The 57,355-nt window shown below is 69.6% G+C and carries 49 protein-coding genes (1 of these 49 cut by a window edge); 28 read left to right on the top strand and 21 right to left on the bottom strand.

Annotated elements, in window-relative coordinates:
* Window positions 1-308 precede the first annotated feature (308 nt).
* Window positions 309-1,580 carry a lycopene cyclase family protein gene (locus ENSA5_RS00275; RefSeq protein WP_181197090.1) on the bottom strand — a complete coding sequence of 424 codons (1,272 nt, stop codon included), beginning with the start codon at window positions 1,578-1,580 and terminating at the stop codon, window positions 309-311.
* An 81-nt stretch (window positions 1,581-1,661) separates the two neighbouring features.
* On the opposite strand from ENSA5_RS00275, the gene ENSA5_RS00280 reads away from it, so the two are divergent.
* Window positions 1,662-3,356, top strand: a complete 1,695-nt coding sequence (locus ENSA5_RS00280; protein WP_106389537.1) for an Aq_1262 family (lipo)protein — start codon at window positions 1,662-1,664, stop codon at window positions 3,354-3,356.
* 5 nt (window positions 3,357-3,361) lie between these two features.
* Here ENSA5_RS00280 and ENSA5_RS36770 read toward each other — a convergent pair whose 3' ends face one another.
* A complete protein-coding gene (locus tag ENSA5_RS36770) occupies window positions 3,362-4,750 on the bottom strand; it encodes a Vgb family protein (RefSeq protein WP_181197091.1) in 1,389 nt (462 codons plus the stop codon).
* A gap of 415 nt (window positions 4,751-5,165) precedes the next feature.
* Between ENSA5_RS36770 and ENSA5_RS39040 the strand changes: the two genes are divergently transcribed.
* The 3 genes from ENSA5_RS39040 to ENSA5_RS00305 all read left to right on the top strand — a co-directional run bounded on the left by ENSA5_RS39040 (window position 5,166) and on the right by ENSA5_RS00305 (window position 8,253).
* Entirely contained in the window at window positions 5,166-5,291 is a 126-nt protein-coding gene (locus ENSA5_RS39040; protein ID WP_258182682.1) for a hypothetical protein, read from the top strand.
* A gap of 206 nt (window positions 5,292-5,497) precedes the next feature.
* Window positions 5,498-6,544 (top strand): prolipoprotein diacylglyceryl transferase, encoded by a 1,047-nt coding sequence (locus ENSA5_RS00295; RefSeq protein ID WP_106389539.1) that lies wholly within the window; start codon window positions 5,498-5,500, stop codon window positions 6,542-6,544.
* Between the two features lie 47 nt (window positions 6,545-6,591).
* Entirely contained in the window at window positions 6,592-8,253 is a 1,662-nt protein-coding gene (locus ENSA5_RS00305; RefSeq protein WP_181197092.1) for an IgGFc-binding protein, read from the top strand.
* A gap of 2 nt (window positions 8,254-8,255) precedes the next feature.
* On the opposite strand, the gene ENSA5_RS00310 is transcribed toward ENSA5_RS00305, so the two are convergent.
* On the bottom strand, window positions 8,256-8,873 hold the full coding sequence (locus tag ENSA5_RS00310) for a hypothetical protein (protein ID WP_106389542.1): 618 nt from the start codon (window positions 8,871-8,873) through the stop codon (window positions 8,256-8,258).
* Between the two features lie 265 nt (window positions 8,874-9,138).
* Between ENSA5_RS00310 and egtB the strand changes: the two genes are divergently transcribed.
* Window positions 9,139-10,437: an ergothioneine biosynthesis protein EgtB gene (egtB, locus tag ENSA5_RS00315; protein WP_106389543.1), complete on the top strand. Its 1,299-nt coding sequence runs from the start codon at window positions 9,139-9,141 to the stop codon at window positions 10,435-10,437.
* Between the two features lie 24 nt (window positions 10,438-10,461).
* On the opposite strand, the gene ENSA5_RS00320 is transcribed toward egtB, so the two are convergent.
* A complete protein-coding gene (locus tag ENSA5_RS00320; protein WP_106389544.1) occupies window positions 10,462-10,713 on the bottom strand; it encodes a hypothetical protein in 252 nt (83 codons plus the stop codon).
* Window positions 10,714-10,782: 69 nt separating this feature from the next.
* On the opposite strand from ENSA5_RS00320, the gene ENSA5_RS00325 reads away from it, so the two are divergent.
* Window positions 10,783-12,165, top strand: a complete 1,383-nt coding sequence (locus tag ENSA5_RS00325) for an L-serine ammonia-lyase (RefSeq protein WP_106389545.1) — start codon at window positions 10,783-10,785, stop codon at window positions 12,163-12,165.
* A gap of 45 nt (window positions 12,166-12,210) precedes the next feature.
* The gene (locus ENSA5_RS00330; protein ID WP_106389546.1) at window positions 12,211-12,798 is read left to right on the top strand and encodes a hypothetical protein; all 588 of its coding nucleotides are present in this window, start codon (window positions 12,211-12,213) and stop codon (window positions 12,796-12,798) included.
* A gap of 158 nt (window positions 12,799-12,956) precedes the next feature.
* Here ENSA5_RS00330 and ENSA5_RS00335 read toward each other — a convergent pair whose 3' ends face one another.
* The gene (locus tag ENSA5_RS00335) at window positions 12,957-13,940 is read right to left on the bottom strand and encodes a formylglycine-generating enzyme family protein (RefSeq protein ID WP_181197094.1); all 984 of its coding nucleotides are present in this window, start codon (window positions 13,938-13,940) and stop codon (window positions 12,957-12,959) included.
* 313 nt (window positions 13,941-14,253) lie between these two features.
* Between ENSA5_RS00335 and ENSA5_RS00340 the strand changes: the two genes are divergently transcribed.
* The 7 genes from ENSA5_RS00340 to ENSA5_RS00370 all read left to right on the top strand — a co-directional run bounded on the left by ENSA5_RS00340 (window position 14,254) and on the right by ENSA5_RS00370 (window position 22,883).
* Window positions 14,254-15,258 carry a WD40/YVTN/BNR-like repeat-containing protein gene (locus ENSA5_RS00340; protein WP_146155159.1) on the top strand — a complete coding sequence of 335 codons (1,005 nt, stop codon included), beginning with the start codon at window positions 14,254-14,256 and terminating at the stop codon, window positions 15,256-15,258.
* Window positions 15,255-17,582 carry a di-heme oxidoredictase family protein gene (locus tag ENSA5_RS00345; RefSeq protein ID WP_106389549.1) on the top strand — a complete coding sequence of 776 codons (2,328 nt, stop codon included), beginning with the start codon at window positions 15,255-15,257 and terminating at the stop codon, window positions 17,580-17,582. The genes ENSA5_RS00340 and ENSA5_RS00345 overlap by 4 nt, the downstream gene beginning before the upstream one ends.
* Window positions 17,579-18,055, top strand: a complete 477-nt coding sequence (locus ENSA5_RS00350; protein ID WP_106389550.1) for a DUF192 domain-containing protein — start codon at window positions 17,579-17,581, stop codon at window positions 18,053-18,055. The genes ENSA5_RS00345 and ENSA5_RS00350 overlap by 4 nt, the downstream gene beginning before the upstream one ends.
* A gap of 161 nt (window positions 18,056-18,216) precedes the next feature.
* Entirely contained in the window at window positions 18,217-19,494 is a 1,278-nt protein-coding gene (locus tag ENSA5_RS00355) for a penicillin-insensitive murein endopeptidase (RefSeq protein WP_106389551.1), read from the top strand.
* A 523-nt stretch (window positions 19,495-20,017) separates the two neighbouring features.
* Window positions 20,018-21,064, top strand: a complete 1,047-nt coding sequence (locus tag ENSA5_RS00360; RefSeq protein WP_181197095.1) for a CapA family protein — start codon at window positions 20,018-20,020, stop codon at window positions 21,062-21,064.
* Window positions 21,065-21,266: 202 nt separating this feature from the next.
* Entirely contained in the window at window positions 21,267-21,854 is a 588-nt protein-coding gene (locus ENSA5_RS00365; protein WP_106389553.1) for a XylR N-terminal domain-containing protein, read from the top strand.
* Window positions 21,855-22,883 carry an STAS domain-containing protein gene (locus tag ENSA5_RS00370; protein ID WP_106389554.1) on the top strand — a complete coding sequence of 343 codons (1,029 nt, stop codon included), beginning with the start codon at window positions 21,855-21,857 and terminating at the stop codon, window positions 22,881-22,883.
* Here the strand turns inward: ENSA5_RS00370 and ENSA5_RS00375 are convergent.
* From ENSA5_RS00375 to ENSA5_RS00400, 5 genes are all read right to left on the bottom strand, one after another.
* Window positions 22,873-23,724, bottom strand: a complete 852-nt coding sequence (locus ENSA5_RS00375) for a lysophospholipid acyltransferase family protein (RefSeq protein WP_258182684.1) — start codon at window positions 23,722-23,724, stop codon at window positions 22,873-22,875. The two genes, ENSA5_RS00370 and ENSA5_RS00375, sit on opposite strands and share 11 nt — an antisense overlap.
* A gap of 17 nt (window positions 23,725-23,741) precedes the next feature.
* Window positions 23,742-24,092 carry a hypothetical protein gene (locus ENSA5_RS00380; protein ID WP_146155160.1) on the bottom strand — a complete coding sequence of 117 codons (351 nt, stop codon included), beginning with the start codon at window positions 24,090-24,092 and terminating at the stop codon, window positions 23,742-23,744.
* 227 nt (window positions 24,093-24,319) lie between these two features.
* The gene (locus ENSA5_RS00385) at window positions 24,320-26,191 is read right to left on the bottom strand and encodes an IgGFc-binding protein (RefSeq protein ID WP_181197097.1); all 1,872 of its coding nucleotides are present in this window, start codon (window positions 26,189-26,191) and stop codon (window positions 24,320-24,322) included.
* Window positions 26,192-26,399: 208 nt separating this feature from the next.
* Window positions 26,400-29,054, bottom strand: a complete 2,655-nt coding sequence (sppA, locus tag ENSA5_RS00395) for a signal peptide peptidase SppA (protein ID WP_106389558.1) — start codon at window positions 29,052-29,054, stop codon at window positions 26,400-26,402.
* Window positions 29,051-29,449, bottom strand: a complete 399-nt coding sequence (locus ENSA5_RS00400) for a chaperonin Cpn10 (RefSeq protein WP_106389559.1) — start codon at window positions 29,447-29,449, stop codon at window positions 29,051-29,053. The genes sppA and ENSA5_RS00400 overlap by 4 nt, the downstream gene beginning before the upstream one ends.
* A gap of 149 nt (window positions 29,450-29,598) precedes the next feature.
* Here ENSA5_RS00400 and ENSA5_RS00405 point away from each other — a divergent pair, with 149 nt between their 5' ends.
* The 6 genes from ENSA5_RS00405 to ENSA5_RS00430 all read left to right on the top strand — a co-directional run bounded on the left by ENSA5_RS00405 (window position 29,599) and on the right by ENSA5_RS00430 (window position 35,622).
* Entirely contained in the window at window positions 29,599-29,877 is a 279-nt protein-coding gene (locus tag ENSA5_RS00405; protein WP_106389560.1) for an amphi-Trp domain-containing protein, read from the top strand.
* Window positions 29,874-31,547 carry a PhoU domain-containing protein gene (locus ENSA5_RS00410; RefSeq protein WP_106389561.1) on the top strand — a complete coding sequence of 558 codons (1,674 nt, stop codon included), beginning with the start codon at window positions 29,874-29,876 and terminating at the stop codon, window positions 31,545-31,547. Before ENSA5_RS00405 ends, ENSA5_RS00410 begins: the two co-directional genes overlap by 4 nt.
* Window positions 31,548-31,557: 10 nt before the next feature.
* Window positions 31,558-32,517, top strand: coding sequence for a GAK system ATP-grasp enzyme (locus tag ENSA5_RS00415; RefSeq protein WP_106389562.1), 960 nt, complete (start codon window positions 31,558-31,560; stop codon window positions 32,515-32,517).
* The gene (locus ENSA5_RS00420) at window positions 32,514-33,644 is read left to right on the top strand and encodes an HprK-related kinase B (RefSeq protein WP_106389563.1); all 1,131 of its coding nucleotides are present in this window, start codon (window positions 32,514-32,516) and stop codon (window positions 33,642-33,644) included. The genes ENSA5_RS00415 and ENSA5_RS00420 overlap by 4 nt, the downstream gene beginning before the upstream one ends.
* Window positions 33,637-34,875, top strand: coding sequence for a GAK system CofD-like protein (locus ENSA5_RS00425; protein WP_106389564.1), 1,239 nt, complete (start codon window positions 33,637-33,639; stop codon window positions 34,873-34,875). Before ENSA5_RS00420 ends, ENSA5_RS00425 begins: the two co-directional genes overlap by 8 nt.
* Window positions 34,876-35,145: 270 nt before the next feature.
* On the top strand, window positions 35,146-35,622 hold the full coding sequence (locus ENSA5_RS00430) for a hypothetical protein (protein WP_106389565.1): 477 nt from the start codon (window positions 35,146-35,148) through the stop codon (window positions 35,620-35,622).
* Window positions 35,623-35,666: 44 nt separating this feature from the next.
* Here ENSA5_RS00430 and ENSA5_RS00435 read toward each other — a convergent pair whose 3' ends face one another.
* Together ENSA5_RS00435 and ENSA5_RS00440 are read right to left on the bottom strand one after the other, a co-directional pair.
* Window positions 35,667-37,073 (bottom strand): hypothetical protein, encoded by a 1,407-nt coding sequence (locus ENSA5_RS00435; RefSeq protein ID WP_106389566.1) that lies wholly within the window; start codon window positions 37,071-37,073, stop codon window positions 35,667-35,669.
* On the bottom strand, window positions 37,031-37,510 hold the full coding sequence (locus ENSA5_RS00440) for a protein kinase family protein (protein WP_106389567.1): 480 nt from the start codon (window positions 37,508-37,510) through the stop codon (window positions 37,031-37,033). The genes ENSA5_RS00435 and ENSA5_RS00440 overlap by 43 nt, the downstream gene beginning before the upstream one ends.
* Before the next feature lie 521 nt (window positions 37,511-38,031).
* Here ENSA5_RS00440 and ENSA5_RS00445 point away from each other — a divergent pair.
* Together ENSA5_RS00445 and ENSA5_RS00450 are read left to right on the top strand one after the other, a co-directional pair.
* Window positions 38,032-38,994 (top strand): leucine-rich repeat domain-containing protein, encoded by a 963-nt coding sequence (locus ENSA5_RS00445; protein WP_146155162.1) that lies wholly within the window; start codon window positions 38,032-38,034, stop codon window positions 38,992-38,994.
* 63 nt (window positions 38,995-39,057) lie between these two features.
* Window positions 39,058-41,148 (top strand): ATP-binding protein, encoded by a 2,091-nt coding sequence (locus ENSA5_RS00450; protein WP_106389569.1) that lies wholly within the window; start codon window positions 39,058-39,060, stop codon window positions 41,146-41,148.
* Window positions 41,149-41,392: 244 nt separating this feature from the next.
* Here ENSA5_RS00450 and ENSA5_RS36775 read toward each other — a convergent pair whose 3' ends face one another.
* The 4 genes from ENSA5_RS36775 to ENSA5_RS00470 form a co-directional block, all read right to left on the bottom strand.
* On the bottom strand, window positions 41,393-41,845 hold the full coding sequence (locus ENSA5_RS36775; RefSeq protein WP_181197098.1) for a hypothetical protein: 453 nt from the start codon (window positions 41,843-41,845) through the stop codon (window positions 41,393-41,395).
* A gap of 272 nt (window positions 41,846-42,117) precedes the next feature.
* A complete protein-coding gene (locus ENSA5_RS00460) occupies window positions 42,118-42,774 on the bottom strand; it encodes a hypothetical protein (RefSeq protein ID WP_106389570.1) in 657 nt (218 codons plus the stop codon).
* 151 nt (window positions 42,775-42,925) lie between these two features.
* Entirely contained in the window at window positions 42,926-43,669 is a 744-nt protein-coding gene (locus ENSA5_RS00465; protein WP_181197100.1) for a hypothetical protein, read from the bottom strand.
* A 467-nt stretch (window positions 43,670-44,136) separates the two neighbouring features.
* Window positions 44,137-45,663: a transposase gene (locus tag ENSA5_RS00470; RefSeq protein ID WP_106389572.1), complete on the bottom strand. Its 1,527-nt coding sequence runs from the start codon at window positions 45,661-45,663 to the stop codon at window positions 44,137-44,139.
* Between the two features lie 226 nt (window positions 45,664-45,889).
* Between ENSA5_RS00470 and ENSA5_RS00475 the strand changes: the two genes are divergently transcribed.
* The 3 genes from ENSA5_RS00475 to ENSA5_RS00485 all read left to right on the top strand — a co-directional run bounded on the left by ENSA5_RS00475 (window position 45,890) and on the right by ENSA5_RS00485 (window position 48,425).
* Window positions 45,890-46,468: an ATP-binding protein gene (locus ENSA5_RS00475; protein ID WP_106389573.1), complete on the top strand. Its 579-nt coding sequence runs from the start codon at window positions 45,890-45,892 to the stop codon at window positions 46,466-46,468.
* A 103-nt stretch (window positions 46,469-46,571) separates the two neighbouring features.
* The gene (locus ENSA5_RS00480) at window positions 46,572-47,462 is read left to right on the top strand and encodes a DNA-processing protein DprA (RefSeq protein ID WP_181197101.1); all 891 of its coding nucleotides are present in this window, start codon (window positions 46,572-46,574) and stop codon (window positions 47,460-47,462) included.
* Window positions 47,463-47,549: 87 nt separating this feature from the next.
* Window positions 47,550-48,425, top strand: coding sequence for a glycerophosphodiester phosphodiesterase family protein (locus ENSA5_RS00485; protein ID WP_181197102.1), 876 nt, complete (start codon window positions 47,550-47,552; stop codon window positions 48,423-48,425).
* Between the two features lie 69 nt (window positions 48,426-48,494).
* Here the strand turns inward: ENSA5_RS00485 and ENSA5_RS00490 are convergent, their stop codons facing one another.
* The 3 genes from ENSA5_RS00490 to ENSA5_RS00500 form a co-directional block, all read right to left on the bottom strand.
* On the bottom strand, window positions 48,495-49,427 hold the full coding sequence (locus tag ENSA5_RS00490) for a DUF808 domain-containing protein (RefSeq protein WP_106389576.1): 933 nt from the start codon (window positions 49,425-49,427) through the stop codon (window positions 48,495-48,497).
* Between the two features lie 32 nt (window positions 49,428-49,459).
* Window positions 49,460-49,999 (bottom strand): hypothetical protein, encoded by a 540-nt coding sequence (locus ENSA5_RS00495; RefSeq protein ID WP_106389577.1) that lies wholly within the window; start codon window positions 49,997-49,999, stop codon window positions 49,460-49,462.
* A 124-nt stretch (window positions 50,000-50,123) separates the two neighbouring features.
* A complete protein-coding gene (locus ENSA5_RS00500; RefSeq protein WP_258182685.1) occupies window positions 50,124-51,422 on the bottom strand; it encodes a dipeptidase in 1,299 nt (432 codons plus the stop codon).
* A 73-nt stretch (window positions 51,423-51,495) separates the two neighbouring features.
* On the opposite strand from ENSA5_RS00500, the gene ENSA5_RS00505 reads away from it, so the two are divergent.
* From ENSA5_RS00505 to ENSA5_RS00515, 3 genes are all read left to right on the top strand, one after another.
* Window positions 51,496-52,929 carry a YhjD/YihY/BrkB family envelope integrity protein gene (locus ENSA5_RS00505; protein WP_181197104.1) on the top strand — a complete coding sequence of 478 codons (1,434 nt, stop codon included), beginning with the start codon at window positions 51,496-51,498 and terminating at the stop codon, window positions 52,927-52,929.
* A 193-nt stretch (window positions 52,930-53,122) separates the two neighbouring features.
* Window positions 53,123-54,406, top strand: a complete 1,284-nt coding sequence (locus tag ENSA5_RS00510) for a vWA domain-containing protein (RefSeq protein WP_146155163.1) — start codon at window positions 53,123-53,125, stop codon at window positions 54,404-54,406.
* A gap of 144 nt (window positions 54,407-54,550) precedes the next feature.
* Window positions 54,551-54,904, top strand: a complete 354-nt coding sequence (locus tag ENSA5_RS00515; protein ID WP_258182686.1) for a hypothetical protein — start codon at window positions 54,551-54,553, stop codon at window positions 54,902-54,904.
* Window positions 54,905-54,969: 65 nt separating this feature from the next.
* On the opposite strand, the gene ENSA5_RS00520 is transcribed toward ENSA5_RS00515, so the two are convergent.
* Window positions 54,970-56,301, bottom strand: coding sequence for a TldD/PmbA family protein (locus ENSA5_RS00520; protein WP_106389581.1), 1,332 nt, complete (start codon window positions 56,299-56,301; stop codon window positions 54,970-54,972).
* Window positions 56,301-57,355, bottom strand: the 3' portion of a protein-coding gene (locus tag ENSA5_RS00525; RefSeq protein ID WP_106389582.1) for a TldD/PmbA family protein. 586 nt of this gene lie beyond the right edge of the window; 1,055 of the gene's 1,641 nt are visible here — the last part of the coding sequence; its start codon lies off the right edge, out of view — the gene reads right to left on this strand; it ends in the stop codon at window positions 56,301-56,303. The genes ENSA5_RS00520 and ENSA5_RS00525 overlap by 1 nt, the downstream gene beginning before the upstream one ends.

Genomic DNA, 57,355 nt, shown 5'->3' on the forward strand with positions numbered 1-57,355 from the left:
CCGGCCGTCAGCTACGGCGCCACGCACGGCCGCAAGCGGCCGGTCGCTCGTTCCTCGCTCGGTGGGCTGGTATGAGCTTCGCCGTCGTTTGCGTGGCCCCCTAAAAGGGGGCTCTCTTGACCCCCCCGGCCGTCAGCTACGGCGCCACGCACGGCCGCAAGCGGCCGGTCGCTCGTTCCTCGCTCGGTGGGCTGGTATGAGCTTCGCCGTCGTTTGCGTGGCCCCCTAAAAGGGGGCTCTCTTGACCCCCCCCGGCCGTCAGCTACGGCGCCACGCACGGCCGCAAGCGGCCGGTCTCAGGTTTCTTGCTAGCGTTCGAGTCCCGCGAAGCCTCGCAGCATTCGTAGGCCGCGGCGACCGAGCAGGGCCGAGGACAGGCGCCCGCGGATCGGTCGAGAGGTCGAGGCGTAGTAGCGCAGCATCGTGGCCATCAGCTCGGTCGTCGGGCCGCTCGCGGACACGAACCCGCGCCAGCAGTGCTCGGGCAGGTCGAAGAACTCGGCGAAGAAGCGATCGGTCCCGGCCCGATCGAGCTCAGCGATCACCTCGAGGCCGAAGCTGTAGAGCCGCCACGCGCGGACCTCCTCGGGCGTCCAGATCGCCTGCCAGATCCGCCGACTGGGCCCGCCAGGGCCGACCCAGTCGGCGAGCTCGCGGGCGATCGCGTCGGCGACCCGCTCGCGGCGGCGCAGGACGTTGGTCAGCAGGTAGCCCGTCGCCGGGTGAACCATCGAGGCCGCGCCTCCGTAGGCCAAGGTCCGCTGATCCCCGCGGGGCAAGGGCGCGCCCATCGGGATGACGCAGCGCTCGACCTCCTGCGGCCGCCCGGCGAGGGTGAGCGCGCCCGAGCGCTCGAGTCGCCGATGCAGGCGCGCGCGCAGAGCCGGAAAATAGTCCGCGGGCGCGCGGCCGAGCCGGGCCGCGAGCACGGTCTCTTCGACGAACAAACGATCGTCACCAAGTGGCATCGCATAGAGAAAGGTCGGGGGCAGCTCCTCTGCGGCCTCCCGCGGCCCGCTGGAGGTCCAGTCCATGAAGGTCATCGGGTCCTCCCGATGCACAGGGTGCCCGCCCTCGACCGCCCACAGCTCGCCCCAGGCAACCTGGTAGTACGGCGCCCCGCCCGGCTCGCGCGCGACGAAGGGCGAAGCGTGCCCGCTCGCGTCGACGACCAGGCGCGCGCGCAGGCACGTGGTGTCTTCGCAGCGCAGCTCGACGCCCTCGTCGTCGTGGCTGATCTCGGCCAGCCTGTTCGTCTCAATTCGGACGCCCGCGGCCTCGCAGCGGGCGAGGAGCTCGAGCTGCCAGCGGCGAGCATCGAGCAGCGCGTAGCCCCGATCCAACACGCGCGGGCCTCCAGCGAAGCGGGCCTCGGCCCGGGCCCAGCGCCGGGCGAGGAAGCCCTCGACCCCGAGCTCGATCGCGTCGTCGAGCCACAGCGCGTAGTTGGGGATCCAGGCAGCGCGAGGATCCGGCGCGAGGATGCCAACCCGCACGCCTCGCGCGACGCAGCTGTCCGCGAGTGCCAGGGCGGCCGGCCCCGCGCCGACGATCCAAAGCTGCGTCGCGTCGGCGGGCACCGCACGAGGGTGGACCGCAGGAGACGGCGGCGCAAGGCGCGATGACTTGTCCTCAGCAGCCACGGAGGGGAGAGTTGTCCCATGATCCACGTTCGTGTAGCCCGAAGCTGTCTCCTGCTCGGCGCCGCCGCGCTCGGGCTCGCGTGTGGGCGCGACGACGAGCCCCGCGAGGACCCGGGCTCAGGCGACCCCGCGGCCAGCCCCAGCGAGTCGGACGGAGACGAGCCCGAGCCCGAGCCTCCCTACGATCCTCTCGCCACGGCCCGCGCCGCGCTCGGCAAGCTCGACAACCTCGAGGCCACGATCCCGCCGCAGTGCTACACGAAGACCGACGGCCACGCGAACCCCTGCTGGGTCTGCCACGCGCCCTCGCGCTTCCCCAACGCGATGGTCGACTGGGATCTGCAGCGCACCTACGACTTCTCGGACGAGGCCAAGACCAACTACTGGACCAACCTGTTCGAGGATCGCCGCGCGGCCGTGGCCGCGATCACCAACGCCGAGATCCTCGCGTGGATCCAGGCCGACAACTACACGCCGCTGCGCGAGGCGATCGACGCCCTGCCCGTCGACGACTACCGCGGCTACCGCCCGGACCTCGACTTCGCCGCGGGCTTCGACGAGGCCGGCTTCGCCCGCGACGGCAGCCACTGGCGAGCGTTCCGCTACAAGCCCTTCGCGGGCGCGTTCTGGCCGACCAACGGCAGCACCGACGACGTCATGATCCGCCTGCCTCCGGCCCTGCGCCGCGACGCCGACGGCCGCGAGTCGCCCGCGGTCTACCGGGCCAACCTCGCGATCCTCGAGGCCAGCCTCGCGACCGACCCGCGCACGCCCGACGCCACGCTGCGCTGGCCGATCGAGCCGATTGACGAGCGCGCGGCCAACATCGACCTCGACGGCGATGGCGAGCTCGAGCCCGAGGTCACTGTCATCGTCGGCCTGCCCCCGCGCTTCGCCGGAGCGGCCGCGGACATGCCCGTGCGCCGGGGCCTGTACCCCGAGGGCACCGAATTCCTCCACTCGGTCCGCTACCTCGATCCCGAGGGGGGCGTGGCCACGCGCATGAAGGAGCTGCGCTACAGCAGGCGCTTTGCGACCCTGTCCGACGCCCGGCTCCGCGCCGCCTACGGCCGCGAGGACGAGGAGCGGAGCGAGGGCGGCCTCCCGATCTTCGCCGGCTCGCCCCTGACAGGCCTGCGCAATTCCTACGGCTGGGTGCTCCAGGGCTTCATCGAGGATCGGCGCGGCCGGCTCCGGGTCCAGACCGAGGAGGAGACCTACTTCTGCATGGGGTGCCACAGCAACCTCGGGGTCACCGCCGACCAGAGCTTCGCGTTCCCGCGCAAGCTCCCCGGCCAGGCGGGCTGGGGCTACCAGGACATCCGCGGGATGCCCGACGCGCCCCAGGTCGGGCACGCGCGCGGCGAGATCGCTACCTACCTCGAGCGCGCCGAGGCCGGCGACGAGTTCCGCGGCAACCTCGAGATGCGTTCACGCTGGTTCACCGACGAGGGCGCCGTCGACGAGGCCGCCCTCGCGGCCGCCCCCGACATCGCCGCGATCCTCACGCCCTCGCCCGAGCGCGCCCTGCTCCTCAACAAGGCCTACCTCGTCATCGTCCGTGAGCAGAGCTTCACTCGCGGCCGCGACCCCGTCGTCGCCCCGCTGACGAACGTCCACAGCCACATCACCGAGCCCTCGACCGGCCTCCAGGCCCACGAGCGCGTCTACCTCGACGGCAGCTTGCGCCTGGCCTGGCCTGAAGGCCTGTGAAGGCCTCAGCCGCTCGGGGTTCCGGCGTTGCTCAGCGCGAACCCGGTCATGTCGGAGTAGGTGTAGGCACCGACCAGGCCGTCGTACATCCAAAACTGCCCCGTCTCCGGGTCGATCTTGCTGGCGTTCGAGCCGAACGCCACCGCCCAGACGTAGCCCTCGAAGTCGATGCTGATGCCGTAGGCCCCGCCCGCGGGCCAGCTCTTCTCGACCTGCAAGGTGTCGCGGTTGACCCCGATCACGCCCTGGTTGCCGCTCGACGCCTGCCACAGCAGCCCGTCCTCGCCGACGTCCGCCATGCAGCCGGTGTAGCCGCCGGTCATGGCCGTGGTCCACTCCTCGGTCTGGGGATCGAAGCGGGCGACGTAGTTGCGGCACAGCCAGACCATGCCGTCTTCGTCGACGGTCATGCCGTACCACGAGGCATCGTTGGGCGTGTCGTAGATCGTGTAGGTCATGTCCTCGCGGACGACCTTGATCAGCTTGCCGCTGCTGCCCAGCTGTGAGCCCCAGAAGTTGCCGTCGCCGTCGACGGCCCCGCCGTAGATGCCGTAGAAGCTCGCGGCCAGGCCGTCGCCGCCGGTCGGGACCGCGATCATCTCTTTGGTCGCGCCGTCGTCACCGTCGAGCACGTAGATGTCGATGGTCCCGTTGTTGTTGGTCCCCGCGGTCCACAGCTCCTCGTTCTCCCACTGGCAGGTGCCCTCGTTGAACTCGCCCGGGCCCCAGGCCGCCGGGCGCTGGGACTGGTAGTCCATCGGCTTGTGCCACGCGACGCACTCTTCCTCGCCCCACGGCAGGTAGGCCGAGCTGTTGGAGGTCTGGATGCCGGGCATGCCGTTGGACTCCTCGCAGAAGCTCTCGTCGGCGTAGATCTTGGTCACGCCGCCGTTGCGACTGGCGACCGCGACGTGGCCCGAGAGGCTGACCGAGGTCCGCGAGGGGCTGCCCGCACCGTCGGGCCGGACCTGGTAGCGACCGACCTCGGTCACGGTCTTGGTGTCGATCTTGGAGATCGTGCCCTGGGTGCTGTTGGCGGCCCACAGGTACGACCACTCCGGATCGTCGTTCCCGCCGCCGCCACCACCACAGTTGTTGCCGCCGTCGGGGACCGAGAGGGTGTCCCACTTGTTGGACCCGCTGCCCTCGCTGCCGTCGTCGCCGTCGCCGTCGCCCGGATCGGTGTCACCGTCGCCATCGCCGGGGCTCGTGTCGCCGTCGCCGTCGCCGTCGCCGTTTTTGGTGTCCATGCCCTCGGCGTTGTCGCCCCCGCTGCCCCCGGTGTCGCCGAGCGAGACGATCCCGCCCTCGCTGGAGGTCGGTCCGGAGTCGTCGCCGCACGCGGTGATGAGAAACAGGCTCGTGCTCACTAGGGTCAATACGGACTTGGTCATGGCCACTCGGAGAAGTGTATGGCGATCGCGAGCGAGGTCCAACACCTCCCGCTTCGGCTCGCGAAAACCGCGACAACCCCGAAAACCCCGAAAACCCCCGGCTCGGATCCAGCAATTTCCACGCGCGACCACCCGCGACCATGACCGAGAGCGACGACGGTGCGCGCGAATTCGGCCTCACCGTGCCTGGCCGTCGAAGGTTGGGCGCCTGCGCGCGCCTGCGCGATCGAGTCGACCCGCGACGAGGACCCGCGAGGGGTCGGCGCGCTGTTGCCCGCGCGTTCGCGCGACCCGAACTCCGCGCAGGCGCGCTCGCTTTGTCAGGCCGAGTCCACGAGACCGACGAGGCCCCCTTTCGCATGAGCTCTCAGCTGCGCATCGACTCGCGCCTCGACGACGAGTTCGTTGGGGCCGGGTGGCTCGTCAGCCCGCGCGCGCTCAGGTCATCGCGCCGGTCGACGAGCGAGCTGGCGTCGGCGAGCGGGCGATCCTCCGCGATCCAACCAGCTCGGTCTTGGCCATGATCACCCCCGCGATCTAGCCGCCAGCCCCCGCAAATGTCGGTGTGAGCACGGGCACCCGTGGGCTGCGCAGGGCGAAGTGAGCTGCGCAGCGGCGATCCGCGCCGCTTTGTGCGGCCTCCCAGACCCGTCTGCGGGGACCTCGCTGGACCTGGCCCCTGCTTTTCGCTAGGAGACGCCAACGGACTCGGGCCCCGACCGGGGCGCCGAAGCCGAAGCCAAAGCCATGTTTTACGAGCCATTCCACCTGGGCCCGCTCCGCATCGCTCCTTACGGGATCATGGTCGCGCTCGGCCTGCTCGCCGCGATCGTGCTCGGCGGGCGCGAGAACCAGCGCATCAAACTGATGACGCCGGAGCTGTTCGAGAAGGTCGCGCTGTGGACCGTGCTGTGGGGCTTGATCGTCTCGCGCCTGTTCTACGTCCTGACCGATCTCAGCCGCTTCATGGACGACCCCGGCTCGATCATCGCGATCTGGCAGGGCGGCCTGGTGTTCTACGGCGGCCCGATCGGCGCGGTCTGCTACCTGGTCTATCACTTCGTGCTCAAAAAGAGCGGGCCGCGGGAGGGCACGAGGGTCGAGACCCTCAAGCAGGGCTGGCAGCGACTCCTGCGCTTCTTCGACCTCGGCGCGCCGATGCTGGCGCTGGCCCACGCCTTCGGGCGCCTCGGCTGTCTGTGCGCCGGGTGCTGCTACGGGGCCGCCCACGACGGCGGCTTCGCGCTCCACTACCCCGAGGGCTCGCCCGCGTACGCGGGCGGCATGGGCCGCTACCCGATCCCGCTGGTCGAGTCGGGCATCGAGCTGATGCTGTTTTTGTGGCTGATGAACCTGCGCCTCAAGAAGCGCTTTCACGGCCAGGTCATGCTCCACTACGTGATCTTCTACCCGATCGCGCGCTTCGTGCTCGAGATGTTCCGCGGCGACTCGGTCCGCGGCTACGTCATGAAGCTCGAGACGCCCGGGCTCAACGAGGCGCTCGGGCTCGACCCGACGATCCCCGTGATGATGACGACCAGCCAGTTCATCTCTCTCTTCGTGGTTACCGCGGCGATCGTGCTGGTCTTCGTGGGCAAGCGCGCCTCCGCCGACGGGCCGATCCCCGAAGCGGCCTGGTGGGAGGACGAGGACGAGGACGAGGACGAGGCCGACGAAGACGAGGACGAGGCTGAAGAGGCCGACGAAGACGAGGCCGACGAAGACGAGGCCGAGGCTGAAGAGGCCGACGAGGACGAGGACGAGGACGAGGACGAGGACGACGAGCGCGACTGATCGGCGTCGCTCGTGTCCGTGGCGCGCGGCGGGCTACACTCGCCCGCATGCGTCGCCTCTACTTGCCTTGCTCACTCCTGCTCCTCGCTGCGTGCGGCGACAGTGCCGCCGATGACGGCGGGAGCCCACTCAGCGGCGTCTCGGCCGATGCCACGTCGATGGCCGGGAGCGACTCCGGCGACGGCGACGGCGACTCCGACTCCGGCGACGGCGACGGCGACTCTGGCGACGGGGATGGCGACCCCGGCGACGGCGACGGCGACGACGACGGCGACGACACCAGCGGCATCAAGTTCGACATGGCCGCGCTGCCCGACGGCGGCGGCGACACGGGCGAGGACGGGCCGATCATCCCGGAGACCTGCGACCAGGCGGCCGCCGGCTCGACCACCGTCGGCTGCCTGTTCTACGCCGTCGACCTCGACCAAAACGGCACGCTCGAGTACGACCAGTACGCGGTCGCGGTGTCCAACGTCCAGCTCGACACCCCGGCCACGGTCACCGTCGAGAAGAAGAACGGCAACAACTGGGAGATCGTGGCCGGGCCGGTGATCGTCGATCCCCTCGATCTCTACGCCTTCCCCCTGCCCGACAACCACCACCAAGGCAGCGGGGTCAAGGCCGACGGCAGCTACCGCGTCAGCTCCGACGTCCCGATCATCGCCTACCAGTTCAACCCGATGATCCAGGGCGCGGCGAGCTCGGACGCCTCGATGCTCTACCCAGTCGCGAGCTGGGACTACTACAACCAGGTCATCCACTGGGGCGAGGGCTACGGCCGCGGCTACGTGACGATCGTCGCCGCCGAGGACGGCACCGTCGTCGAGGTCACGCCCGTGGTCGCGACCGAGGCGGGCCCCGGGGTCCCGTCCGGGAGCCCCAACGTGCCCTTCGAGGTCATGCTCGCCGAGGGCGAGATCGCCGAGGTCATGGTCGCCACGCAGCACACCCAGCTGACCGGGACCAAGGTCGTGTCCGACGAGGACCACCCGATCGCGGTGTTCTCGGGCCACGAGTGCGCGTGGATCCCTTTGGGTGAGGTCGCCTGCGACCACATCGAGGACCAGCTCTCGGGCGTGCGCCTGTGGGGTCAGAACTTCGCGGCTGGCCGCGTGCCGGTCCGCTGGCCCGACGCGCCCGAGGCCTCACTGTGGCAGATCTTCGCCAGCGAAGACGGCACCACCGTCACGATCACCGCCGCCCCCGAGGTCACCGGCCTCCCGATGACGCCCGCGGTGCTCAACCAGGGTGAGACCCTCGAGTTCTTCGCGGCCGGGACCCCCGAGCACCCCGGCGACCTGCTCGTCGAGGCCGACAAGCCGATCGCCGTGGCCAATTACATGACCGGCTTCGGCAACCTGCCCGAGGGCAACCAGGGCGATCCGGCGATGGTCCAGCTCGCGCCCTTCGAGCAGTTCCTGCCCCGCTACGTCGTGCTGGTGCCCGATCAGTGGATCAACGACGTGCTCGTCGTGACCCAGCCGATCGGCGCCGAGGTCACCGTCGACGGCGTCGCGATCCCGCCCGACCAGTACCTGGAGTTCGGCGGCGACTGGGAGGCCGCGCGCTACACCGTGCCCGACGGCGTCCACCAGCTCGAGGGCACCGAGCCCTTCTCCGTCGTCGTCGTCGGCTTCGACGGGGCCGACAGCTACGCCTACCTCGGCGGCTCGAGCACCGGCAAGATCAACCCCGCGCCCCAGGGCTGAGCTCAGGGGCTGAAGGTGTCGGTCACGTCGGGCGGGTCGGCGGTCACGTTGCCCGTGACGGAGGTCGCAGCGATCATCGTCGCAACCACGTCGAGGATCACGGCCGCGCCGTCGAGGTAGACCAGGTGCACACGCAGCAGCCCCGGGTCCTGATCGACGATCGTCTGCATCACGGTCGCGGTCGCCGAGATCACCGTGGTCCGGACCTGCCAGGTCGCGCAGGTCTTGGCGTAGAGGTTGCTCGCCGAGTCGAAGGTCTCGGTCTGCCACACGCGCTCGGCCGAGGTCTGCGGCGACAGCGGCCAGTCCGGACGCGAGCCCGCCGGAGCCGGGTTGAACAGGTTCTGGATGTCGATCTCCTTCTTGCCGGTCGCGGTCCCGACGTCGATCCAGGCCTTGTAGCGCGCGGCCATCGTCGCGACCGGTGAGCCGGCGACGTCGGTGACCACGAGCTCGTAGCCGCTGAACTGCCGGTCGGTGCCCGGCGCGTAGTCAACGAACTGGACGCTGCCGGGGCCGGCGTGGGTCGCGACGAACTCGAATTCTGTGGCCTCGCTCGCGGAGTCGCCAGCGTCGCCAATTACAATATCTGTCTGGGTCTTACCTTGATGAGTCGGCATCGTGTTCTCGTCTACTAGTTGGTGCCCGGCGCGACTGATCCCGTTATTAAAATCTCTTGTCGTCCGCGCATATCGTTCGCTGCCAGCGCCCAGACGGCCTCCGAGGGCCTGTGGGCCCGAGCGAAGCGAGGGTATCGGGCCCAAGGCCCGAGTCAGGAGACGATGAAGAGTGTACACACATACTCGCACTGTACTCTCGTGCAGGCGCGTCACTTGACGGACTAGCAGTGGGCCCCGAAGCTCGGCTGGCGACTCCCCTGCCCCGATGTCTTCGACGATCCGACTCGATCCAACCCGGCTGGCCTCGGCCTACGCCCAGGTCCGCTCGCTCACCGAGGCCCTCGCGGCCCCGCTCGGGCCCGAGGACCAGTGCGTCCAGTCGATGCCCGACACCAGCCCGACCAAGTGGCACCTGGCCCACACGAGCTGGTTCTTCGAGACCTTCGTGCTCGACGGCCCGGGCTACGTCCGCTACCGCGAGGGCTGGGACTTCCTGTTCAACAGCTACTACCAGACCGTCGGCACCATGCACGCGCGGCCGCGTCGGGGCCTGCTGTCGCGGCCGACCGTGCCCGAGATCCTCGCCTACCGCCGCGCGGTCGATGCCCGGGTCGTCGCCGCGCTGCCGAGCTTGCCCGCCGACAAGCGCGCGCTCGTCGAGCTCGGGCTTCACCACGAGCAGCAACACCAAGAGCTGATCCTGACCGACATCAAGCACGTGCTCTCGTGCAACCCGCTCGCGCCCGCGTACCGCGACCCGGGCCGGGAGGCCCACCCCGCCGAGGCGCCCGCGCTGCGCTGGGTCGAGGATCCGGGCGGCCTCGTCGAGCTCGGGCGCGATCAGGGCGCGTCCGCCGACGCGTTCGGCTTTGACAACGAGGGCCCGCGGCACAAGCGGTGGCTCGAGCCCTTCGCCCTCGCGAGCCGGCTCGTGACCTGCGCCGAGTACCTCGCGTTCATGAACGACGACGGCTACGCGCGCCCGGAGCTGTGGTTGTCCGAGGGCTGGGACGTCATCCTGCGCGAGGGCTGGCGCGCGCCGAGCTACTGGCGGCCGCCGGAGCCCGGCGAGGCCTGGACGGTGTTCACCCTCGACGGCGTCCGCGAGCTCGACCTCGCCGCGCCCGTCTGCCACCTGAGCTACTACGAGGCCGACGCCTTCGCGCGCTGGTCCGGCGCCCGCCTGCCGAGCGAGGCCGAGTGGGAGCAGGTCGCGGGTGAGCTCGAGGTCGCGGGCAACCTCCTGCCGACCTCCCCAAAGGCGCTCGCGCGCGCCTCGCTGCACCCCGAAGCCGCCCGCGCGAGCGCCGACTCGAGCGGGCTCGCGCAGCTCTTCGGTGACGTCTGGGAGTGGACCGCGAGCCCCTACTCGCCCTACCCCGGCTACCGCCCGCCGCCGGGCGCGGTCGGGGAGTACAACGGCAAGTTCATGTGCAACCAAATGGTGCTGCGCGGGGGCTCCTGTGCGACGCCAGCCAACCACGTACGCCCCGGATATCGCAATTTCTTCGCCGCGCCGAGCCGCTGGCAATTCTCCGGACTGCGCCTCGCCAAAGATCTCTAGCGCTGCAAAGGCCTACCTTCAGGCCTAGCAGCCGTCGAGTTCGGCCAGGGTCTCGGCGGCCATCATGCACTCGACCAGCGCGCGAGTCGGTCGCTGGGCCGCGCAGTCACGCTCGAGCGCGAGCGAGGTCGCGCCGCCGCCCTTGCCCTCGGCCTGGGCGAGCTCGACGATGTGCTCGGCGAGCGCCTGGCAGTCCTCCGCGTCCGCCCGGCAGCCGACCAGGGCCAGGGCCGGGACCGAGAGCACGACGAGCAACAGGCGGGTTCCGCGAGGCATCCGGACGATCCTACTCGACCGCCGGCCCCTTGACGACCCGCCGCGAACGCGTATGGCTGGCCACACACCATGGCGATCAGCATCTTCGACATGTTCACGATCGGCATCGGCCCGTCGAGCTCGCACACCGTCGGCCCGATGAAGGCGGCGCGGCGCTTCGTGCTCGGGCTCGAGCGCGACGGCACCCTCGCCAGGGTCGCCAAGCTGCGCGTCGAGCTGTTCGGCTCTCTCGGCCACACGGGCAAGGGCCACGGCAGCGACACGGCCGTGCTGCTCGGGCTCGAGGGTGAGCGGCCCGAGACCGTCGAGGTCGACGAGATCGCCGAGCGCGTCGCGAACATCGAGAACACCCGGCAGCTGCGCGTGCTCGAGGACCACGCGATCCCCTTCGATCCGAAGCGCGACGTCGTCTTTCACCGCCGCCAGATCCTGCCCCTGCACCCCAACGGCATGCGCTTTTGGGCCCACGACGCCGCTGGCGTCGAGATCCGCGAGCGAACCTACTACTCGGTCGGCGGGGGCTTCGTGGTCGATGACCAGCTCGCCGACGAAGACCGCATCGTCGCCGACGACACGCCCCTGCCCCATCCTTTCGACAGCGGCACCGAGCTGCTCGAGCGCTGCCGCGAGTCCGGCCTGAGCATCTCGACGCTGACCCGGGAGAACGAGGCCGTGTGGCGCAGCGAGGCCGAGATCCGCGAGCGCCTCGGGCTGCTGTGGTCGACGATGCAGGCCTGCGTCGAGCGCGGCTGCGCGCGCGAGGGCATCCTGCCGGGCGGGCTCAGGGTCAAGCGCCGCGCCGCCGCCATGTATCGCCGCCTCCGCAACGACCCGAGCGGCGAGGCCAGCAGCGACCCCCTCCGCGCGATGGACTGGGTCAACCTCTACGCCCTCGCCGTCAACGAAGAGAACGCCGCGGGCGGCCGGGTCGTGACCGCGCCGACCAACGGCGCCGCCGGGATCATCCCCGCGGTCCTGCACTTTTATCGCCGCTTCTACGCGGCGGCCGACCGCGAGGGGATCGAGCGCTTCTTGCTGACGGCCGGCTCGATCGGGATCATCTACAAGACCCGAGCGTCGATCTCCGGGGCCGAGGTCGGGTGCCAGGGCGAGGTCGGGGTCGCGTGCTCGATGGCCGCGGCGGGGCTCACCGAGGCCCTCGGCGGGACCCCGAGCCAGGTCGAGTGCGCGGCCGAGATCGGCATGGAGCACAACCTCGGCCTGACCTGTGATCCCGTCGGCGGCCTGGTTCAGGTGCCCTGCATCGAGCGCAACGCCATGGGCGCCGTCAAGGCGATCAACGCCGCGCGCCTGGCCATGCGCGGTGACGGCAGCCAAAAGGTCTCCCTCGACAAGGTGATCGAGACCATGCGCCAGACCGGCGCCGACATGAAGAAGAAGTACAAAGAGACCGCCCGTGGCGGGCTCGCGGTCAACATCATCGAGTGCTGACCGCTCGTTCGCAGGGCGCTCGGCGTGATACGATCCGCGCTCGACGTGACCAGCCCCGCGATCATCAATAGCTGGAGTCGCGGCGCGATGCGGCGGATCCGTTCCTTCCCTGACGACGTGCGCCTGCGGGTGCTCGACAAGATCACCCGTGGAGCTCAAAACGCGATCGCCCGGACGCGCTCGGACGAGTGGCTGCCCGTCGAGCACGTGATCGAGGTCTGTGACGCGCTCGTCGACGTGCTCGAGCGCGAGCGCGCCGTCGAATTCTGGCGCGATCTCGTCTACGACAGCTGGGTCGGCGGCCTGCTCGAGCCCCTCAGCCACAGCCTCCGCGATCACGAAGATGGGACCCGCGCCCGGGGCGAGGCCGTGCTCGCGCTCGCGCCCGCGGCCTGGTCGATCTCTGCGCGCAACTGCGGCGAGATCGTCGTCGTCCCCGATGATGACGGCGGGCGCCTCCGCCTCGAGGCCCGCGGCCTCCCGGACGTCGTCGAGGCCAGCGTCGGCATCCGAGTGATGTACGCCGGAGCGATCAAGGCCATGCTCGTGTTCGCGGGGCTCGGGCCCAGCGTGAAGATCAACGACGCGGGCGGCCAGTTCGCGTTCTCGCTGACCTTCACGTCGCCGACTTAGCAGCCCGGGGTGCAATGCATCGTGTCGCCTCGCGCCGGAATCTTCGCCGAGGGCGCGAAGCCAAAACGCCGCTGTACCGGGCGTACTGCAAGTTTTGGCGACAAAGCCCTCGGTGAACAGGCCAAGCGAGGCGGCGCGAGGCATTGCACCCCGGGCTGCTAGCGCGCGCAGCGGAAGCCGATGCCGATGTCGGACACGCTGACGTCGCCCCACTGTCGCCGAGCCGCGCGCACGTTCATGCCTGGATCCGTGAACATGCCCCCGCGGATGCCCCGCTTGGGCTGACGCGAGCGGCTCTCCTCGCGGTCGAAGACCCACTCGCGCACGTTGCCGGCCATGTCGAGCACGCCGTAGGGGCTCGCGCCCGCGAGGTGGGAAGCGACGGGCTGCGCCTCACGCAGGCCGCAGCCCTCGAAGTTGGCCAGCTCGCAGGTCGGGGCCTCGTCGCCCCAGGGGAACACGCGCTCATCGGTGCCGCGCGCGGCCTTCTCCCACTCGGCCTCGGTCGGCAGGCGCTTGTCGAGCCACGCGCAGTACTGGCCGGCCTGCTTCCAGCTGACGTTGACGACGGGGTTGGTGCAAGCCGCGGTCGGCTCGAAGCCGACGCCGGGCTCCGAGCAGGCGTTGGCCTCGACGCAGCGCTGGTAGGCGGCCTGGGTGACCTCCGTGCGATCGATCTCGAAGGCGGCCACGTTCACGACCACGCGCTTGCGCTCACGCTTGCCGCAAACTTTGCTGTCGAGATCGTCGCAACCCATCACGAACTCGCCAGCGGGGACCGCGATCATCTCGCCCATGACCGCCGACTCGGGGCAGCGCTCGGGCCGGGCCACGGGCAGCGGCATGCTGCTTGGATCCGCGTTGCCCCACACGCCCTCGGGGCCGGTGTTGATCGCGTTGCGATCCCAGGGGCAGCCGGGGGCCTCGGGATCTTCGTGGCACAGCATCTCGTGGCTGCCGTCGTCTTCGGGCTCCTCGTCGCCGGACTCCGCTTTGTCGTCCCCCGGCATCCACGCGACCTTGCTCGGGCCCCTGGCCTCGGGCTCCTCGCTCGGCTGCGGATGGCAGGCGAGCAAGGCCCCCGCGCCGAGCAACACGGCGACAACCATCCGGGCCCGATGTTGTCCGCTGCGTGCACGCACGGGCAAACCATAGCGCCGAGCCACAACCCGCGCCGTCGACCCGTGCGCGAGCGACGGACCTGAGGACGGGTCGAGCACGGACGGCCAGCGCGGGTCGGACATGAGAACTCACAACGCCGCCCACGCACCATCGATCTCGATCAATTCGTGCGCGCTTCGCCGCGACGCGAGCAGCTACCGTGGCTTGCGCGCTCACCACCTCGCCCGAGCGCCGCTCGGTTTGGAGTCACGCCTGCGACTCCTCCGCACCCCCGGGTGAGTCAATGGAGCGCAGCGAAGCCGCCTCTTGGGCTGCTACGCTGCGATCCTTGCAATGAGCGCCCGATCGCGTCCCCAAAGCCTCGCTTGTCTCGCCCTCGCCGTGTTGTTGGGGGGCTGCGAGCCCGAGCCCGCGCCGGAGCCCGCGTGGGAGATCGGGTTCGAAGCCGATGAGTCCTTCGGCGCGCTGCTGAGCGCGTGGGGCCCGAGCCCGACCGAGCTCTACGCCGTCGGGGGCAACCCCGAGCGCGGCGCGATGATCCGCTTCGACGGCGACGCGTGGTCCGAGCAAGCGCTGCCCGAGGGCTTCCCCCTCGCCAACTGGGTGTTCGGGCTCCCGGCCGAGGGCGGCACGACCTTGTGGGTCGCAGGCAACGAGGGCATGGCCGCGCGCCGTGACGTCGACGGCAGCTGGACGACCATGGATCTCGGGACCACAGGCCCGCTGTGGGGCATCTGGGGCACGGCCGACAGCAACATGTGGGCCGTCGGGGGCAGCATCCCGGGCGACGAGCCGATCCTGGCCCACTACGACGGCAGCGCCTGGACCATGGTCCCGATCCCAGCCCTCGATCGCGAGCTCGACGCGCTGTTCAAGGTCTGGGGCACGAGCTCGACCCAGGTGTTCGCGGTCGGTCACTCCGGCGTGATCCTCCACTACGACGGCAGCGAGTGGACCCAGCAGCTGGCCGGCACGGCCTCGGATCTGATCAGCTTGTGGGGCACCGGACCCAACGAGATCGTCGCGGTCGGCGGCCGGTCCAACGGGGTCATCGCCCGCTACGACGGCCAAGCCTGGCGCAGCGAGACGATCGGCATGCTCCCGGGGCTCAACGGTGTCTGGCTCGACAGCGAGGGCACCGGCTTCGCGGTCGGCGTCGAGGGCCTGGTGATCGAGATCCCCGCGGGCACCTTCGACTACGAGGAGCTCGATCGCTCGGCCCGCCCGGACGTGCTCCACGGCGCGTTCGGCTTCGACGAGGGCGCGCGCGTCGGCGTCGGCGGCAACCTGCTGTTCTCCCCGCCCTGGACCGGGGTCATCGTCCAATACTTGCCATGAAGCACATACACTTGAAACAACTCGTCCGGCCCGGGGCGGTCCTGTTCGGGCTGGTCCTGAGCGGGTGCCCTGACCCCGAACCCGAGCCGCCGAAGCTCGCCGAGGACATCTACGGCCCGCTCGGGACGATCCTGCCCAGCGCCAACGAAGACCAGCGGGCGACCTTCGAGCGCGGGCTCGAGGTCGCGACCCGGCGCTTCGCCCCCGACGAGGGCCTCGGCCCCCGCGCCAACGTCAGCTTCTGCTCGAGCTGCCACGAAAAGCCCGTGTTCGGGGGCTCGTCGCCGCGCTACCGCGACTTCTTCTTGACCGGGACCGAGCTCGCGGACGGCAGCTTCGTGCCCTCGGGCCACGGCGGAGTCGTGACCGCCTACGGCTTCGACCCGGGGCCCACGCGCCCGCCCCTCGACGAGGGCGTCAACGTCATCGCCCACCGCAACGCGATCCCCTTCTTCGGCGTCGGGTTGATCGCCGAGCTGTCCGAAGACGCGATCCTGGCCAACGTCGACGAGGACGACGCCGACGGCGACGGCATCTCGGGCCGCCCCAACTACGACCGCGGCTTCGTCGGTCGCTTCGGGCGCAAGTCGCAGACCGTCAGCATCGAGGGCTTCATCCGCGGCCCGCTCAACAACCACCTCGGCGTGACCTCGGACCCCCTGAGCGACGAGGACAAGGCCGCGCTGCCCGTGCCCTCGGTCGCGCCGAGCGGCGATCAGGCGGGCGGCCTGGGCTTTCGCCAGGCGGCCGCGCCCGAGGAGCCGCTGTTTGACGACGACGACGTCGCCGATCCCGAGCTGTCGTCGGACGAGCTGTTCGATCTGGTGTCCTTCGCAATGCTGCTCGCGGCGCCCGAGCCCGAAGATCTGAGCGACAACGAGCTCGGCGCGGCCGGCCGCGATCTGTTCAGCGAGATCGGCTGCGACGACTGCCACGTCGCGACCCTCGAGGGTCCGCGCGGGCTGATCCCGCTCTACTCGGACCTCCTGCTCCACGACATGGGCGAGGCGCTCGGCGACGGCATCCCCCAGGGCGTCGCAACCGGAGACGAGTTTCGCACCCAGCCGCTGTGGGGCGTGGTCGCGGTCGCGCCCTACCTCCACGACGGCCGCGCCGACACCCTCGACGAGGCGATCCGCTGGCACGGCGGCGAGGCCGAGCGAGCCCGCGACGCCTACGAGGCCCTGTCCGATCACCAGCGCGACGGGATCCTCGAGTTCCTCGCGAGCCTCGGCGGCCGCGAGCAGACCAGCGCGGGCCTGCTCCTGGCCAACAGCGAGGTCCCGTCCGCAGGTCAGCCCGGCTGCCCGAAGCCAGAGATCCTGGCCGACCCCGCCCAGCTTCGTGAGTGGGAGGCCGGGCGCGCGCTCTTCGATCGCAACATCGAAGTCGACGCCGGGCTCGGCCCGCTGTTCAACGGCGACGGCTGCCGAGCCTGTCACTTCGATCCGGTGATCGGCGGCGCGGGCCCGATCGGCGTCAACGTCATGCGCCACGGCACGATCGATCCGATGGGGGAATTCATCGCCCCGAGCTCGGGCACGATCCTCCACAAGCTCGCGATCCCCGGCCACGTCCGGCCCGAGCACACGCCCGATCAAAACATCTTCGAGCCCCGTCAGACCCCCTCGCTGCTGGGCCTCGGGCTGATCGAGGGCATCGCCGAAGACGACATCCTCGCGCTCCAAGATCCCGACGACCTCGACGGCGACGGGGTCCGCGGCGTCGCCCACATCCTCGCCGACGGCCAGCTCGGTCGCTTCGGCTGGAAGGCCCAGGTCCCGTCGCTGCGCGAGTTCTCCCGCGACGCGCTCGGGGCCGAGGTCGGGCTGACCGTGCCCGAGGAGCCCGGGTTCAGCTTCGGTGTCCTGAGCGACGACGACGGCGTCGCCGATCCCGAGGTCGACGCCGAGTTCATCGACACGCTGACCTTCTTCATGGCCGGGCTCGCCGCGCCGACGCCCACGCCCGGCTCGGACGCTGGCCTCGCGGTGTTCGAGGACATCGGCTGCGACAGCTGCCACGTCGTCGAGCTGCCCGGAGCCTCGGGCCCGGTCCGGGCCTACAGCGACTTCCTGCTCCACGTCGTTGCGCCCGACGACGCGCTCGGGATCGTCGACGGCCAGGCCGAGCAGCTGATGTTCCGGACGCCGCCGCTGTGGGGTCTGCGCGCGACCGCGCCCTACATGCACGACGGATCGGCGACGACCGTCGAGGCCGCGATCCTGGCCCACGCCGCCGAGGCCGACGCCGTGCGCACCGCCTACGAAGGCCTGAGCGCGGACCAGCAGGCCGCGCTGCTGGCCTTCCTCGACTCGCTATGAACACACGTCGCGGCGGTCGCCTCGTGATCGCTGCGGCGGCGATCCTCTCGCTCGGCGCCTGCGAGCCGGCGACGAGCTGCGAGGAGGACATCCGCGCGCAGGTCCTCGACGAACACCTGACGATCGAGATCGGCGCGGCGACGCTCGCGGCCGAGCTGGCCGACGAGGCCGTCGAGCGCGATCGCGGCTGGAAGCACCGCCGCTGCGATCGCGTGGCCCTGCTGCTGATCCCCGACGAGCCCGACACCAGCCTCGCGGTCTGGGGCTGTGGCCTGAGCGAGGCGATCGACGCCTACTTCGTGAGCGCGGGCGAGGTCGCGGCGATCGAGCGGATCGAGCCCTGCCCCGAGCCCTGCACCAAGTGCCCGCTCGTCGGCGAGGCGCTCGCGGTCGAGGCCGTGCTCGAGGTCCCCGCCGACGCGCTGACCGACGCGGTCGAGCTGGGCTCGCCCCTCTCGTTCAAGCTCCCGTGACTCGACGCTCCTCTATCCTGAGCCTTGTTCCAGGAGTCCGGGATCCAGGTCTTGCACCACGTGACGCCCCCTCGACCGCGGAGGGCGCCGCTGCCCCAGATACTTGCAATCGCTTTGGGATTGGCCATGTCCCCCGCTATCATTCGGCCCGCTCGATTCTGATGTCTTCCTCGTCCCATCATGCCCGGCGCGCGCGATCGTTCCTGGTCACGGCCGCGCTCGCGGCCGCGTGGCTGCCCGTGAGCGTCGGCGCGTCGCCTCCGGAGCCCGCCCCTCGCGTCAGCGAGCTGCCCTCCCCCGAGACCCTGCCGCCAGCGGACGAGTCCGAGCCGACGCCCGCGTCCGAGCCGACGCCCGCGTCCGAGCCGACGCCCGCGTCCGAGCCGAAGTCCGCGTCCGAGCCCAAGTCCAAGTCCAAGTCCAAGTCCACCGCCAAGCCCAAGTGGATCAAGCACCGGATCATCCCGGGCGAGCGCCTCGCGGAGATCGCCGCGCGCTACGAGGTCCGCACGGACTCGCTGATCCGGTGGAACAAGCTCGACAAGAACAACCCCAAGATTTACGCCGGTCGCAAGCTCTCGGTCTACACCGATCACGTGCCGCCGCCGCAGCGCAAGATCACCTACATCGTCGAGTTCGGCGACACCTGGGCCAAGATCGCAAGGGCCCACGACGTCGATCCCGACCGGCTCCGCCTGCGCTGGAACCCCAAGGTCCCGCGCCGGTTCAAGGCTGGCCAGGAGCTGGTGATCTGGGTCGACCCAGCCTCCCCACGGGCTCGAGCGGACGCTGCCAAGGGCATCGCCGAGGCCACCTCCCCGGCCATCGCGGCCCTGCCCCTGGTCCAGATCCCGCGCAGCTCGATCTCCGTCGGCAAGCCCAACAACGGCAAGCTCATCGGCTCGGTCCAGCTGCCCGAGAACAACAAGCTCTACACCCTCCGCAAGCCCGACGAGTCCTACGGCAGCAGCCACACCCTCCAGAACCTCCAGCTCGCGATCGCGACCTGGCGCCGCGACACGGGCTACAGCGGCAAGCTCAAGATTGGGGCGATCAGCAAGCGCGGCGGTGGCAAGCTCAGGCCCCACTTGTCGCACCGCAGCGGCCGCGACGTCGACATCCGGCTGCCGCTCACGAGCACGGGCAGTTCGGCCAAGAAGGTCAGCGACGTCGACTGGGACGCCACCTGGGGCCTGGTCCTCGCGCTCGTGGCCACCGGTGAGGTCAAGACCATCTACCTGGCCTCCGATCGGCAAAAGCACCTGCTCGCGGCGGCCAAGCGCGCGGGGGCCAGCAAGGAGACGATTGAGAAGATCCTCCAGTACCCCGAGACCCGCGGGTACGACAACGGGATCGTTCGCAATCAAAAGGGCCATACCGCGCACATGCACGTGCGCTTCTCGTGTGCGCCCAACGAGACCCGCTGCGAAGATTACTAGCAGCCCGTGGTCCAATGCCTCGTGTCGCCTCGCGCCGGAATTTTCGCCGAGGGCGCGAGGCATTGGACCACGGGCTGCTAGGCTAGGTCTAGCCTTCAAGGGGCCTTTCAAAAAGGCCCCTCGCTGCGGCGGCAAAGCCCCCTCCGCTCCCCCCAAACGCTCGCATTGCGGCTCGTACTAGCCCTAAATCATTCAGCGCTTGATTTAGGTCTAGCAGCCCGGGGTGCAATGCCTCGCGCCACCTCGCTTGGCCTTTTCGCCGAGGGCTTTGTCGCCAAAACTTGCAGTACGCCCGGTACAGCGGCGTTTTGGCTTCGCGCCCTCGGCAAAAATTCCGGCGCGAGGCGACACGATGCATTGCACCCCGGGCTGCTAGTCTTCAAAGGGCCCCTCGCTGCGGCGGCGAAGCCCCCTCCTCCGCTCACCCCTAACGCTCGCCCCAAATCATTTAGCTTTTTCATTCATTCTTTCCTGCTTGCGTCGCTCGTGCCCGACGCGGGAGAATTCGGCGGTTCTCGGGTGCGTGGATCAGCAGGCGCCCACACACCTGGCTCCGGCTACGGTCGAGCCTTCGGTCGAGGCCGGAGTCTCCGACGCGGGCGAGCACAGCGACGCCCGCGAGCGCGAGCCGGGGCCGAGGATCGAGCGCCGCCCGGAGCTCGAGCTGACCTTCGTCGGCGACGTCGTGCTCGGGCGCTACCTCGAGCATCGCGGCGACGAGGTCTTCGTCGAGTTGTACGCGCCCGAAGCCGATCCCTTCGCTGCGGTCGCGCCCTTGCTGGCCGCGGACGTGGTCATCGGCAACCTCGAGAGCCCGGTGATGTTCAACCTGCCCGCGCGCTCGCCGAGCACCCGCGTTTACCGCCTCGCGGGCTCGGCCGCGCACATGGCCCAGCTCCAGCGCGGCGGGTTCACGGCGATGTCGCTGGCCAACAACCACTTCTTCGACCTCGGCGTCGACGGCCAGCTCGAGGGTCCGCAGGTGCTCGCGGATGCCGGCCTGCTTCCGATCGGGGCCTCGCGCGTGGAGCCGCCGCTGCTGCGCGTCGAGACCCTCGAGGTCCAGGGCTGGCGGCTCGGCTTTCTCGCGTTTGCGACCCTGCGCAACCACTGGGGTGAGCCCGACGGCCCGCAGCTGCCCTTCGTCACCCTCGGTCAGATCCGCGAGCAGGCCCCGGCGCTCGTCGCCGCCGCGCGAGCCGAGCACGACCTGCTGATCGTCGTCGCCCACTGGGGCACGGAGTACGCCAGCGAGGTCCGCAACGCCCTGCGCCTGACCGCGCGCACCCTCGTCGAGAGCGGCGTCGACCTCGTCATCGGACATCACCCGCACGCCCCTGCCTCGAGCAGGCCCGGGTGCACCCGGTGTACATCGCCCGCGCCCCGCGCTGGCACCCGGAGCCCGCCCTCGGCCGACGCGGCGAGCAGGTCCGCAGGCGGCTCTCAAAGCTGTCCCTCGCCCACGGCACGCGCCTCGTCCGCGAGGAGGCCAGCGAGGATCTCGTGGTCACCGGCCTGCGCGCTTGCGAAGCTCATTAATGCTCGGGCGCCCAAGGTCATGAATTACTGATTCGTGGCGACCGCGCATTCATGAATCATGAGTCTCTTCTCATATGTAGTTTTCCCCACCGACACAGGACCGACGAATCGAGGTATTCTCTCTCGCGCATTTTTGCCCCACCCGGCGATAGCGAGACTTTGTGACCAATTCGACAAAAACAGTCAGGTGCCCTGAGCAATTCACGCCTCTGTTCGCCGAGGCCGAGCAGATCATGGCCGGCTTTTTCGACGACATGAAGCGCGAACCCGAGCGCGGACAGATCCACATTCAGGGTGTCCGCTACATGCTGATGCGAACCGACTCGATGTCGATCGAGCTGCAAGAAGAGCTGCGCAAGACCTTCGGCGAGGCCGGCGCTCGCCAGATCCGCTACAAGCTGGCCAAGGCCTGCGGCATGCGCGACGCCAAGCTCTTCGCCGAACGCCTCGAGGTCGAGGACCCGGTCATGCGTCAGGCGCTCGGGCCCGTCCACTTTGCCCACGTCGGCTGGGCCAACGTCGACTTCTTCGACGAGAGCGCACCGCAGCCGAACGAGGACTACTTCATGGCCTACGACCACCCCTACTCGTTCGAGGCCGCGTCCTACATCGACAACGGCATCGTCAGCGAGCACCCGGTCTGCCACATGAACGCGGGCTACAGCACCGGGTGGTGCCAGGCCAGCTTTGGCTTGGACCTCAAGGCCGAAGAGCTGACCTGTCGGGCCAAGGGCGACGATCAGTGCATCTTCGTCATGGCCCACCCTCGCAATTTCGAGCGCCTGCGCGACGAGTTCGCGCGCAAGCGAGGGCTGGCCTAGATGGGCGAGGACAGCCTCGCAGCCCGCAACCACCGCCTGGTCTCCGGCATGCAGTTCATGCAGCTGATGACCCGGACCTTCTCGACCCTGCAGCTGACCACCCACGACGCGATCGCCGACACCTTGAGCTCGCTGACCGGCAGCTTCTTCGAGTGTCGCTCGCGCCTGGCCCTGCTCGTCAACGGCGACACGGGCGAGCTGCGCGTGGCCGCGCGCGAAGGCCTCGGCGGCGCCGAGCTCCTGTCCGAGGCCGGCCGCGCGCTGTGGTCGTGGGTCATGGCCGAGAAGACCGCGCTCGCGCTGACCGCCGAGCAGCTCCGCGAGCGCTGGCCCGACGCCCCGGCGGCGCTGTCCGAGGGCATGGCGTGCGTGGCCATCGAGCTCCACGACGAGTCGCTCGGCGTGCTCGCGGTCGCAGGCAAGCTGTCCTACAAGCCGTTCAACGACGAAGAGCTGACCTTCTTGTCGTGCGCCTCAGGCCTCGCGTCGATGGCCGTCGCCAACGCCAACGCCAACGCCGAGCAGGACGCTCAGCGCCAGCTCGCCGAGGCCCGCGCGGCGCAGGCGGCGGAGCAGACCCGCGAGAAGCAAGCGACGCTCGTCGAGCTCGACCGGAAGCTGGCGATCATCGAGGCCCAGCGGGCGCGGATCGATGAGCTCTCGATCCCGATCTTGCAGCTCCGCGACCAGGTCCTGGCGGTCCCGCTGATCGGTGCGGTCGACGCCCAGCGCAGCGCGGACCTCATGGAGCAGCTGATGACCGAGATCTCGCGTCAGGGCGCCCGCTTCGTGATCCTCGACATCACCGGCGTCGAGCTCGTCGACACCCACACCGCCGACCACTTCATCCGCGTGGCCCGAACCGCGGCCCTGCTCGGGGCCCTGTGCATCGTCACGGGCGTGCGCCCGGCGGTCGCCCAGACCCTCGTCGGGCTCGGCGCGGATCTCTCGTCGCTGGTCACCAAGGCGACGCTCGGCGACGGCCTCGACGAGTGCGAGCGGCGACTCGCGCGGACGCTCAGCCCTTGACCCGCTCGCGCATGAACGGCCGCGGACGCAGCGCGAGGCCCCGCTCGATCAGCCCGCGGATCGCCGCGCGGACCTGCTCGACCTGGGCGTCGATGACCGGCTGCGGCTCGGCGCCCGTGCCCTCGAAGATCATCGGCTCGCCGAAGTGAACCTGACAGCTGACCGGCAGCGGCCAAAACACGAGCTGCGGGGCGATCGGCATCGGCGGCGTGCCCAGCAGCCGAGTCGCCGCGTCGACGCGGGCGAGGATCGGGAAGGCCTCCTCGGCGCCGATGAACGCGAAGGGGATGATCGGCGCGCGGTTGGACATCGCCAGGCGCATGAACCCGGTCCCAAAGCGCTGGAGCTGGTAGGCCTGCTTGTAGGGCTTGAGCGCGCCGCGGGAGCCCTCGGGGAACGCGACCACGAGGCGCTCGGCCTCGAGCAGGTGGCGGGCGTTCTCGGGCAGCCCCGTCAGGTGGCCGACGCGGTTGAGCCACATGCCCGCGTAGGGCATCGTGTTGAAGAAGTACTCGGCCATCGCGTGGGCGAGGCGCGGCGGGTTGTTCATCAATAGCGACATGCACAGCATCTGGGCATCGGCCCCGATGCCGCCGGAGTGGTTGCCGATCACCATCCCGCGCGTGCGCGTGGGCAGGTGCTCGGCCCCGAACACCGTGACCTTGAGGTAGCGTCGGTAGATCGGCGCGAGCGCCGAGTACCAGCGCAGGAGCGAGCTCCGCGAGACGCCGAAGCGATCGACGCCGTGCTCGTTGAAGTCGATCCGGAGGCGCGCGAGCTGCTCGGCGACCTCGGCGTCTTCGAGGGCCCTCCCGACGTTCCCGAGTAGCCTCCGGATCACGTGTCCAAGCTCGCAGCTCACGGCCCCCCTCGCAAGTCATCGTCTGGTCTTCGGCCTCTCCGGCCTCGCCTCGCGCCCGCCGCCCACGCGCAAAGCTCGGCGAGCTTGTCCCAATTGCCCGAACAGCAAAGGACGTTGGCGCAGCTGTTGATGTGCTCCTTGCCGATCGCGCTACACCCCTCGCCAGACTCGTTGTCGAGCTCAACGTCCTCGCAGCAAAAGTGCTGGTCTTCGCCCGACTCGCGCGGCGATTGCAGATTCTTCGGGCTCGACCTCTCGACCTGGGTCGCGGGGTCCCCCTGCGTCGCGCAGGCGAGCAGCGCCGAGAGGAGAATGGTGGCAGGTGAGATTCCGTTGATGATGAACATGGGCGGACCCTTCGCCGCCTCTGCTCGGCCGGCCAGCATCTACGCGAATACCTACCTGCGTCCTCGGTCGAGGCCGAGGCGAGGGTCACGCCGAGGGTCGGCGCCGGGGACGGCTACCCGAGCTCACTCGCCTCCGGCGGTCTCGTCGGCCGCGCCGCCCTCCATCGCGGGGCTCGCGGCCGCGAGCCCCGCGACGGGGCACGACACCTTCCGCGGCGCGCGGAGCCTCAGCCGACCGGGACCACGACCTGGTTGATGCTGCGCACGCTGGCCCCGGCCGGGTAGGCGTAGGACACGTACTGGGTGAAGAAGCCCTGCGAGGCGCTCGAGCCCCAGCCCCAGACCGTGACGCCGAAGGGCGCGTCGCTCCACATCTCGTGGCGCCCGTTCTCGCACCCGTTGACCGCCATGAAGTTGCCGGTGACCAGGTCGACCCGGGTGTATTCGTAGTCGCCGAGCGGGGTCCACCCGACCAGCTCGCCGAGGCAGTCGAGCTCGACCGGGGCGAAGCCGCCGTTGCCGGGGACCCGGATGACGACGAGGCTGGTCTCGGAGTAGGTTGGGTCGGTGAACAACACGTAATTGTCGAGGTACTGCGCGGTCGGGATGATGTTGACCCACTCGGGATCGCCCTCACCGCCAAAGTCGCCGCCGCCGGTCATGTGAGCCGAGATGTAAAAGGGGTGGTCTTCGTCCTGGCTGCTGACCACGAAGGGACCGGGGGCCGAGAAGTTGACGAGCTCGCCCGCGGCGAGGGCCATGGGGGCGCCCGGAGGCGGCGCCGGCTCCCAGCTCAGCTGCGTGCCGTCGACGACCCCGACCAGGCGCCAGGGCACGACCTCGTCCATCATGTTGCCGCGCGAGCGATAGCGGACTCCGGCGTACTCGTTACCGAGGGCCTGGATCGGCGGGATCTGCTGGTGGGCCGAATCGCAGGCGAAGCCGTCGACCGGGATGTTGAGGCAGCTGGCCGCGCCGAACAGACCGAAGTGGGTGTTGGCCTCGAGCGGGGATCCGGTCAGCTCGGTGTCTTGGCTGATCTGCAGGGTCTCGCCGCGGTCGAGGGTGTAGACGATCGGCACCTCGGCCAGCCCCCCCGCCACGTTGTTGCCGCCCTCGACCGCGACCTTGGGCAGCAGCGAGACCTCGGTCCCGTCGTCCTGGGCGACGATCGTCAGCGAGGGCTGGGCGAGGCCGGCGGACACGCTCTTCTCGTAGGCGTTGACCGCGACGTAGTTGAGGTCCCAGGCGCTGGTCGGCAGCAGCAAGCTGGCCGAGGTCGCCGCCGAGCTCCCGCCGCCGAAGGGCAGGATCTGGTAGGCGACGACCGGGACGTCGGTCGTGATGTTGACCGCGTGCCCGCGGCCGGTCCCGGACACGCCGATGTTGGTCGTCAGCGCGGGCGCGACCGGGCAGTTCGGCAAGGCGCCGTTCTCGCGCGCGATGAAGATGACCACGACCTCGCCGGGAGCGAGGCCCTCGACCGGGTCGTAGGGCTCGTAGCTGAGGTTCGCGCCCTGGCCGATCGGGATCGCTAAGGCGCCGGGGTCGAGCGCCTGGCCGTTGTACTCGGCGTTGACGTGAACGGGCGTCTCCCAGGTGTTGGCCACGAAGGCCGCGAAGCAGGCGCCCGAGCCCTCGCTGATGAGGTCGGTCTTGACCGCCCAGTAGTCGCAGCCGTAGGAGCTCTTGCCGAGCTCGGCGGCGAGGCAAGGATCGTCGATGCAGTCCCCAGCCGCGCACGCGCCCTCGGGCGTGCAGTCTTCGACCTCCTGGCCGTCGCAGACGACATGCTTGAGATCGTCGGAGCAGCTGCAGCCCTCGCTCGACATGTCGCCGCCCGGCGCGAGGTCGAACTTGATCGGGTCACCGTCGCCGTCGCCCGAGTCACCGTCACCGTCACCGTCACCGTCACCGTCACCCGAGTCGCCGTCGCCGTCGCCCGAGTCACTGTCACCCGAGTCACCGTCGCCCAAGTCACCGTCGCCGGACCCGAGCGAGGTCTCGGCGGTCGCCTCGGCGCTGGTCGGCGGGTCCGCGCAGCCAGCGAGCGCGCTCACACAGGGTCCACAAACCAACAGCAGCTTCAGTCGACGCATCCAACCCCCTTCGCGGCAGCAGCATAGCCCGCCCGCGAGCCCAGTCGCCAGGCGCAGATGCTGCGGTATCCACGCGCGGGCACCTTGGTACTAGCCCTGAATCATTCAGCCTGTTCAATTCAGCGCTTGATTTAGGACTAGCAGGCTGCTGTCCTCGCCAAACCGCACGCGAGGGTCGAGAGCGCGGGGCGGTTCAGGCTCGGCCGCGCTACTCGATAGCGATCTCCCCCGCCATGATCGTGCTGGCCTCATCCTGGGGGAGGAACAAGATCGACATCGGCAGCCGCGCCAGGGCCTGATCGAGGACCAGCGGCAGCTTGCCCTGCGCGGCCTCGCGCTTGCTCGCTACCGCCCGTCCAACCGGCGCGGTGACCAGCGACCCAGCCCCGCGCAAGACCAGCTGCAAGAGCGTGAGCTTCTTGGGTAGGATCCGCAGCTCGAGCTGCTTGTACTTGGCGATCCCCGAGCGCGAGCGGAGCTCGTCGAGGGCCTCGCGCAGCCCGCCGTGCTCGTCGACGAGGCCGAGGTCCGCGGCGCGCTCGCCCGACCACACCCGGCCCCGGGCGATCTTGTCGATCTCGGGCTTGGTCATGCCGCGGGCATCGGACACCCGCTGCAAGAACAGATCGTAGGTCCGATCGATCGCCCCGACGACCTTCTCGCGCTGGACCTCCGACCAGGGCTGCCAGATCGAGTTCATGTCGACCCCCGCGCCGCCGAGCTCGATCCGGTCGACGCCGACGCCGAGCAGCTTCAACAGGCCCGAGACGTCGAAGTGCATGAACACCACGCCGATCGATCCGGTGATCGTCAGCGGCTCGGCGAAGATCGAGTCGGTCCCGACCGCGATGTAGTAGCCGCCGCTCGCGGCGACGTCGGACATCGAGACGACGATCGCGGGCGAGCCCCGCTTGTCGGACTTCCAGGCCTCGTGGGTCCGCTGGACCTCGCGCCACATGACCTCGCTGGCGAAGGCCGAGCCGCCGCCGCTGTCGACCCGGAGCACGATGCCCTTGCACGCGCTGTCGGCCCGGAGCTGGCGGAGGGTCTCGGCGATCTGATCGCCGCCGGTCATGGTGATGTTCAACAGCGGGATGTTGCGGCTCCGGCCGTCGACGATCGTGCCCTCGACGAGGACCACGGCGAGATAGGGCGCCTCGCCCCAGGTCTGCTGCTCGGGGTCCGTGGGCCCGAACTCGCGCAGCGAGACGTCGACCTCGAGGTCGTCGGACAAGGTCCTGGTCAGCTCGTCGCGGTGGATCACGCCGTCGACGAGCCCGGCCTCGACGGCCTGGTCGGGGCCGAGCGGCGCGTCGCTGACGAGCTCGCGGACCCGAGCCTTGCTCAGACCCCGGGCCTGGGCGATGTCGTAGACGACGGTCGTCCAGGTGTCGTCGAGCAGGGCCTGGCGCTGCTCGGCGTCGTAGTCGCTGCGGTCGCTGCGGGTAAAATTCTCGTGGGCGGACTTGTACTCGTCGACGTGGACCGCCTCGACCGAGATCCCGAGCTTGGCCAGGGCGTCGCGGAAGTAGAGCCGCCGACTGCCGATCCCGACCGTGTCGAGCTGCCCGGCCGGGTGGGTGTAGACCTGCTCGGCGACCGAGGCGATCCAGTAGTCGAGCAGGCTCGGCTGCTCGACGTAGGCGTAGACGTGGCCGCCCGCGTCGCGGACCCGCCGCAGGGCCTCGCGCAGCTCCTGGCCCGCGCCCCAGCCGAGCCCGAAGCCGTCGGCCTTGACCACCAGCACGGCCCGCTCGCCCGCGGCCTCGGCCGCCTCGATGTGGCGCAAGAAGGCGATCAGCCCGCGCTGGCCACCGATGCTCCCGAGCTCGAGCTGCTCGGCGTCGAGCAGGCGCCGACCCACGACCCGGCCCTGGCGCGTGGTCGTGAACCGAGCCTTGTAGGCGAGCCCGTCGACGCCCTTGCCGAGCCCGGCGTGGGTCCCGACCCCGACCGAGGCGTAGTCCCACGCGAGCGCGAGCGAGACGCCGCCGCGCAGGGCCGTGGTCTGACGCAGGATGTCGAGGGTGTCCTCGTCGAGCACGTCGGCCTGGACCAGCTGGGCCTCGCCGGCGAGCTCGACGCCCTGGTAGCGGATCGCGAGGCGGCCATAGGGCAGCAGATCGTGGTTGCGATCGAAGCCGCCGAAGCCCCGGGCCTCGCTCTGATCGATGCGCGCCGTGAGCCCGCCCGCGAGCTCGAGCCAGCGGTTGCCGAGGGGCCGGACCGCCAGCTCCCCGGCCAGATCGAGGACCGGGCGGAAGCTGGGATCGCGCAGGCCCGCGGGCGCGAGCCGAGCCACGGCGCCGAAGCTGGCGTAGTTGGTGATCCGGACGACCGCGCCGATGTCGAGCTGGCTCGGGCGCAGCACCCCGCCCTGCCTGCGCACGCCGTGGACGCCGAGGCCGAAGCTGCCCCACTCGCCCTGGCCGAGCGCGAGCCCGAAGCTGAGCTTGGTCGTGGGCCGGTTGTGGGCGATGTCGGCGTCGGCGAGATCGCCCTTGAACCCGGGCTCGAGCGCCTGGACCCCGAACCCGAGCGCGAAGCCCCAGCCGAGGTTGAGCGACGCGAAGGCCCCGAACCCGGCCCCGCGCGCGAAGTCGTAGAGGGTCTGGTAGCCGAGCAAGGTGACGTCGAGGCCGTAGCTCGAGTTGAGCAGCGCCGGGTTGAGCTCGAGGCTGCTCGAGTCACCGGAGCCGGACAGGTCGTGGATCGGGCGATCCACGCCGTCGCTGAGCTCGCGGTGCTGGGCGACGGGGTCTTGGGCGTGGGCGACCGCGCCCGGCGCGAGCCCGACCCCGATAGCGAGCGCGAGCCCGAGCCCGAGCCCGAGCCCTGGCAGCCGGACAAGGCTCGCGCTCACTGGATCTCACCCTCGGGGATCTCGTCGACGATCGCGAGCAGGTGACGAACGTCGACCACCCGCAGGCTCTCGTCCCAGGGGACGGCGAGCCCGCGCTGCTTGCCAAACAGGACCTTGGCCCCGAGCGGGACCCCGCTGACGTTCTCGCCGAGGGTCGCGCCCTCGTCGTCGTCGTCGTCGTCGTCGAGATCGTAGGCGACCTTGGGCATGGTTCGCGCGACCTCGACGACCTCGCCGAGCAGCGCCTGGCGGGCGTTCTCCTTGGCGCCCTCGGGCAGGAACAGGCCCGAGTCGAGGCGGTCGGGATCCTTGACGATACGCACGAGCACCCGCGGTCCAAGGGGCTGAACGTGACGGGTGACCTTCGGCGGTGGCGGCGGTGGGTCCGAGGACATCTCGCAGATACTACCCTGGCTCGCGCCAGCGCCGGATCCGCGGGCCGCGGACACTTGCCCCCTGGCGGACAGCGCCCAGGGTTGCTAGACGCCTGAACGCGGGGCCCAGTCTCCCAGGACCTGTGGGCGTCAGGAGACGAGCAAGACAGATGGCAGCAGAAGATGACTTCAGGCATGAGTCGGTCCAGGACCGGCGATCGATCGTCAAGTACCTCCACGCGATCACGGCGGGGATCGAGCAGGGCCAGATCGAGCTCGGGACCGCCGATCACATGCTCGCGCTCGAGCCCGGCGGGATGATCGAGCTCGAGGTCCAGGCCAAGCGCAAGGCCGGCCGGGTCAAATTCTCGATCAAGCTGCACTGGCGCGAGGACGAGGAGGAGCCGAGCACCGAGGTGCTCGAGATCAAGGCGGGCCCGCGCTCGTGACGACCCGCAGCGAGGCCAACGCGACCGCCGGGCTGCGTGAGAATTTCAAGTTCCTCGCGCTCGAGGTCACCAAGCTGATCGAGGACACCCAGCGCATGCTCGCGAGCCCGCGCGAGGAGGTCATGACCAAGATCGTCGCCCGCGACGACTACGTCGACAACCTCAAGAGCATGATCGAGAACAAGTGCTTTCGACTGCTGACCAACGAGGACCTCAACGAGGGCACGATCGATCTGATCCGGGCGATCAACGTCGCGACCAACAACCTCGAGCGGATCGCCGACTTCGGCGTCAACATCGTCGGCCAGCTCGGCTACCTCGACGACCTCGACACCCTCCACCGCTTCGAGGCCGAGCCCTTCTTCGAGTCGATCCTCTCGACCCTCGGCGTCGTCGAGCCGGCCTTGTTTCGCCGCGACATGTCCCTGGCCCTGGCCATCTGCCGCTCGGAGCTCGAGATCGACGAGCTCTACTCCGCGGTCTTTCGCCGGATCATGGACGATCTGCGCAGCGGCGACTCGCCCGAGGACCTGGTCACGACGCTGTTCATCTACCGCTACCTCGAGCGCGCGGGCGATGCCCTGCTCAACATCGGCGAGGCCGCGATCTTTGCGAGCGTGGGCGAGAAGCTCAAGGTCAGCGAATTTCAGGCCCTCGAAGAGACCCTGGCCAGCGCCAGCCCCGACCTCGACCTCGACCTCGACCTCGCCGACGTCGACTACCAAGGGATCTGGGAGACGCGCTCGGGCAGCCGCATCGGCATGGTCCACAGCCGCGAGTCCGGCAAGCGCTCGGTCGTGTTCAAGGAGGGCCGGACCAAGAAGGTGTTCGAGGAGAAGCTCGCGCTCGAGCGCTGGGAGCAGCTCGAGCCCGGCCTCCCGCCCAAGGTCTTCGCCTACCAAGAGAACGGCGACAAGGCCTCGCTGCTGCTCGAGTACCTCCAGGGCGACACCTTTCAGCGCATCATGCTCGACTCCGACGGGCGCGCGTGCACCAACGCCTACATGATGGTCGTCGAGACCATCGGGCGCGTGTGGGATCGGACCCTCGAGCCGACCCACTGCAAGCCCAACTTCATGCGCCAGGTCGCGAGCCGGCTGCCCGACGTGTTCAAGGTCCACCCCGAGTTTCGGGGCGCGCCCGCGCGGATCGGCGAGCTCGACATCCCGAGCTTCGACGCCCTGCTCACCGAGGCCCGGTCCCTCGACGCCGAGCTCGTCGCGCCCTTTCGGGTCCTGATCCACGGCGACCTCAACACCGACAACGTCATCGTCAACCTCCCGCAGCGCAAGGTCCACATGATCGACCTGCACCGCTCGCGGCTCTTTGACTACCTCCAGGACGTCTCGGTCTTCATCGTGTCCAACTTTCGCCTCAAGATCTTCGAGCCGGGCCCGCGCCGCCGCCTCGACCAGGTCACGCGCGAGTTCTACGCCTTCGCGCGCGAGTTCGCCCTCGCCCACGACGACGCGGGCTTCGACGCGCGCCTGGCCCTCGGGCTCGCGCGCTCGCTCCTGACCTCGACCCGCTTCGAGATGGATCCGACCTTCAGCCGGACGATGATGCTCCGCGCGCGCTACTTGATCGAGCGCTTGCTGAGCCACCGCGCCGCCCACGGCCAGAACAGCTGGGCCGACTTCCGCCTCGACGAGGCGACCATCGTGCCCTAGGAGCCCCATCGTGAGCCAAGCCCAATCCCCCCTCCGCATCGGCGTCGTCGGCGTCGAAGACGGCTGGTCGACCCAGCAGCTGCTCGACGCGCTCGAGGCCCGGACCGGCTATCGCCGCCTGATCGAGATGCAGGACGTGACCCTCGATCTCGAGCGCGGGCGCCTCATCCATCAGGGCTTCGACCTTGGCGAGCTCGACGCGGTCATCGTCAAGAAGATCGCCCGCACGTACTCGCCCGCCGCCCTCGACCGGGTCGAGATGCTGCGGGTGCTCGCGGGCGCGGGCGTGCGCGTGTTCTCGCGGCCCGGCTCGATCATGACGCTGATCGACCGCCTGTCGTGCACGGTCAAGCTCCGCCTCGGCCAGATCCCGATGCCCGCGACGGTCATCACCGAGAGCGTCGACGCGGCCATGGCCGCGATCGCGCGCTACGGGGCCGTGGTCGCCAAGCCGCTGTACACCTCCAAGGCCCGCGGCATGCTGGTCCTGCGCGCGCCCGGGTCCGAGGCCGGATCCGAGGCCGAGGCCGACGCGACCGAGCTCCGCGCCCAGGTCGAGGCCTTCCGAGCCGCCAACCCGGTCATGTACCTCCAGCAGCTGATCGACATGCCCGGCCGCGACCTCGGCGTCGTGTTCCTCGGCGGCGAGTACCTCGCGACCTACGCCCGGGTCAGCGGCGGCTCGTGGACGACCTCGACCAGCAAGGGCGGCAAGTACCAGCCCCACGCGCCCAGCGACGAGGTCATCGCCCTCGCCCACCGGGCCCAGGCGCTGTTCGATCTCGACTTCACCTGCGTCGACGTGGTCGAGACCGACGACGGACCCAAGGTCTTCGAGGTCTCGGCCTTCGGCGGCTTCCGCGGTCTGCTCCACGCCTGTGACATCGACGCGGCCGCGCGCTACGTCGACTACGCCCTGGCCGAGCTCGAGCGCGCGCGGCCGACCACCCCCGGGAGCCCCCAGCCATGAAGCGGATCACCGAGCGCGTCGCCCAGCTGCGCGACGCCTACCCCCTCACCCACGGCCTCGGCTGGGACTTCGACGGATTTCGAGTCTGGCTCGACACCAACGAGCCCGCCCTCGTCCGCGAGCTCGACGCCTACTTCACCGGCTTTCCTCGCCTCGACGCGCAGACCCTGGCCGAGGCCCGCGCGAAGCTCGGGGACGGCGCGTTCACCCGCATCAGCGCGATCCAGGCCGAGCCGCCCGAGCTCGGCGCCGACCGGACGATGACGATCGGCGAGTACAAGCCGAGCGTGAAGGGGCCCAAGGAGGCCTACTTCGACGTCGCCGACGGCCGCGCGGTCCACAAGCTGCGGACCGGGATGTGGTTTCTGTTCGGCCACGGCGAGCACCTCGCGATCGGCCCGTGCACCGACAACCCCAACCAGGTCATCAACTTCATCAACAACCGCCTGATCCAGTGGTCGCTGCGCAAGGGCGCGCTGCTCGGGCACGCGGCCGCGGTCTGTCTGCGCGGTGACCAGCCGCTGCCGCCTGCGATCGCGATCGCCGGGCGCTCGGGCATGGGCAAGTCGACGCTCGCGCTCCACCTGATGAACGATCGGCGCCTCGACTTCCTCAGCAACGATCGTGTGATGATCCAGCCGGCCGGCGACGGGGGCGCGATCGAGCTCGACGGCGTGCCCAAGCACCCGCGCATCAACCCCGGGACGATCCTCAACAACCCCGACCTCGCCGGCTTGCTGTCCGCCGACGAGCGGGGCCGGTTCGAGGCCCTGCCCGCCGACGAGCTGTGGCAGCTCGAGCACAAGTACGACGGCCTGATCCAGACCTGCTTCCCGGACCAGCGCTTCGTCCTCCACGGGCGCTTCGTCGGCCTCGTGCTGCTCAACTGGACCCGCGACGGCGGCGAGACCGTGGCCCGGCGGATCTCGATCCGCAAGCGCAGCGAGCTGCTGCCCGCGCTGATCAAGCAACCCGGCGTGTTCTACCTGCGGGCTCCGGGCCGCGGCGAGCCCCACACGGCCGCGCGCTACCTCGACTTCCTCGACGGCGTCGAGGTCCTCGAGCTCGCGGGCGGCATCGACTTCGACGCCGGTCGCCGCGCCGCCCTCGAGCTCTTCGATGCCTGACTCGACCAAGGACACGCCGACGATCCCGGCCGAGCGACGCCGACGGATCTCGCTGACCCAGACCCGCACGGTCCCCGATCCGATCCGCCTCGCCCGCTACATCCGGGCGCCCGAGATCGGCCCCAAGGTCCTGTTCTTCTCGGGCGGCACCGCCTTGCGCGACACCAGCCGCGTGCTGACCGAGTACACCCACAACTCGGTCCACCTGATCACGCCCTTCGACTCGGGCGGGAGCTCGGCGGTCCTGCGCGACGCCTTCCCGATGATCTCGGTCGGCGATCTTCGCAACCGCCTGATGGCCCTGGCCGACACCCACCTGCTCGGCCACCCCGAGGTCTATCGCCTGTTCAACACCCGGCTCGACAAGCAGGCCGAGGCCTCGCGGCTGCGCGCGCGCCTCGACGCCATGGTCGCCGGGACCGACGCGCTCGTCGCCGCCGTCCCGACCCCGCTGCGCAAGCTGATCCGCAACCACCTCGGGTTCTTCGCCGAGCACATGCCCGCGGACTTCGACCTGCGCGGGGCCAGCATCGGCAATTTGATCCTCGCGGGCGGCTACCTCAACAACCGCAGCGACATCGACGCCGTCATCTTCTTGTTCTCGAAGCTCGTCGCCGTCCGCGGCGTCGTCCGCCCGGTCGTCGACAGCAACCTCCACCTCTCGGCCGAGCTCGAGGACGGGACCGTGCTCATCGGGCAGCACGTGATCACCAGCGGCGACAGCCGGCTCTCGGCCCCGATCCGAGAGCTGCGCCTCACGACCGTGATCGAGGCGCCCGAGCAGCTCGCCGAGGTCGAGATCGACGCTCGAACCGCCGAGCTGATCGACGAGGCCGAGCTCATCTGCTTTCCGGTCGGCAGCTTCTGGACCTCGGTCGTCGCCTGTCTGCTCCCGAGCGGGGTCGGCAGCGCCGTGGCCCGGGCCGAGTGCCCCAAGATCTACGTGCCCAACTGCGGCGAGGATCCCGAGCAGCTCGGGCTCCCGCCCCACGAACAGGTCCGCGTGTTGCTCGAGCACCTGCGCCGCGACGCCGGCGAGGACACCCCGACCGAGCTGCTCTTGCACTTCGTGCTCGTCGACAGCTCCCGAGCGGACTACGCTGGCGGCCTCGACATCGACAGCATCGAGGCCCAGGGCGTCGAGGTCATCGATACGCCGCTGATCAGCGACAAGACCGCCCCGCTCATCGAGCCCCGGCGGCTCGTCGAGCTGCTGCTCTCGCTGGTCTGAGCCGGTCCCGGACCCGGCGCGGACGACCGGCCGTCGCGCGACTGTCTGGTCGCTAGCGAAGACAGACGGCGCCGTGTAGTTCGATGACCGGGCGCTGACGCTGCCCAGAGACATCCGCGCGCACCCCAGCATCTTCGTCGGCGACCTCGGCGCAGGCGGAGAGCCCGCCTCGGAGCCGCTTTCAGGCCCCGAAACGCCAGCGCTCGGCCGCCCGCCCGCGCGAGTGCGACGCTTCTTGGGCTCGCCCGACGCGAGCGAGAAGGAAGCATCATGTCCATCACAACCCAACTCCTACTCACGGTCTTCGCGACGCTGACTCCTACCACCGGAGAGCTGCGCGACCTGTGCGACATCGTCCACACGGACACGTCTAAGCCGATCTACTGCGAGCCCCATCACGAGGGTGCCTCCCGCTACGACGGCACGGTGTGCTGCGACGGTCGGACCTGCTTCGAGGCGCGCGAGGGCTACTGCCTCGCCGATGAGACGCCCTTCTACTGCGAACTCGGGGAGGTCGGAGCCTCCGGGAAGGTGAGCTGTTTCTTCGAGGTCCCCGACTACTGCGACATGTTCCCCTGTGCCCCGGGCTTCAACTCGCAGCCGCTCGAAGAGGCGATGTGCTGCAATCAGGGGATCTGCTGGCCCACTGTCACCGGGTCAAGCGACTGCGAGCCCCAGGACATCTATTGGTGTAGTAGCGGGGTCTCGAACGCCGATGGAACGGTGACATGTCTGGACGACGAGTAAGGATATGCTGAGGGTGACGGGGCGAGTTAACTCGCCCCGTCACCCTATTCATGGATGATCTCGACGATCGTGCGGTCGAACTCGGCGAGCTCCGCGACCATGCCATACTTGGCCGCCTTGTCTCGCCCTAGACGAAGGGGCCAGATCGCGTGGTATGGCCTTCCTGATTGCTTGTAGACATCGGCCAGCCAAAAAGCATCGTCGACATAACGACGCCAATCCTTTGCGTCATCATCGATTTGCAGGATCGTACGCTCGACGACAGTTGCATCTTCAAGGTTGCCAACTTGAACCAACGCCACGAATTTCTGTTGCAAGATCCCGCTAACCCGCCAAGTCCCGTGCCCGAACTGATCTTGGTGCACAGTCAACGCGAGCTCCAGGTACTCGAGCGCCTCGCTCGCGCGACCCACCGCCAGCAGTCCGCGCGCGTAGCTCTCGTGCGCCCGGCTGAGCGGCTCCGCGCTCCCGCCGTGGCGGACCAGCAGCTCCTCGCGCGACTCGACCGCCTCGCGCAGGAGCTCGACCCCGCGCTGCCTCGTCGACTCCTCGCCGCCGAGCAGCCCGAGCCCGTGGACCTCGTGGACCTCCGCGACTCGCTCGGGGGCGGCCCGCTCGTACATCCCGAGGGCCACGAGCGCGAGCGAGTCGAGCACCTCGAGCTCGCCGCGCTCGGCCGCGACCGCCGCCAGCTTCAACACGGCTTCCCCCGCGAACAGATCGGCGCCGAGCAGTTGGGCGCGCTTGTACGCGCGAGCAAAGTCCGCGCTGGCGCCGTCGAGGTCGCCGGCGAGACGTCGCAGCTCACCGCGCCAGAAGATCGCTCGCTCGACGTGGTAGCGGGCCGAGTGGCGACGCGCGAGCGCCATGTACTCGGCCTGCCTGTCTCGCGCAGCGTCGAGGTCGTCGAGGCTGATCAGCGCTCGCAGCCGGAGGTCGAGGTCGCGCAGCTCGAGCAACCCGCCCGCGCCGGAGTCCCCGTCGTCCGGGTGGTCGACGCACAGCTCGGGCCGGGGCAGCTCGGAGACGACCCGGTCGTGACGCAGGCCGCGGCGTAGGTGCGGCGTGCTCAAGACCTCGACCGTGAGCTCGAAGCGACGCAGCAGACTCTGCGCGCACGAGCTGGCCGCGGGATCTCGGCCCGCGCGCTTGGCTGCCTGACACTCGCCGGTGCGAAGGACCACCCACTGCTGCGCCCAGCTCGTCAGCGAGTCGCCCGGCAGGCGAGTCCCGAGGGCCGCGCGCAGCTCGGCCCGCAGGTCGGCGTTCCAGATCGGCTCGAGCTCGTCGGCAACCTCGGCGCACGCGTCGGCCTCGGCCGTGCTGCTGAGCGAGACGCCCAGCGCCAAGGTGATCGCGGCGACCGCTGCCGCGAGCCATGGCCACCGCGGGCGCCGAGGTGACGCGCTCAGCTCGGCCGCCCCGCGCAGCGCGTCGAGCAGCGTGGGCATGTCGCCAACACATCTTCCCAGGGTCCCGCGAAGGACTTCGTGGCCAGGCTGCCGCCCAACAAGGCGGGCATGACCATCGTCACCGCGCCACGCCAGACGCCCACCTCGAACACGGGGATCACGTTCGGATGCGAGACCGCACCGAGCAGCCGAGCCTCGCGCAGCAGCGTGTAGCGGTGCTCGGCCTCGGTCCCGAGCTCGTCGACCAGCTGCCGGAGGCCCTCACCGATGCCGAGCGCGTCGATGCGCTCATGACCGATCGCTTCGAGCACCGTCGCCAGGACACAGACCTTGAGCGCGACCGGCCGGCACATGTAGCGATCCCAGGCGAGCCAGATCGTCGCGTGCTGCCCCTCGCCGAGGATCTGGGGACCCTCGAAGCGATCCTCGGCGAAGACCCGTAGGCGTCCGGCGGAGTCTTCTCGCTCGGCGGCCATGCGCGCGCGATCCTATCAGCGTCGGGGCCAACCCAAGCGCTCGCCGACCAGCCTCTTCGCGCTCGCGGGGCGGCATGGTGCGCGCGATTCATGCGTCGAATTTCGGCCGGACCATCCCAGGTGCTCGCCGACCAGCCCCTCCACGCCCGCGGGGCAGCGCAACACACGCGTTTCATCACCGAATTTCGGCCAGACCATCCCAGGTGCTCGCCGAGTTCGCGTCCCGCGTCCCGCGTCCCGCGTCCCGCGTCGCGCGCCGCGCGGACACAAAACTGTGGCAAAGCCCTCTTCAAGAGCCACCCCGGCGGCTGCGTAGCTCATGCCAGCCCAGGAGCGGGAGAGCGCAGCGACCGAGGGACCGCCCGCGGGGGTCATAATACGGACACCGCCCGAGGATCATGCCCCGTCACGAAGCATCACTGCGCTCGCCTCTTGGTCTCATCTCGTTGCTGCTCCCCCTCGCCTGCGCGACGCCCGACGCGGCCCCGGCGGAGGCGCCCACGGAACCCCCCGGGGCATCCATGACGACGGGAGCAAACCCGGCGGCGACGACCGAGCCCGCGACCGAGCCCGCGGCCGCCCCCGCGACCGCCCCCGACCAGCCAGCGGGGCTCGCCGCGACCGCTCCGAGCGAGTTCGACTCCCCGCGGCCCGACGCGATCGAGCCGACGTCGATCGAGGCCCCGCTCGTCAACTCGATCGTCGACCTCGATCGCTACGACCTCAGCGGCCCGTCGATCACCGACATCCCCCTTGGCGCCAGTCAGGCCACGATCGTCGCCGCGCTCGAGGAGGTCGACGGGCTCCGCGAGCTCAACCTCGGCGGCACCCAGATCGTCGACCTCCAGCACATCGCCAAGCTCGACGCCGTCGAGCAGCTGATCTTATGGGACACCTACGTCGTCGACCTCGGCCCGATCCAGGGCTTCGACGCGCTCTTGACCCTCGACATCCGCGGGACCGGCGTCGACGCGCTCGAGCCGATCGCCGGCGCCCTCGACATGACCACGCTGCTCGCGAGCGAGACCAACGTCCGCGACCTCTCGGCCCTCGCCAAGCTCGACAAGCTCGAGGTCATCGATCTCGCCGACACCGGCGTCCGCGATCTCTCGCCGCTGCGCGAGCTCGACAAGCTCCGAGTCCTGCGCCTCGATCACACCAGCGTCCGCAGCGTCCGCGCGCTCGCCGATCTCGACCGCCTCGAGATCCTCTCACTCGACGGGACCCTGATCCACGATGTCCGCCCGCTGCTCGGGCTCACGCGCCTCGAGACCCTCTCGCTGGCCGACACCCCGCTCGAGAACATCGGCGTGCTGTCGTCGATGACGCAGCTCGAGACCCTGGATCTTCGCGGCACCCGGGCGAGCTCCGAGCAGATCACCAAGCTCGAGGCCGCGATGCCCTACACCCTGGCCCTCGACGACGCCTGGAAGCGCGAGGCCAAGGCCAAGTCCAAAGCCAACTCCAGGTCTCCCAAGACCTGATGAGGACAGCTCGCCGCCGACTCGCCGGGGTCTGCGGCTTCATGGCACCATGCAGCTCCCGCAATGAGCACGCTCGACCCCCAACGTCTGCTCGCCGCGATCCAGGTCGTGCATGATCGCTTCGTCGCCGATCGCGACGACACGGCCCGCGGCGAGGTGCTCGACGCCGCGCTGCGCGGCGCCCTGGATCTGACCGACAGCGCGATCGGCTTCATCGCGCGGATCCGCAGCGCGAGCGCGGGCCCGGTCCTGAGCCCCGAGTGTGTGTCGGCCGTCGACGCTGGCCGCCACGCCAAGGTCGTCGAGTGGCTGCGCGACACCCTCGCCTCGGGTGCCCGCGGCGAGACCATCCCTCGCCCGCTCGCCAGCCTCGCCCGCGCGACCGAGCCGCTGATCCTCGACTACGAGCCGCGCCTGCCCGCGCTCGACAACTTCATGGCCATCCCGCTCTCGCGCCACGGCCGACGCTGGCAGCCGATCGCGATCCTGGCCGTCGCCAACCGCCCGGGCGGGTTCACGGCCGACCTCGTGTCCTCGCTCGAGCCGCTGCTCGGCGCGTGCGGGACCGTGCTCAAGGCCTACGAAGACGCCGACGAGCGGGCCGCCCGCGAGGCCGAGCTCGAGCGCTCGGAGCAGCGCTTTCGCACCTTCATGGACGCCTCGCCGTGCATCGCCTACATCACCGACGACGACCGCCGGGTGGTCTGGGCCAGCCGCGCGTTTGGCCAGCAATTTCGGACCGCGGTCGTCGACGCGATCGGGCGCCACGAGGACGAGCTCCTGCCCGGGGGCATGGCCGCGCGGACCCGGGCGATCGGCGAGCAAGCCCGGGTCGCCGACGGCTTCGTCGACATGCTCGAGCCGATCGTCGACGCGAGCGGCGTGGTCCACTGGTGGCAGGGCGCCAAATTCCCGATCGACGGGGCCGCGGGCGAGCGCCTCGTCGGGACCCTCGCCCTCGACGTGTCCGACAACGTGCGCATGACCGAGGCCCTGCGCGAGCGCGAGGCCGCGCTGGCCGAGACCCAGGAGCTCGCCCGCCTCGGCCGCTGGAACTGGTTCCTCGAGACCAACAAGCTGACCTGGGACTCGCACTTCGAGCACCTGTGCGGGCGGCCCAGCGACGGCGATCTCGGCATCGAAGATCTCTTCGAGCTGCTCCACCCCGACGACGTCGGCCCGACCCGCCGCGCGCTCCACGAGCTCCAGCACAGCAGCACGCGCCTCAACCTCGAGCACCGCCTGCTCGTCGACGGTGAGGTCCGCGAGATGTACGTCGTCGCCCGCGTCCGCCACGAGATCGAGGCCGGGTCGGTCGTGCTCGCCGTCGCCCAGGACGTCACCGACCGCCGCAAGCTCGAGCGCTCGCGCCGAGATCTCGAGAGCAAGGCCCGCAAGTTCGAGAGCTTGTCGGTCCTCGCCGGGGGCATGGCCCACGAGTTCAACAACCTCCTGGTCGGGATCCTCGGCAACGCCGGGATCGCGCTCGACGACCTCGATCACGACAGCCTCGCCGCGGCCTGCATCCAAGACATCGAGGCCTCGGCCGAGCGCGCCGCCCAGCTCACCCAGCAGATGCTGGCCTTCTCGGGCCGCGGTCGCTTCGCCAAAGAGGACATCGAGCTGAGCTCGTTGATCGCGGGCTTCGCCGAGCTGCTCCACGGCGCGGTCTCGGACTCGGTCAGCGTGCGCCTGGCCCTGCACCCCGATCTCCCCGAGATCCAGGGCGACCACGGCCAGCTCCGCCAGCTGATCATGAACCTCGTCGTCAACGGATCCGAGGCGATCGGCGACGGGCCCGGCGAGCTGACGCTGGCCACCGGGGTCGACGACTTTGGGCCTGACGACCTCGCCGATCTGATCGAGCGGCCCGATCTCGGGCCGGGGCGCTACGTGTGGATCGAGGTCCACGACACCGGCTCGGGCATGGATCAGGCCACGCGCGAGCGCATCTTCGAGCCCTTCTTCTCGACCAAGCTCGCGGGCCGCGGGCTCGGGCTCGCGGCCGCGCTGGGCATCGCGCGCAGCCACGGCGGCGGGATCATGGTCGGGAGCTCGCCCGGCGCCGGGGCCCGCTTCAAGGTCCTGCTGCCGCCCGCGCGCAGCCCCGCGGACCGGGACCACAGCGAGAGCTGGAGCCGCACGCTGCTGTGACTCTGTCGTGGATCCAAAGTGCTCGCCGATCAGAGGATTCAGCTCGAGGCTCCGGCCCGACCGAGCACCCACCCGAGAAGGTCGACAACGGCACGACCACGGCGAGCGAGGACAGATAGGCGAGAAAGTGCAAGGTCCTCGACACCGACCAACTCTATCACCCCGCTCGAAGATCAGGTGGCAGTCGGCGGTGCGGTCGACGAGTTCGGGCCCGAGGAGCCGCGCTGTCGTGGAGCCGGAGTGCTCAGCTCGATGGCGGCGGCTCGGTGGGTGCGGGCTGACCCACCGGCGGCGGTTGACTCGCTGGTGCAGGCTGAGCCGCTGGTGCAGGCTGAGCGGCCGGTGCAGGCTGAGCGGCCGGTGCAGGCTGAGCTGCCGCCGCGGGCTGCTGGATCACCGTGTTCAACACCCACCCCGTGTAGGGCACGAGCTTGTAGACCGCCTTGCGCCCACAACCGCTCACCCCGACTGCATGAACGCTACCGAGTTTTCTGTAAACGAGCTGCTCTGGAGGACAATCCATCTCGAACGGCGCCCTGGCCTCGAGTTCATGGATTGCCTGGATCCCCCATGCATTGTCCTCGACCTTGTAGAAGGGATCGGAGCCCGGCGTCGGGACGTAGTACTCCGGCGTGGCGGCTGCCATCGGAGCGCAGCCACAAATCAGAACGCAGAGGATGCCGAGTATGAGCTTCATGGCGACGGAGCCTAACACACCGCGTCACCTTCGCGTCCTCGACCGAGTTCGGGCGATCGGCCGTGCCCATCGCACACACAAGCGAGCCCCTCGAAGGTCCAGCGGGCGACGGCGGCGACGTGCTCGGGGCCGGCGAGGCTTCGGGCTCGGCCTCGCTCAGTCCCCGCGACCTCGATCGACCCCGAGTCACTTGAACAACAGCTTGAAGGCCTTTTCGGAGCAGGCCTTGATGGGTTTGCCGTCGACCATGAACGGCTCGAAGCGCCAGGTCGCTACGGTCTCACGCAGGATCTGATCGACCATCGGATCGCCGGGAAATTTTGCGCCGTGTGGATATCCGAAGTCTCACCGGTGGTGTCGACGCAAAACGCAACAACCGTTACCCCGTCGGCCTTGTCGAACCTCGCGGCCTTGGTCTGCTGCAGCGCCGCGGGGTCGGGGTTCGGGGCATGGACCGCGTTGCTCATCAGCTGGCTCAAGGGCTGCATCGCGTACTCCCCGCTCGGGGCAGGGGGCGGCGGCGAGGGCTCGAGGTCCGCCGGTTTGGCTGCGAAGGGCTGACACTCCAGCGTGTCGGTGAGCTTGTCCGCAGCCATCAGGCACGTCACTCGCCGGCGGTGTTCGCTGGGCTCGAGGTTGCGACGCACGTTGTCGAGGTCGACGACACACTTGGCCGCGAGCGTGGCTCTGGCGGTGGCGCTGAGCCCTGGACCCTCGCCGAGGCTTTGCTCGATGAGCTCCATGAAATGCACGCAGACCTCAGCGCTGCCGGGCTCCGCCGCTGGCGGCGCCGAGCTCGAGCGCGGCGCCGCGTCGTCGGTGTCTGGGTCGGGCGGCGCCGACCCTTGGCTCGTGGCTTGGCTCGTGCAACCGAGCGCGAGGATCCCCGCGGCGGCGAGGGAGACGAGAACGCGCTGACGGATCGGCATCCCCGCATGCTGCGCCAGCCGCGCCCGAATTAGTATGCGCTGCTACCCGTGGGCGCCGACCGGAGCAGAGCCTGGCGCCAAGTCGCGCTCCAACTACGCGATGGACGACCGTGGACGGGCTGAGCGCCGCGCTGATGCACGGCAGGGCTGCTCACCCGTTGTCATCGTGACAGCACCAGAACCGCCGTTTTTCGTTCTTGTGGCAGGTACCCTCGAAGTTCTTCCAATCGGGATCCCAGTCGTAGGTGATATCCTTGTTGCCGCAGAGAACGAAATCATCGACCGTGATGTGGCCGATCCACTTGCTTCGAGGATTGTAGAATTCGTCGAGCTTGCTGTTGATGTACAGGTAGGTCAGATCCTCGTAGCTGCACACCTCGCTGTGCTTGTTGCGGCAGATGTGGACTGCCCATCGATACTCGGTTGGGTTCTCGACCGAGCTGGAAATGCATAGCCGCGAGCCCGCCTGGCGGAAGCCCGGGCGACAACTCGACCGGGGAAAGCCCGCCGTCTCTTCGTCGATCGGGGCGAGCTCGCCGGGGCCAGGCTTGCTCGCCGGGTCGAGGGGATCCGTGCCCTCGAGGGCCTCCGTGATGTCCGGAACCTCGTCGCCGTCACGGTCGAAGACATAGACCTGGCGGTCGCTGTCAAAGGCGACCGGGCTGAGGCCAGCGATCGCTTCGGGCGTCTCGCTGACCAGCACGTCGGCCCTGAGCAGCAGGGACTGGTCGTCGCCGATGGCGGTCGCGACGCTGGAAGCCTCATCGACATCGAGAGGCTCGCTGTCGCAGCCCGCGGCGGACATCGCAAGTAGGGCAACACCCCCGAGTGAGGCGAGCATGCGCCGGTGTTTGTGGACTTGGGCTGAGCTGTTCATGTGGTCACCGAAGTGCAACCCCTGTGCCCACTCAAACACCCGCGTCGTGTATCGAGCGCCGCTTCGCTGCAGCCGCGACCTCGGCCCGGACGCACCCGCGTCCGCAGCGGACGCGATCCCGGTCGGCGGTCATGCCTGGCACCGCCCTGGCCGATCCGCTGGGCGCCGAGTACTGTCACCTGCCCGAATGACTTATCTGTGTCTCGGAGATCTCGTCGGCCGCTCCGCCGACGAGCTCGCGATGCTCGTCCACATGGACGCGCACGAGGCCTTCACCCCGGACGAGCCCTGGGACCTCGACGCACGCGTCCTGAGTGTCTGTGGTGGTCGGGTGGAGCTGGCGTGGGAGGGGAAGGACGCTCGCGCGCTCGCGCGGGGCCCTCTCGGCGAGCTGTACGTGCTAGCCGGCGAGCGCCTGGACGTGGGCCGACGTGACGGCAGGCGCCTTTGCTGGGAGGTCGCCGCCGACGGCGTCACGGGCCTCTTCAACGCCGGCGACGCGATCTTCGCAGCTTTCGACGGACATCTCTGGCGTCGTTCGCAGGTGGACGAGGCGCACCGAGGCCGAGCTCGGCGAGCACACGCGCGATGTCGTCGGGCTTGTTGGCGATCTTCACCAAGCGCATCGCACCGCGGCAGCGCGGGTAGGTCATGATGTCGACCGCGAACACCCTCTGCAGCAGCCACGCCCAAGGGTGTCGAGCGGGTTGCTTGGCGAGCGCCTCGAGCTCGGTCGCCTCGCCGTCGAACAACAAACCAGTCTGCGTCGGCTCAGTGGGCTCGGGCTCGGGACCTGGCACGACCTCGGGCCGCGCCTTGGCGTGGGCTGCGAGCACGCCGTGGTAGCGCAACGTATGAAACCGTGGTGGCGGTATCAGGGCACACAGCCGCGCGATGAGGTCGAGCGGATCGAGCAAGACGGCGTGCACGCCATTTTTCCACGCGTGCCGAAAGTTGTAGCGGCAGCGACCATCGGCGGTCGGCTCGAGGCGCTCTTGGGCGATCGGCGGTCGCGCGACGTATCGACACAATCGCGAACGCCGTTGGCGGTCGCGGCTGGGCACCGCCGCGCCCGCGTGCACGTTGACGCCACCAACTTCGGCGAGCGCGTCGTTGGGCTTGGGCTTGGCGACTTCTCGCACCGTGTGCGCGAGCTTGCGAGTCTGCTGCCCGGGTGCGTCGCCGAGCAGCTGTCGGTCCGCGGCCGAGGCCCCATAGCATGACGCGAGGACCGGCTGCTCCTGCCCGAGCAGATCGGCCCCGTCGTCACCCGCGAGCTCGTCGAGCGAGCGACCGTGACGTTCGAGCACGACGCCGAGTCGCTCGTGGGTCCACCTCGCAACGTCGGTGACCTCCTCGTGGGTGGGAGCGCCGAGTTCGTGGAAGCGCAGCGCACCCGCGTCATCTCTCACGTACACGCCATCGATCACGAGGCAATGGAAGTGCACGTTCAGCCGCAGCGAGGAGTCGCCGCGCTGAATGAAGGTGACGGCACCGAACAGCGCATCGTCGACTGAGCCCAGGCCGAGCTGCGCCTTCGCTCGACGACGAAGCGAGCGCCGCAGCGAGACGATGAACGCGTCGAGCACGTCGGCACATAGCTTGCGGTCGTAGCCCATCACATAGCGCAGCCGCCACGGCAGTGAGCACACCCACTGCCGAACGGGGGCCTCCGGGAACACTTCGTCGACGAGGTGCGCGGCGACGTCAGCCATGCGCCGACCCGTGCACGACGGGCAGAATCCTCGCTTCTTGCAGGAGAACGCCACGGTCAGCGACTCGCCACACTGCCGGCAAGCAAAGTGGGCGAGACCGTGCTCGAGCATGCCGCAGCGCAGGTACGCCTCGAACTCCTCGACGATGAAGTCGGGCAAGCCGCCAGACTCGTCGGCTCGCTCGAGGAAGCTCGGCCAGTGCTGCTCGATGAGCTGGTACAGCAGCGTCTCGTCGGGCCGGCGGCGCTGGTAGCTGTCTCGGCGCGGAGTCGTCGAGCACGGCGAGCGAGCAGCCACGACCAGCTCCTCGGCCGTCGTGGTCTCGCTTTGCAGAGCTCAACGCCGACGAGCGCGCCGCCCGCGAGGCCGAGCTCGAGCGCTCGGAGCAGCGCTTTCGCACCTTCATGGACGCCTCGCCCTGCATCGCCAACATCACCGACGACGACCGCCGGGTGGTCTGGGCCAGCCGCGCCTTCGGCCGCCAGTTTCGGACCGCGGTCGTCGACGCGATCTCACCCAGCAGTTGCTGGCTTTCTCAGGCCGCGGTCGCTTCGTCAAAGAGGACATCGAGCTGAGCTCGTTGATCGCGGGCTTCGCCGAGCTGCTCCACGGCGCGGTCTCGGACTCGGTCAGCGTGCGCCTGGCCCTGCACCCCGATCTGCCCGAGATCCAGGGCGACCACGGCCAGCTCCGCCAGCTGATCATGAACCTCGTCGTCAACGGCTCCGAGGCGATCGGCGACGGGCCCGGCGAGCTGACCCTGGCCACCGGGGTCGACGACTTTGGGCCTGACGACCTCGCCCAGCTGATCCAGCGGCCGGAGCTCGGGCCGGGGCGCTACGTCTGGATCGAGGTCCACGACACCGGCTCGGGCATGGATCAGGCCACGCGCGAGCGCATCTTCGAGCCCTTCTTCTCGACCAAGCTCGCGGGCCGCGGGCTCGGGCTCGCGGCCGCGCTGGGCATCGCGCGCGGCCACGGCGGCGGGATCATGGTCGGGAGCTCGCCCGGCGCGGGGGCCCGCTTCAAGGTCCTGCTGCCGCCCGCGCGCAGCCCCGTAGACCGGGGCCGCAGCGAGAGCTGGAGTCGCACGCTGCTGTGACCGTGTCGTAGATCTGGAGCTCGCTCCGTTTCGCGGGGTCGTGGCCGTGCCCGTCAAACTAAATTAACTGCAACACGGCGTCGCGCGGGCCGATGAGCTTCGCGTGAAGAAAATTATCGATCCCTCCACGTGGGCCTCGACGAGCCTGTCCGGGGTCCAGCTCGGGCTGTTCGGCCCCAGCGCGGGCCCGCTCGAGCTTGTCGGGCCGCTGCCCGCCGGACCGCGCCTGGCGATCGTCGGCAGCCGCGCGGCGCACGGCCGGGTGCTGCGGGCGATCGGCCCGCTCGTCGAGGCCGCCGGGGTCCGGGGCTGGTCGCTGGTCTCGGGCGGCGCCCTCGGGATCGACGGCGCTGTCCACCGGGCCGCGCTCGACCGCGGGATCGGCCAGCTCGCGGTCTTGCCCTGCGGCCGCGATCGTCTCTACCCGCCGCGCCACGTTCGCATGTTCGCGGCGCTGGTCGACTCGGGCTCCGCTGGGGTGCTCTTCGCCCACCCGCGCGGCACCGAGCCCGCCCGCGAGATGTTCGCCTCGCGCAACGCGATCGTCGTCGCGCTCGCGGACGCCGTGCTCGTCGCCGAGGCGAGCCTGCGCTCCGGTTCACGCAGCACGGGTCGGCTGACCCTCCAGCGCGAGCGCGCGCTCGCAGCTCTGGCGGGGTCGCCGGGCTGCGGCGCGCTGATCGGGGCCGGCGCCCGGGCCCTGCCCAGGCCCCCGCAAGACGACGACCCCGAGCAGCTCGAGCAGCTCGTCGCCGCGCTCGGCAGCTGGCTCGACGAGCTGCGCGGGGCGCCCGTTGCCCGCAGCCCCGACGCCTCCGCGTGGCCCGAGCACCTCGCGTGGCTCCAGCGCCACCTGGCCGCGGCCGGGCCCGCGGGCGCCAGCGTCGACCTCATGCCCGATGCCGCGCGCGCCTTCGTGGCCCTGTCCGAGGCGGAGATGCTCGGGCTCGCGTGCGAGGCCGCCCCGGGGCGCTGGGTCGCGGTCGTTTCCTGATAGACCTGGGGCCGTCGAGTTGGTCAGGTACTGGCCCCGCGCCTCCCTGGCCTCGACCAAACCCGACCCAGACCCAGACCCATGCCCATGCCCTACTTTCAATCCGAGGGGATCGCTTGCTTCGCGCATCGTGGCGGCGCCGCGTGTTGGCCCGAGAACACCCTCGAGGCCTTCCGGGGCGGGCTCGCGGCCGGTTGCCCGTGGATCGAGACCGACGTCCACATGACCCGCGACGGCCACATCGTGTGCCACCACGACCACGACCTGCGCCGGACGAGCGACGCCGCGGGCAAGATCTGGGACCACAGCCTCAGCGAGCTGCGCCGGGTCGACGCCGGGTACCGCTTCACCCCCGACGGCCACAGCTACCCCTTTCGCGGCCGGGGGCTGACCATCCCGACCCTCGAAGAGGTCGCCGCGCTCGATCCGGCCGCCCGCATCAACCTCGAGATCAAGCAGGCAAACCCGCCCATGATCAGGGCCCTGTGGCAGCAGATCGAGGCCCTCGGGCTCCACGATCGGGTGCTGGTCGCGAGCGCCGACGCGAGCCTGGTCCGGGCCTTTCGCGCGCTCGCTCGCGGCGCGGTCGCAAGCTCGGCGGGCAGGGCCGAGATCTTCGCGTTTTGGCTGGCCGCGCGCGCCGGGCTGAGCTCGCGGCTGCCGATCGACTACGAGGCCTTGCAGGTCCCCACGGGATTCCGCGGGCTGGAGGTCGTGACCGCGCCCTTCGTCGAGGCCGCCCACCGCCGCGGCCTCCAGGTTCACGTGTGGACGATCGACGATGTCGAGGTGATGCGCCGCCTGATCGAGCTCGGCGTCGACGGGATCATGACGGATCAACCACGCCGGCTCGCCAAGCTCGTGCGCGAGCTGGGGCTCATGCCCGAGGTCGGCATCGCCGAGCAGCTTGGCACCGCGCCCGCCCCAGCCCCCGACGATCAAGACACTGCTCCGTCATCGTAGCTGCGCAGCCGCGGCCGAGAGCGCCCGCGACAGCCTGAGCGAGGCCCAGGCCCTTGTTCAGGCCCTTGCTCAGGCCGCCTGAGCCTTGCCCGGACGGAGCTTGCGAACCAGGCTGATCAGGCCGAGGACCACGGCGCCCGCGGCCACGCCGATCAAGGCGTTGCCGAGCTGCGGGACGAGCCAAGCAACGAACGCGCCGAGCTCCGCCGCCCGCTCGCCAACATGCTCGACCGCGTGGTGCAGCGGCGGGGCGCTGTGAACCAAGATCCCGCCGCCGACCAGGAACATCGCCGCGGTCCCGGCGATCGACAGGAACTTCATCAGGTAGGGCGCCCCGCGCAGCAGCAAGCTACCCAGGCCCTGGCTGGCCCTGCCCTCACGCTGGCTCAGGTACAGCCCCAGATCATCGAGCTTCACGATCGCGGCGACCAGCCCGTAGACGCCGACGGTCATGAGCACCGCGCTCACGATCAAGACCCCCACCCGCGTCGCAAACACCTCGCCCGAGACCGTGCCCAGCGTGATCACGATGATCTCGGCCGAGAGGATGAAGTCGGTCCGGATCGCCCCTTTGATCTTGTCGCGCTCGAGCGCGACGAGGTCGACCTCCGGATCCTGCAGCGCGTGCACGAGCTCGGCCTCGTGGTCCTCGCGCTCGGCCTCGGAGTGGAGCCACTTGTGGGCGAGCTTCTCGACGCCCTCGAAGCACAAGAACAGGCCACCGAGCACCAGCAAGGGGACGATGCCCCAGGGCGCGAGCGCGCTGATCGTCAGGGCGACCGGCACGAGGATCGCCTTGTTGACCAGCGACCCCTTGGCGACCGACCAGACCACGGGCAGCTCGCGGCTGGCCTTGACCCCGGTGACCTGCTCGGCGTTGAGCGCGAGGTCGTCGCCGAGCACGCCCGCGGTCTTCTGGGTCGCGACCTTGGTCATGGTTGCGACGTCGTCGAGGATCGTCGCGATGTCGTCGAGCAGGGTGAGCAGGCTGGTTCCGGCCATGGGTCTTCTCCGGGACCTATCTTAGCCAGAACTCAGGGCGCGTAGGCGGCCGTCACCGTGTAGGGCGGCAACACGTTGAGGCGCTCGAAGTCGAGGCCGAGGCCGGCGACGAGGGTGATCAGATCGTCGACGTCGAGGCGCTGGCCCCGGAACGCGCGCTCGATCGCCAGCGGCACGCCGACCTCCTCGCGCTCGTCCTCACACACGGCGACCGCGCGTCGGCCACCGTCGGGCTCGTGGACCGCGAAGGCCCGCATCCCGGGGTCGGGCTCGCCGTGGAGCACGACCACGCGGCAGCCCCGGGCGTTGGCCAGCGCCGACCAGCGCTCGCTCGGCAACAGCGCGAGGCGCCCCGACTCGTCGGCGAGCACGGTCCAGCCCTGGTCGCTGCAGTGGCGCAGAAACTCGCGCTGCGGCCAGCGATCTCGCTCATCCTCGACGAGCCCGAGGACCGCGATCCCAGGCACCGGCTCACCGACGACTGCACAGTCGCGGTAGCCGACCTCGGCGTAGATGGCCTCGACCTCCGCATACGCGAGGTCGCCTTCGATCATCACGAGACTCAACTGCATGGCGGTGGCGAGATGGGACCACGGCGCGACCGATCACAGCAAAGATCCGACGAATCAGCCCCGCGAACCCGCAACTGTCCGAACAGCGTGAAACGACGTCCAGTAGAGAACATCTGGGCCCGCCTCAGCGGTGGGCGGCGCCGTGATCTTCGACCGCCTGCCACACGCGCAGGACGTTTTCCGAGCAGATCTTTTGGATCTCCTCTTCGCTGTGCCCGCGCTCGAGCAGCTCGGCGATCAAATTCGGGTACATCGAGACGTCCTTCAGGCCCTCGGGCAAGCTGTCGCCGACGCCGTCGAAGTCCGAGCCGAGCCCGACGTGATCGACGCCCGCGATCTCGATCACGTGCTCGATGTGATCGGCGACGACCGAGACGTCGACGCGCGGCAGCGGATGCGCGGCGCGGTAGTTGGCGACGATCACCTCGCCCTCGGCCGAGCTCCAGTCGACCTGCTCGGCGTCGAGCAGCGCGCGGATCTCCTCGCGCGCGCGCTCCGAAGCCGCGCGGTACTCGTCGGTCAAGAACACGCCGCCGAAGTTGATCTGAATGACGCCGCCGTGCTCGGCGAGCGCGACGATCATCTCGTCGCTCATGTTGCGCTCGAAGCCCGGCGTGAACCGCCGACACGAGGAGTGCGAGGCGATGACCGGGACCGCGCTGAGCTCCATGACCTGCCAGAAGGTGTCGTCCGACACGTGGGAGACGTCGATCATGACGCCGAGGCGGTTCATCTCGGCCACGACCTCGCGGCCAAAGGCGCTGAGCCCCCCGTGGGTGTGGGCGTCGTCGTAGGACGAGTCACAGATCAGGTTGTCCTTGGAGTGGGTCAGCGTGATGTAGCGGATCCCGCGATCAAAGAAGTGGCGAAGGTTGTCGAGCTCGCCCTCGAGCGGCGAGCCGTTCTCCATGCCCATGGCCAGCGAGATCAGCCCGGCGTCGAAGTTCGCGCGGACCTCGTCGGGGGTCACGGCGAGGGCGAACTTGTCGGGGTGGTCGAGCGCGAGGCCGCGGACGAAGTCGATGTTCTCCTCGGCGAAGGCCTTGCTCTCGCCGGGCTCGGCCTGGAGCCGCGCGGGCGTGTAGATCGACATGAAGGGCGCGTCGAGGCCCCCCGCGCGAGCCCGGACGTAGTCGAAGTTGCCGTCGTCGGCGTGGTCGTGGACCGCGGGGAGCGGCTCTCCCGCGCGCCGGGCCCCGGTCACGCGCATCGGCACGTCGACGTGACCGTCGAGGATGATGAAGCGATGGGCGAGGGCCTCGGCCAGCGCGTGGTGGTCGACTGGCCCCGGATCGGCGGCGACGGCCGCTGGCTCGTTTGTGTCGGGCTTGACCCGAGCGCCACGCTCACAGCCAGACAGCGGGACCAGCAGCGACAGCAGCGACAGCAGCGACAGCAGCGACATGAACGCGAGGCGGCGCATGGCGAGACTCTCGCACAGCTCAAAACACGCGCTCAATCCGGCGGGCGAGCTCTTGCTCTACAATCACGAGCGCGTGGACCCCCTGACCACCCAGAACCTCCGCTCGCGGCTGACCCGCGCCCAGCACTGGCTGATCCCGACGGAGCCCGAGCACGAGCCGAACGCCGGCCGCCGCCTCTGGTTGCTGGTCGTGTACACGATCCGGCGGTGGCTGTTCACCGACCGCTGCTCATCGCTGGCGTCGAGCCTCACCCTCCAGACGCTGCTCTCGGTCGTCCCGAGCGTCGGCGTGGTCCTGTTCTTCATCGGCAAGCTCGACCCGAGCTTCGGGACCCGCTTCGTCGAGCAGATCGCCTACGCCGTCGGACCCGACATGGATCGCGCCGACGAGCTCGCCGACGCGCTCGTGAGCCTCGCGTCCGGCGTCAACATCCAAGAGCTCGGCCGCTGGGGCCTGCTGGTCGTGATCGTGCTCGCCTTCTTGCTGTTCTCGACGCTCGAGAAGACCGTCAACGAGATCTGGCGGGTGTCGCGAACGCGGACGCTGATCGCCAAGTTCACGATGTTCTACACCCTCGCGAGCCTCGGCCCGATCGTCGTGTTCTACAGCCTCGCGCAGCCGGTCCTGTCGCAGATCGGCTCGATGGCGATCACACCGGTCGTGACCAGCAGCATCGGGCTGATCCTGCTCAACCGCTTCTTGCCCAACCAAACCGTGCGCTGGCGGGCGGCGGTCATCGGCGGCCTGCTCTCGGCCGCGCTGTTCGAGTTCGGCAAGATCGCCTTTGGCCAGTACCTGAGCCTGGTTGCGATCAGCACCTACGAGGGCATCTACGGCTCGCTGGCGATCCTCCCGGTGTTCGTGGTCTGGGCCTACCTCAGCTGGCTGATCGTGCTGCTCGGCACCGAGACGACCTTTGTCGTCCATCACCTGCCCTCGGTCGCCCGCGAGGGCTACGTCCAGCCCAGCCACCGCGTCCAGCGGCGGCTGCTGCCCTCCCCCGGGCGGACGGCCGCGCGCCTGCTCCTGGCGATCGCCGACAACTATGATCAGCGCCCGGATCCCCGCGCCGAGCCCGAGCCCGAGGACGAGCTCGGCGCGCCGACGCGCCCGATCGGGATGACCGCCGACGGCCTCAACGAGCGCTTCGACATCGGCCTCGCGCCGATCGTCTCGATCACCGATCAGCTCGAGCGCGCGGGCCTGATCGTCGCGCTCGGCAACGACCACGGCTACGTCCCCGGCCGGCCCCTCGAGCAGATCGATCTCGCCGCGGTCCTGCACATGTTCGACGGCGGGGACATGAAGTCCGCCCGCGCCGACGCCCTCGCCGATATCTTCGAGCAGCTCGACGCCCAGCAGCAGCGCAAGGTCAACGAGATCAGCTTCCGCGAGCTCATCGACATGGAGCGGGCCAAGCGGGAAGGCCGCCCCTACGAGCGCCGCCGGCTTCGTCTCGGCGCCGGGCCCACCGAGGCGGGGAGTGGGCGACCCCCCACCTTGTAATCAGTCTGGAGCAAACACCACTAGACGCCTGACACCCAGATGACTGTCAGTGCCACGCCAACTTTGTGAGGAGCATGACGAAAATTATCGAACTTTTCCATTAATGCGCGGTTCCGCTCACCAAGAACATCGACATTACTAACCTTCAATCTCCGATATTGGCGTCCGGGCAAATACCTGTAGTCTACGTCCCATGGATCAACTTCGTGGTCGACTTCGAGTCCCCGTGTCCCTGAGCCTGCTCGCTGCCCTGAGCCTCGTTCCTGCCTGTGGCGACAGCGGAGTCGGCGACGGTAATGAGGAAAGCGCGACCGGCGACGAGACCGCGACCAGCAACGGTGACGGCGACACCATGGAGGCCGGCACCAACGACCAGGGCGACGGCGACGGCGACCCGGGCGACGGCGACGGCGACCCGGGCGACGGCGACGGCGACACCGGTGACGGTGACGGCGACACCGGTGACGGCGACGGCGACACCGGCGACGGCGACGGCGACACCGGCGACGGTGATGGCGACACTGGCGACGGCGACGGCGACGGCGACGGCGACATGGCCTGCCAGGAGTTCGCCGGCGAGGTCGCACCGATCCCGCCCTCGGTCATGTTCTTGCTCGATCGCTCGGGCTCGATGATGGAGCAGGGCTTCGACGTCGACGACCCCGGCAAGACCCGCTGGCAGGCGCTCTACGAGGCCGTCGAGGCCGTCGTCAGCAACGGCTCAGACGCGACCATCGCGTTCGGGGCCAAGACCTTCTCGACCCAGGGCCAGGGTGCGTGCGGGGTCTCGAACACCCCCGACGTGCCGATCGCCATCGACAACAGCAACGTGCTCCTCTCGACCATCCCCGGCCCGATGGAGGTCGTCAACGGCGGCACGCCCACCAACCTGGCGATCGAGAAGACCATGTCCATCATGGAGTTCTTCGATGCCGGCGACAGCGACAAGTTCATCTTCCTGATCACCGACGGCCGCATCCAGTGCGTCGGCGAGGATCCCAACAACCCGACCGAAGAAGAAGAGGCCCAGGCCCTCGCCGACGCCGTCGCCGTGCTCGACGACGGGTTCACAAACCTCGACGTCACCACCTACGTCGTCGGCATCGCGCCCTCGATGTTCGGGCCGATCGAGACGCAGCTCGAGGAGATGGCCATCGCCGGCGGCGCGCCCAAGGACGGGATCGAGTCCTTCTACCGGGCCGACGACGCCGATCAGCTGTCCGAGGCCCTCGCCGCCGTCGTCGAGGACTCCTACGGCAAGAGCTGCCTGCTCGATCTCGAGGAGGAGCCCTTCTTCCCCGACTACACCAAGGTCGTGGTCGGTGACGTCTCCTACGACCTCGTCGACGACTGCGACAGCGAGGACGGCTTCATCTACTCGATGGAGTACTCGCAGCTCGAGCTCTGCGGGGCCGCCTGCGATGACCTCGCCATCGAGCAAAACGCCGAGGTCCAGTTCTACTGCAACCCCGGCTAGTCCTGGCCTTGCTTCACGCGCGGTGGTCGAAGGGCCACCGCGCCCCGAACAGGATTGGCGGCCCTTGCGCGCGGGTTACCCGCAAGCGATATTGGGCGGGTGAACCATCCGATTCTGTCAGACCATATCGTGAGCCTGGAGAGCGTGGAGAAGCGTCGCAAGATGCTGATCTTCAGCGAGCTGATCTACAAGCCGACTGGGGAGAAGATCACCGAGGCTTTCCGCTACTTCGCGTGCGACATCGATCCCGTGGAGGCGGCGGCGACCGCCGGCGATCTCGAGGCGCTGACCCGGCTGCCCTACGCCTTGGATGAGGACGGGGACCGGGACACGAGCTCGGTGCTCGTCGACTTGGCCTACACCCCCAGTGGATCTTTCGTGGCGGTCCAGCCAGTCCAGTACCAGGACTACGGCCCCGTCCCGGTCGCGCCCACCGTGATACTCGAGGGAGCCTCGGCGAAGGCCCTCATCGCCAGCGCCAAAGCGCTCGGCGACTGACGATGAGCCCCACAGCCGCGCGTGGCAGAGTCGCTGACGCCTGTGGGGGTCTCTAAAGGAACAACCTAGACCGCGTCGGAGAGGCTCGAGAAGTTGAAGTCGCGGACGACCATCGGGGGGACGACCATGACCTGGCCGCCGCGGGTCACGACCCGCTGCGGTCGCCCGAGGGCGAGCACGTTGTTGAGCATCGTCACCGGGCTGTCGTTGTAGCGGAAGTTCTTGACCGCGGTCGTGATCTTGCCCTGCTCGACGAGGAAGGTCCCGTCGCGGGTCAGGCCGGTGGCGAGGATCGTGCGTGGGTCGAGCACGCGGTTGTACCAAAAGCGCGTGACCATCACGGCCTTGTCGACGCCACCGACGAGCTCGAGCAGGTCGATGTCGCGGCCGTCGAGCAGCACGGAGCTCGGGCGCGGGATCGCGGGCGCGCCGGTCTTGTCGGCCCAAAAGCGCGAGCAGGTCAGCTTCTCGACCACGCCCTCACGGATGAAGCGCACGATCTTGTGGGCCTCGCCCGCGTCTGTGAACGGCCGCGCAGGGTTTTGCTTGTCGGCTGGATCCGAGCGCAGCGTGATGCTGGTGTCGAACAGCTGCTCGCCGACGCGGGACCCCCCGTCGGGGTGCGAGAACCATGACCGGCCCTCGTCGGCCGCCCGCGCGTCGAGGGCGTTGACGAGGAAGCTCAGGAGATCGGCGACGGCCTGGGCCTCGAGGATGACGACGTACTTGCCGGGGTCGAGGGCCTTGGGGTCGTGGGAGATCTCGGCCTTCTCCGCGGCGAGCTGCGCGCTGCGTTCCGCGTCGATCTGGGACCCGCGGTGTGACTCGACCCCGACCCACCCGCTGCCGAGCCCGTCGTGGGTCCGGCAGGTCGTGGTCAGGCTCGCCTGAGTGTCGGAGGCGAAGGCGAAGGCCCCCGCGCTGGTCGCGACGGCGACGCTCTGCTCGCGGTGGCTCATGAAGCCGGCGATCTCGAGGTCGGCCGCGTTGGCGACCGCGACGGCTCGCTCGACCTGCGCGGCGCGGTCTTGGGCCCCGAGCTTGGCCGTGGCCTTGTCGTGGGCCTCGACCTGCAGGTACGCGCCCTTGCCGACCGGGGCCATGTGCTCGGGGTCGACGGGGCTGAGCGCCGCGAGCTCCTCGGCCTCGGCGACGAGGGCCTCGAGCGAGGCCTTGTCGCTGCGGTTGCCGACGGCCGTGGCCGTGCGCCCGCCGATCGACGCGGTCACGCTGATCTCGACGGTCTCGACGTCGCCCTCGGTCGTCGGCTGGTTGCGGGCGAAGCGGACGTGGCCGCCGCTGCGATCGCGGACGCTGACGAGCAACTCGGGCACCATCGCGGCGCCGAGCAGCGTGTCGGTGATCTTCTTGGCCTGGCGTTCGCTGAGCGTGGCCATCAACTTCGCTCCTGTCCTGCCGTGCTGACAACGTTGACCCGAAAGCGGGCGGGCGGGCACCCGTGGCTGACCGCGTTGCTCTGACCGGGCTGGCCCTTGCCGTCGCTGAAGCTGCCGCCGAGGCGGAAGCTGCCCTGACCGCCGATCATGTCCATCGAGTGCCAAAAGTCGACGGTGTTGGCCTGGTAGGCGACGTCGCGCAGCGGCCGAGCGAGGCGCCCGTTCTTGATCTCCCAGAAGAACTGGCCCGAGAACTGGAAATTGTAGCGCTGGTGGTCGATCGACCAGCTCCCGCGGCCGCTGATCAGGATCCCGTCGTCGGTCGCGTTGATCAGGTCTTCGGTTGTCTTGCCGTCCTCGCCGGGCGTCAGCGAGATGTTGGGCATGCGCTGGAAGGCCACGCTCGAGTAGGAGTCGGCGTAGCTGCACGCGTGGCCGTCTTTGTCGCCGGTCTTGTCGCGGATCCAGTGGGCTTGATCCCGCGTCGTCTGCCAGTCGACGAGCTTGCCGCCCTCGACCAGCTGCCAGCGCTCGGTCCCGACCCCGTCGTCGTCCCAGGCGCAGGTTGCGAGCCCGCCGGGCTGGGTCCGATCGGCGACGAAGTTGACCAGCTCGTTGCCGATCTCGAGCTCGCCGGTCCTGGCCGGATCCATGAAGCTGGTGCCCGCGTAGTTGGCCTCGAGCCCGAGCGCGCGATCGAGCTCGGTCGGGTGGCCGATGCTCTCGTGGATCGTCAGCCACAAGTTGCTGGGGTCGAGGATGACCGTGCGCTCGCCGGGCTCGACCGGCGCCGCGTGGAGCTTGCGGACCGCGTCCTCGCCGATCTGCGCCGCGTCATCGACGAGCTTGGCGTCCTCGACGTGCTCCCAGCCCGCGAGCATCGCCGCGATCTCGTGGTTGCGGCTGGCGAACTGCCCCCGGCGTCGATCGACGGCCGTGGCCGTCAGGCTCGGGCGCACGCGAAACAGCAGCTGGTGGATGCGCGCGCCCTCGGAGCTCAAAAACAGCTTCTCCTCGCGCTGGGCGTCGACCGAGGCCGAGACGTGGGCGACCC

The organism is Enhygromyxa salina, assembly GCF_002994615.1.
In the GTDB taxonomy this organism is placed as follows: Bacteria; Myxococcota_A; Polyangia; order Nannocystales; family Nannocystaceae; genus Plesiocystis; species Plesiocystis salina_A.

Excerpts from the sequence above, each read along its gene's own strand:
- ENSA5_RS00450 (WP_106389569.1), top strand. The coding sequence starts at position 39,058 with ATGAGCACGCTCGACCCCCAACGTCTGCTCGCCGCGATCCAGGTCGTG.
- ENSA5_RS00460 (WP_106389570.1), bottom strand. The coding sequence starts at position 42,774 with ATGCCGATCCGTCAGCGCGTTCTCGTCTCCCTCGCCGCCGCGGGGATC.
- ENSA5_RS00490 (WP_106389576.1), bottom strand. The coding sequence starts at position 49,427 with ATGGCCGGAACCAGCCTGCTCACCCTGCTCGACGACATCGCGACGATC.
- ENSA5_RS00340 (WP_146155159.1), top strand. The coding sequence starts at position 14,254 with ATGAGCGCCCGATCGCGTCCCCAAAGCCTCGCTTGTCTCGCCCTCGCC.
- ENSA5_RS36775 (WP_181197098.1), bottom strand. The coding sequence starts at position 41,845 with ATGAAGCTCATACTCGGCATCCTCTGCGTTCTGATTTGTGGCTGCGCT.
- egtB (WP_106389543.1), top strand. The coding sequence starts at position 9,139 with ATGTCTTCGACGATCCGACTCGATCCAACCCGGCTGGCCTCGGCCTAC.
- ENSA5_RS00495 (WP_106389577.1), bottom strand. The coding sequence starts at position 49,999 with ATGCAGTTGAGTCTCGTGATGATCGAAGGCGACCTCGCGTATGCGGAG.
- ENSA5_RS00435 (WP_106389566.1), bottom strand. The coding sequence starts at position 37,073 with ATGCCCACGCTGCTCGACGCGCTGCGCGGGGCGGCCGAGCTGAGCGCG.
- ENSA5_RS00520 (WP_106389581.1), bottom strand. The coding sequence starts at position 56,301 with ATGGCCACGCTCAGCGAACGCCAGGCCAAGAAGATCACCGACACGCTG.
- ENSA5_RS00380 (WP_146155160.1), bottom strand. The coding sequence starts at position 24,092 with ATGTTCATCATCAACGGAATCTCACCTGCCACCATTCTCCTCTCGGCG.
- ENSA5_RS00500 (WP_258182685.1), bottom strand. The coding sequence starts at position 51,422 with ATGCGCCGCCTCGCGTTCATGTCGCTGCTGTCGCTGCTGTCGCTGCTG.
- ENSA5_RS00385 (WP_181197097.1), bottom strand. The coding sequence starts at position 26,191 with ATGCGTCGACTGAAGCTGCTGTTGGTTTGTGGACCCTGTGTGAGCGCG.
- ENSA5_RS00325 (WP_106389545.1), top strand. The coding sequence starts at position 10,783 with ATGGCGATCAGCATCTTCGACATGTTCACGATCGGCATCGGCCCGTCG.
- ENSA5_RS00370 (WP_106389554.1), top strand. The coding sequence starts at position 21,855 with ATGGGCGAGGACAGCCTCGCAGCCCGCAACCACCGCCTGGTCTCCGGC.
- ENSA5_RS00430 (WP_106389565.1), top strand. The coding sequence starts at position 35,146 with ATGTCCATCACAACCCAACTCCTACTCACGGTCTTCGCGACGCTGACT.
- ENSA5_RS00425 (WP_106389564.1), top strand. The coding sequence starts at position 33,637 with ATGCCTGACTCGACCAAGGACACGCCGACGATCCCGGCCGAGCGACGC.
- ENSA5_RS36770 (WP_181197091.1), bottom strand. The coding sequence starts at position 4,750 with ATGACCAAGTCCGTATTGACCCTAGTGAGCACGAGCCTGTTTCTCATC.
- ENSA5_RS00355 (WP_106389551.1), top strand. The coding sequence starts at position 18,217 with ATGTCTTCCTCGTCCCATCATGCCCGGCGCGCGCGATCGTTCCTGGTC.
- ENSA5_RS00310 (WP_106389542.1), bottom strand. The coding sequence starts at position 8,873 with ATGCCGACTCATCAAGGTAAGACCCAGACAGATATTGTAATTGGCGAC.
- ENSA5_RS00365 (WP_106389553.1), top strand. The coding sequence starts at position 21,267 with ATGGCCGGCTTTTTCGACGACATGAAGCGCGAACCCGAGCGCGGACAG.
- ENSA5_RS00320 (WP_106389544.1), bottom strand. The coding sequence starts at position 10,713 with ATGCCTCGCGGAACCCGCCTGTTGCTCGTCGTGCTCTCGGTCCCGGCC.
- ENSA5_RS00345 (WP_106389549.1), top strand. The coding sequence starts at position 15,255 with ATGAAGCACATACACTTGAAACAACTCGTCCGGCCCGGGGCGGTCCTG.
- ENSA5_RS00305 (WP_181197092.1), top strand. The coding sequence starts at position 6,592 with ATGCGTCGCCTCTACTTGCCTTGCTCACTCCTGCTCCTCGCTGCGTGC.
- ENSA5_RS00440 (WP_106389567.1), bottom strand. The coding sequence starts at position 37,510 with ATGGCCGCCGAGCGAGAAGACTCCGCCGGACGCCTACGGGTCTTCGCC.
- ENSA5_RS00400 (WP_106389559.1), bottom strand. The coding sequence starts at position 29,449 with ATGTCCTCGGACCCACCGCCGCCACCGCCGAAGGTCACCCGTCACGTT.
- ENSA5_RS00350 (WP_106389550.1), top strand. The coding sequence starts at position 17,579 with ATGAACACACGTCGCGGCGGTCGCCTCGTGATCGCTGCGGCGGCGATC.
- ENSA5_RS00420 (WP_106389563.1), top strand. The coding sequence starts at position 32,514 with ATGAAGCGGATCACCGAGCGCGTCGCCCAGCTGCGCGACGCCTACCCC.
- ENSA5_RS00510 (WP_146155163.1), top strand. The coding sequence starts at position 53,123 with ATGGATCAACTTCGTGGTCGACTTCGAGTCCCCGTGTCCCTGAGCCTG.
- ENSA5_RS00405 (WP_106389560.1), top strand. The coding sequence starts at position 29,599 with ATGGCAGCAGAAGATGACTTCAGGCATGAGTCGGTCCAGGACCGGCGA.
- ENSA5_RS00445 (WP_146155162.1), top strand. The coding sequence starts at position 38,032 with ATGACGACGGGAGCAAACCCGGCGGCGACGACCGAGCCCGCGACCGAG.
- ENSA5_RS00280 (WP_106389537.1), top strand. The coding sequence starts at position 1,662 with ATGATCCACGTTCGTGTAGCCCGAAGCTGTCTCCTGCTCGGCGCCGCC.
- ENSA5_RS00485 (WP_181197102.1), top strand. The coding sequence starts at position 47,550 with ATGCCCTACTTTCAATCCGAGGGGATCGCTTGCTTCGCGCATCGTGGC.
- ENSA5_RS00295 (WP_106389539.1), top strand. The coding sequence starts at position 5,498 with ATGTTTTACGAGCCATTCCACCTGGGCCCGCTCCGCATCGCTCCTTAC.